Origin of the sequence: Streptacidiphilus sp. EB129, from assembly GCF_041262645.1 — a bacterium.
Classification (GTDB): domain Bacteria; phylum Actinomycetota; class Actinomycetes; order Streptomycetales; family Streptomycetaceae; genus Streptacidiphilus.
The window spans coordinates 1-56609 of sequence record NZ_JBGCCS010000002.1 but is presented as its reverse complement, the minus strand read 5'-3'; the positions used below and the strand labels follow the sequence as shown (position 1 = coordinate 56609).

At 72.6% G+C, this 56609-nt stretch carries 53 protein-coding genes and 1 tRNA gene (1 of these 54 running past the window's edge); 35 read left to right on the top strand and 19 right to left on the bottom strand.

Features of this window, described 5'->3' with window-relative positions; all coding sequences use genetic code 11:
* The 9 genes from ABH925_RS02500 to ABH925_RS02460 all read left to right on the top strand — a co-directional run.
* Positions 1-957, top strand: partial view of an MFS transporter gene (locus ABH925_RS02500; RefSeq protein ID WP_370145040.1) — the 3' end only. The gene continues 1536 nt to the left of window position 1, outside the view; only the last 957 of its 2493 coding nucleotides appear in the window; its start codon lies off the left edge, out of view; it ends in the stop codon at positions 955-957.
* Positions 958-1135: 178 nt separating this feature from the next.
* Complete coding sequence (locus ABH925_RS02495) at positions 1136-2323, top strand: glycosyltransferase (protein WP_370145038.1); 1188 nt, start codon at positions 1136-1138, stop codon at positions 2321-2323.
* A gap of 201 nt (positions 2324-2524) precedes the next feature.
* Positions 2525-4033: a sugar transferase gene (locus ABH925_RS02490; RefSeq protein WP_370145036.1), complete on the top strand. Its 1509-nt coding sequence runs from the start codon at positions 2525-2527 to the stop codon at positions 4031-4033.
* A gap of 5 nt (positions 4034-4038) precedes the next feature.
* Positions 4039-5421 carry an O-antigen ligase family protein gene (locus ABH925_RS02485; protein WP_370145034.1) on the top strand — a complete coding sequence of 461 codons (1383 nt, stop codon included), beginning with the start codon at positions 4039-4041 and terminating at the stop codon, positions 5419-5421.
* The gene (locus ABH925_RS02480) at positions 5418-7352 is read left to right on the top strand and encodes a lipid II flippase MurJ (protein ID WP_370145032.1); all 1935 of its coding nucleotides are present in this window, start codon (positions 5418-5420) and stop codon (positions 7350-7352) included. The genes ABH925_RS02485 and ABH925_RS02480 overlap by 4 nt, the downstream gene beginning before the upstream one ends.
* A gap of 94 nt (positions 7353-7446) precedes the next feature.
* Complete coding sequence (locus ABH925_RS02475) at positions 7447-8178, top strand: polysaccharide deacetylase family protein (protein ID WP_370145400.1); 732 nt, start codon at positions 7447-7449, stop codon at positions 8176-8178.
* A complete protein-coding gene (locus tag ABH925_RS02470; protein ID WP_370145030.1) occupies positions 8175-9608 on the top strand; it encodes a glycosyltransferase in 1434 nt (477 codons plus the stop codon). Before ABH925_RS02475 ends, ABH925_RS02470 begins: the two co-directional genes overlap by 4 nt.
* Positions 9595-10392: a Wzz/FepE/Etk N-terminal domain-containing protein gene (locus tag ABH925_RS02465; protein WP_370145028.1), complete on the top strand. Its 798-nt coding sequence runs from the start codon at positions 9595-9597 to the stop codon at positions 10390-10392. Before ABH925_RS02470 ends, ABH925_RS02465 begins: the two co-directional genes overlap by 14 nt.
* Positions 10389-11657: a GNAT family N-acetyltransferase gene (locus ABH925_RS02460; protein ID WP_370145026.1), complete on the top strand. Its 1269-nt coding sequence runs from the start codon at positions 10389-10391 to the stop codon at positions 11655-11657. The genes ABH925_RS02465 and ABH925_RS02460 overlap by 4 nt, the downstream gene beginning before the upstream one ends.
* 20 nt (positions 11658-11677) lie before the next feature.
* On the opposite strand, the gene ABH925_RS02455 is transcribed toward ABH925_RS02460, so the two are convergent.
* A complete protein-coding gene (locus ABH925_RS02455; RefSeq protein WP_370145024.1) occupies positions 11678-12055 on the bottom strand; it encodes a hypothetical protein in 378 nt (125 codons plus the stop codon).
* 44 nt (positions 12056-12099) lie between these two features.
* On the opposite strand from ABH925_RS02455, the gene ABH925_RS02450 reads away from it, so the two are divergent.
* From ABH925_RS02450 to ABH925_RS02430, 5 genes are all read left to right on the top strand, one after another.
* Positions 12100-12432: a YnfA family protein gene (locus tag ABH925_RS02450; protein WP_370145022.1), complete on the top strand. Its 333-nt coding sequence runs from the start codon at positions 12100-12102 to the stop codon at positions 12430-12432.
* Between the two features lie 99 nt (positions 12433-12531).
* Positions 12532-13293, top strand: coding sequence for a hypothetical protein (locus ABH925_RS02445; RefSeq protein WP_370145020.1), 762 nt, complete (start codon positions 12532-12534; stop codon positions 13291-13293).
* A 74-nt stretch (positions 13294-13367) separates the two neighbouring features.
* A complete protein-coding gene (locus ABH925_RS02440) occupies positions 13368-14966 on the top strand; it encodes an ABC-F family ATP-binding cassette domain-containing protein (protein WP_370145018.1) in 1599 nt (532 codons plus the stop codon).
* A 333-nt stretch (positions 14967-15299) separates the two neighbouring features.
* Positions 15300-15533, top strand: coding sequence for a helix-turn-helix domain-containing protein (locus ABH925_RS02435; RefSeq protein WP_370145016.1), 234 nt, complete (start codon positions 15300-15302; stop codon positions 15531-15533).
* A 375-nt stretch (positions 15534-15908) separates the two neighbouring features.
* On the top strand, positions 15909-16646 hold the full coding sequence (locus tag ABH925_RS02430) for an enoyl-CoA hydratase/isomerase family protein (protein ID WP_370145399.1): 738 nt from the start codon (positions 15909-15911) through the stop codon (positions 16644-16646).
* Between the two features lie 208 nt (positions 16647-16854).
* Here the strand turns inward: ABH925_RS02430 and ABH925_RS02425 are convergent, their stop codons facing one another.
* The 4 genes from ABH925_RS02425 to ABH925_RS02410 form a co-directional block, all read right to left on the bottom strand.
* Positions 16855-17616 carry an SDR family oxidoreductase gene (locus ABH925_RS02425; RefSeq protein ID WP_370145014.1) on the bottom strand — a complete coding sequence of 254 codons (762 nt, stop codon included), beginning with the start codon at positions 17614-17616 and terminating at the stop codon, positions 16855-16857.
* A gap of 4 nt (positions 17617-17620) precedes the next feature.
* The gene (locus ABH925_RS02420; protein ID WP_370145012.1) at positions 17621-19429 is read right to left on the bottom strand and encodes a glycoside hydrolase family 15 protein; all 1809 of its coding nucleotides are present in this window, start codon (positions 19427-19429) and stop codon (positions 17621-17623) included.
* Between the two features lie 29 nt (positions 19430-19458).
* Positions 19459-20421 carry an SURF1 family protein gene (locus ABH925_RS02415; protein WP_370145011.1) on the bottom strand — a complete coding sequence of 321 codons (963 nt, stop codon included), beginning with the start codon at positions 20419-20421 and terminating at the stop codon, positions 19459-19461.
* 123 nt (positions 20422-20544) lie between these two features.
* Positions 20545-21522, bottom strand: coding sequence for a DEDDh family exonuclease (locus ABH925_RS02410; RefSeq protein ID WP_370145398.1), 978 nt, complete (start codon positions 21520-21522; stop codon positions 20545-20547).
* Between the two features lie 129 nt (positions 21523-21651).
* On the opposite strand from ABH925_RS02410, the gene ABH925_RS02405 reads away from it, so the two are divergent.
* On the top strand, positions 21652-22695 hold the full coding sequence (locus ABH925_RS02405; protein WP_370145009.1) for a zinc-dependent alcohol dehydrogenase family protein: 1044 nt from the start codon (positions 21652-21654) through the stop codon (positions 22693-22695).
* Positions 22696-22798: 103 nt separating this feature from the next.
* Here the strand turns inward: ABH925_RS02405 and ABH925_RS02400 are convergent, their stop codons facing one another.
* Positions 22799-23977 carry an acyl-CoA dehydrogenase family protein gene (locus ABH925_RS02400; RefSeq protein ID WP_370145007.1) on the bottom strand — a complete coding sequence of 393 codons (1179 nt, stop codon included), beginning with the start codon at positions 23975-23977 and terminating at the stop codon, positions 22799-22801.
* A gap of 148 nt (positions 23978-24125) precedes the next feature.
* A complete protein-coding gene (locus ABH925_RS02395; RefSeq protein ID WP_370145005.1) occupies positions 24126-24299 on the bottom strand; it encodes a hypothetical protein in 174 nt (57 codons plus the stop codon).
* Positions 24300-24501: 202 nt separating this feature from the next.
* On the opposite strand from ABH925_RS02395, the gene moaA reads away from it, so the two are divergent.
* The gene (moaA, locus tag ABH925_RS02390; RefSeq protein ID WP_370145003.1) at positions 24502-25509 is read left to right on the top strand and encodes a GTP 3',8-cyclase MoaA; all 1008 of its coding nucleotides are present in this window, start codon (positions 24502-24504) and stop codon (positions 25507-25509) included.
* A 56-nt stretch (positions 25510-25565) separates the two neighbouring features.
* Here the strand turns inward: moaA and ABH925_RS02385 are convergent, their stop codons facing one another.
* From ABH925_RS02385 to ABH925_RS02370, 4 genes are all read right to left on the bottom strand, one after another.
* Complete coding sequence (locus ABH925_RS02385) at positions 25566-25793, bottom strand: hypothetical protein (RefSeq protein ID WP_370145001.1); 228 nt, start codon at positions 25791-25793, stop codon at positions 25566-25568.
* 259 nt (positions 25794-26052) lie between these two features.
* Positions 26053-26397, bottom strand: a complete 345-nt coding sequence (locus tag ABH925_RS02380; protein ID WP_370144999.1) for a DUF3099 domain-containing protein — start codon at positions 26395-26397, stop codon at positions 26053-26055.
* A 168-nt stretch (positions 26398-26565) separates the two neighbouring features.
* On the bottom strand, positions 26566-27951 hold the full coding sequence (locus ABH925_RS02375; protein WP_370144997.1) for a metallopeptidase TldD-related protein: 1386 nt from the start codon (positions 27949-27951) through the stop codon (positions 26566-26568).
* Positions 27951-29483 (bottom strand): TldD/PmbA family protein, encoded by a 1533-nt coding sequence (locus ABH925_RS02370; protein ID WP_370144995.1) that lies wholly within the window; start codon positions 29481-29483, stop codon positions 27951-27953. The genes ABH925_RS02375 and ABH925_RS02370 overlap by 1 nt, the downstream gene beginning before the upstream one ends.
* Before the next feature lie 121 nt (positions 29484-29604).
* Between ABH925_RS02370 and ABH925_RS02365 the strand changes: the two genes are divergently transcribed.
* The 3 genes from ABH925_RS02365 (at position 29605) to fabI (ending at position 31360) form a co-directional block, all read left to right on the top strand.
* A tRNA-Met gene (locus ABH925_RS02365) sits at positions 29605-29678 on the top strand.
* Between the two features lie 204 nt (positions 29679-29882).
* A complete protein-coding gene (gene fabG, locus ABH925_RS02360) occupies positions 29883-30587 on the top strand; it encodes a 3-oxoacyl-[acyl-carrier-protein] reductase (protein WP_370144993.1) in 705 nt (234 codons plus the stop codon).
* 5 nt (positions 30588-30592) lie between these two features.
* On the top strand, positions 30593-31360 hold the full coding sequence (gene fabI, locus ABH925_RS02355) for an enoyl-ACP reductase FabI (protein WP_370144991.1): 768 nt from the start codon (positions 30593-30595) through the stop codon (positions 31358-31360).
* Positions 31361-31467: 107 nt separating this feature from the next.
* Here fabI and ABH925_RS02350 read toward each other — a convergent pair whose 3' ends face one another.
* On the bottom strand, positions 31468-32151 hold the full coding sequence (locus ABH925_RS02350) for a FadR/GntR family transcriptional regulator (protein WP_370144989.1): 684 nt from the start codon (positions 32149-32151) through the stop codon (positions 31468-31470).
* 103 nt (positions 32152-32254) lie between these two features.
* Between ABH925_RS02350 and ABH925_RS02345 the strand changes: the two genes are divergently transcribed.
* From ABH925_RS02345 to ABH925_RS02335, 3 genes are read left to right on the top strand one after another with little or no spacing between them, the layout of a single operon-like run.
* Positions 32255-33601: an MFS transporter gene (locus tag ABH925_RS02345; RefSeq protein WP_370144987.1), complete on the top strand. Its 1347-nt coding sequence runs from the start codon at positions 32255-32257 to the stop codon at positions 33599-33601.
* 34 nt (positions 33602-33635) lie between these two features.
* Entirely contained in the window at positions 33636-33758 is a 123-nt protein-coding gene (locus ABH925_RS02340; RefSeq protein WP_370144985.1) for an SGM_5486 family transporter-associated protein, read from the top strand.
* A 39-nt stretch (positions 33759-33797) separates the two neighbouring features.
* Positions 33798-34316 (top strand): histidine phosphatase family protein, encoded by a 519-nt coding sequence (locus ABH925_RS02335; protein WP_370144984.1) that lies wholly within the window; start codon positions 33798-33800, stop codon positions 34314-34316.
* A 79-nt stretch (positions 34317-34395) separates the two neighbouring features.
* Here the strand turns inward: ABH925_RS02335 and serB are convergent, their stop codons facing one another.
* A complete protein-coding gene (gene serB, locus ABH925_RS02330) occupies positions 34396-35625 on the bottom strand; it encodes a phosphoserine phosphatase SerB (RefSeq protein WP_370144982.1) in 1230 nt (409 codons plus the stop codon).
* Positions 35626-35766: 141 nt separating this feature from the next.
* Positions 35767-37590 carry a streptophobe family protein gene (locus ABH925_RS02325; RefSeq protein ID WP_370144980.1) on the bottom strand — a complete coding sequence of 608 codons (1824 nt, stop codon included), beginning with the start codon at positions 37588-37590 and terminating at the stop codon, positions 35767-35769.
* A 213-nt stretch (positions 37591-37803) separates the two neighbouring features.
* On the opposite strand from ABH925_RS02325, the gene ABH925_RS02320 reads away from it, so the two are divergent.
* On the top strand, positions 37804-40335 hold the full coding sequence (locus ABH925_RS02320; RefSeq protein WP_370145397.1) for an FHA domain-containing protein: 2532 nt from the start codon (positions 37804-37806) through the stop codon (positions 40333-40335).
* 211 nt (positions 40336-40546) lie between these two features.
* The gene (locus ABH925_RS02315) at positions 40547-41332 is read left to right on the top strand and encodes an MHYT domain-containing protein (protein WP_370144978.1); all 786 of its coding nucleotides are present in this window, start codon (positions 40547-40549) and stop codon (positions 41330-41332) included.
* A 4-nt stretch (positions 41333-41336) separates the two neighbouring features.
* On the opposite strand, the gene ABH925_RS02310 is transcribed toward ABH925_RS02315, so the two are convergent.
* Both ABH925_RS02310 and ABH925_RS02305 read right to left on the bottom strand, forming a co-directional pair.
* Entirely contained in the window at positions 41337-42413 is a 1077-nt protein-coding gene (locus ABH925_RS02310; RefSeq protein WP_370145396.1) for an S-adenosylmethionine:tRNA ribosyltransferase-isomerase, read from the bottom strand.
* A gap of 116 nt (positions 42414-42529) precedes the next feature.
* Entirely contained in the window at positions 42530-43228 is a 699-nt protein-coding gene (locus ABH925_RS02305; protein ID WP_370144976.1) for an SDR family NAD(P)-dependent oxidoreductase, read from the bottom strand.
* 211 nt (positions 43229-43439) lie between these two features.
* Here ABH925_RS02305 and ABH925_RS02300 point away from each other — a divergent pair, with 211 nt between their 5' ends.
* From ABH925_RS02300 to ABH925_RS02290, 3 genes are all read left to right on the top strand, one after another.
* Positions 43440-44672 (top strand): GAF domain-containing sensor histidine kinase, encoded by a 1233-nt coding sequence (locus tag ABH925_RS02300; RefSeq protein WP_370144974.1) that lies wholly within the window; start codon positions 43440-43442, stop codon positions 44670-44672.
* Positions 44665-45345, top strand: a complete 681-nt coding sequence (locus ABH925_RS02295) for a response regulator (protein ID WP_370144972.1) — start codon at positions 44665-44667, stop codon at positions 45343-45345. The genes ABH925_RS02300 and ABH925_RS02295 overlap by 8 nt, the downstream gene beginning before the upstream one ends.
* A gap of 221 nt (positions 45346-45566) precedes the next feature.
* Positions 45567-45803 (top strand): chaplin, encoded by a 237-nt coding sequence (locus ABH925_RS02290; RefSeq protein WP_370144970.1) that lies wholly within the window; start codon positions 45567-45569, stop codon positions 45801-45803.
* A gap of 99 nt (positions 45804-45902) precedes the next feature.
* Here ABH925_RS02290 and ABH925_RS02285 read toward each other — a convergent pair whose 3' ends face one another.
* Entirely contained in the window at positions 45903-46718 is an 816-nt protein-coding gene (locus ABH925_RS02285; RefSeq protein WP_370144968.1) for a hypothetical protein, read from the bottom strand.
* Between the two features lie 97 nt (positions 46719-46815).
* Here ABH925_RS02285 and ABH925_RS02280 point away from each other — a divergent pair, with 97 nt between their 5' ends.
* The 6 genes from ABH925_RS02280 (at position 46816) to ABH925_RS02255 (ending at position 52593) form a co-directional block, all read left to right on the top strand.
* Complete coding sequence (locus tag ABH925_RS02280; protein WP_370144966.1) at positions 46816-47607, top strand: ABC transporter ATP-binding protein; 792 nt, start codon at positions 46816-46818, stop codon at positions 47605-47607.
* 110 nt (positions 47608-47717) lie between these two features.
* Entirely contained in the window at positions 47718-48149 is a 432-nt protein-coding gene (locus ABH925_RS02275; RefSeq protein ID WP_370144964.1) for an NfeD family protein, read from the top strand.
* Positions 48150-48261: 112 nt separating this feature from the next.
* Positions 48262-49230 carry an SPFH domain-containing protein gene (locus ABH925_RS02270; RefSeq protein ID WP_370144962.1) on the top strand — a complete coding sequence of 323 codons (969 nt, stop codon included), beginning with the start codon at positions 48262-48264 and terminating at the stop codon, positions 49228-49230.
* Between the two features lie 117 nt (positions 49231-49347).
* Complete coding sequence (locus tag ABH925_RS02265; RefSeq protein ID WP_370144960.1) at positions 49348-50103, top strand: sulfite exporter TauE/SafE family protein; 756 nt, start codon at positions 49348-49350, stop codon at positions 50101-50103.
* Between the two features lie 12 nt (positions 50104-50115).
* Entirely contained in the window at positions 50116-50421 is a 306-nt protein-coding gene (locus ABH925_RS02260) for a 4a-hydroxytetrahydrobiopterin dehydratase (RefSeq protein ID WP_370144958.1), read from the top strand.
* Positions 50422-50502: 81 nt separating this feature from the next.
* A complete protein-coding gene (locus ABH925_RS02255) occupies positions 50503-52593 on the top strand; it encodes a PQQ-binding-like beta-propeller repeat protein (RefSeq protein WP_370144956.1) in 2091 nt (696 codons plus the stop codon).
* A gap of 57 nt (positions 52594-52650) precedes the next feature.
* On the opposite strand, the gene ABH925_RS02250 is transcribed toward ABH925_RS02255, so the two are convergent.
* Together ABH925_RS02250 and ABH925_RS02245 are read right to left on the bottom strand one after the other, a co-directional pair.
* Positions 52651-53151 carry an HNH endonuclease gene (locus ABH925_RS02250; protein WP_370144954.1) on the bottom strand — a complete coding sequence of 167 codons (501 nt, stop codon included), beginning with the start codon at positions 53149-53151 and terminating at the stop codon, positions 52651-52653.
* A gap of 156 nt (positions 53152-53307) precedes the next feature.
* Positions 53308-53838, bottom strand: a complete 531-nt coding sequence (locus tag ABH925_RS02245; RefSeq protein ID WP_370144952.1) for a YbhB/YbcL family Raf kinase inhibitor-like protein — start codon at positions 53836-53838, stop codon at positions 53308-53310.
* A gap of 132 nt (positions 53839-53970) precedes the next feature.
* Here ABH925_RS02245 and ABH925_RS02240 point away from each other — a divergent pair, with 132 nt between their 5' ends.
* Positions 53971-54630, top strand: a complete 660-nt coding sequence (locus ABH925_RS02240) for a DNA-3-methyladenine glycosylase (RefSeq protein ID WP_370144950.1) — start codon at positions 53971-53973, stop codon at positions 54628-54630.
* A 14-nt stretch (positions 54631-54644) separates the two neighbouring features.
* Positions 54645-55913: a tyrosine--tRNA ligase gene (gene tyrS, locus ABH925_RS02235; protein WP_370144948.1), complete on the top strand. Its 1269-nt coding sequence runs from the start codon at positions 54645-54647 to the stop codon at positions 55911-55913.
* Positions 55914-56609: the final 696 nt, after the last annotated feature.

The following is a 56609-nucleotide window of genomic DNA, read 5'->3' as shown; positions in this document are numbered from 1 at the left end:
CTCACGGAGAAACCTTTGGTCACCCACGCGGCCTCGCAGGCCACCGAGCCCCCGCCCGAGCAAGGCCCCCAGTCCGTCCCCCCTTCGGCGCCCTGGTCCGGTGGCGAGACCAGCCAGGAGCCGGCCGCCTTCGCGGACCCGGCCCCGGCGGATGACGCGTTCGTACCGCAGCAGCCGAGGACCGGCGGCACTCCCGTTGGCACCCCGGTCGGCGGTGCGGTGCTGGAGCCCGACCGCACCGGGGTGCCGCGCGCGGTGCTCACCCTGATCGACATGGACGGCCGTCAGGTCGCCAGGACCGGCAGCGGCGCGGACGGCCGCTGGGCGCTGGCCGCGCCGAGGGGCGGCAACTACGTGCTGATCGCGGCCGCCCCCGGGCACCAGCCGCAGGCGGTGACGGTCACCGTCGGCGGCCGGCCGGTGGACCTGGACGTGGTGCTCGGCGGCACCGGCCGGCTCTCCGGCGCGGTCCGCAGCGCGGAGGGGGCGCCGGTCCCGGGCGCCACGGTCACCCTCACCGACGCGCGCGGCGAGGTCGCCGCCAGTACCCACGCGGACAGCGACGGCGAGTACCACTTCCGGGACCTGGTCTGCGGCCGCTACACCCTCGCGGTGAGCGCCCGCGCCTACCGTCCCTCGGCGCTCGCGGTCGAGGTCGCGGCCAGCGGGGAGACCCGCCAGGACGTGGCGATGGCCGGCAGCGGGACCCTCCGCGGCACGGTCCGGACGACGGTCGGCCACCCGGTCGCCGACGCCCGGGTCACCCTGCTCGACTCCACCGGCACGGTGGTCGCGGCGGCGACCACCGGCGCCGACGGCCAGTTCCGCTTCACCGACCTGGAGCCCGGCGAGTACACCGTCATCGCCAGCGGCTACCCGCCGGTGGCGACCGCGCTGCGGATCGAGGACGGCCACACCGAGCGGGACCTGCACCTCTCGCACCGCCTCGACGACTGAGCCGCAGCGGGCCGGACAGCAGCGGACCGGAAAGCAGCGGGCCGGAAGGGGGCCCGAACGGGGCAGTCGCCCGGTGGTTACTGGTGCGCGGAAGGGTTCCCTCCTGGGGGTGGACTTCCTCCCCCCGTAGGGTGATCGGGTACCAGCGGTTCCGGCCGGGAACCATAGGTTCCCCTCTGTGCCCCTGACGATCCTTCACGTCTCCCAACCCGTCGACGGCGGCGTCGCCCGCGTCGTCACCGACCTGGTCCGCGGTCAGGCCGCGGACGGTCACCGGGTGCTGCTGGCCTGCCCGGCCGGCGGATCGCTGGCGGGTGCGGCGCGGGCGGTGGGCGCCGAGTGGCTGCCCTGGGCCGCGGTACGGGCCCCCGGGATCGGGCTGTCCGGTGAGGTGGCCGCGCTGCGTGCGCTGGTCGCCGAGGCCCACCCGCAGCTGGTGCACCTGCACAGCGCCAAGGCCGGACTGGCCGGCCGGCTGGCGCTGCGCGGGGTCTTCCCCACCGTGTTCCAGCCGCATGCCTGGTCCTTCGCCGCGCTCACCGGCCCGATGGCCGTGCTGGGACGGGCCTGGGAACGGTACGCCACCCGCTGGAGCGACCGGCTGCTCTGTGTCAGCGAGGCGGAGCGGGCCGAGGGCACCGCCGCCGGACTGCGCGGGCGCTGGGCGGTGGTGCCGAACGGGGTGGATCTGGACCGGTTTGACCCGGTGCGGTTACCCCTGCAGGAGCAGGCCAGGGAGATGCTCGGGCTGGGCGGCGCCGCGAACGACGGGCCGCTCGCGGTCTGCGTCGGCAGGCTGTGCCGGCAGAAGGGCCAGGACGTGCTGCTCCAGGCCTGGTCCGGGGTCCCCGGAGCGGTGCCGGGAGCGCGGCTGGCACTGGTCGGCGACGGCCCCGACCGGGCGGAACTGGAGGCGCTGGCGCTCGCCCTGCCGAGCCCCGGCAGCGTGGTGTTCGCCGGCCGTACCGATGATCCCCGCGACTGGTATGCCGCGGCCGACCTGGTCGTGCTGCCCTCCCGCTGGGAGGGGATGGCGCTGGTTCCGCTGGAGGCGATGGCCTCCAGCTGCCCGGTGCTGCTCACCGATGTGGCGGGCGCCAGGGAAAGCCTCGCGCCGGGGGAGTCGCCGGTGCCGGTGGAGAATTCCGACGCCCTGCGCGCGGCGCTGGTCGACCGTCTCGCGGACCCGGTGGCCTGCCTCAGGGTCGGTGCGGCGGCGCGGGCCCGGATGGTGGCGCACCACGATGTGCGGGTCACCCGGGCCCGGATCGCGGAGCTGTACCGGGAGGTGCTGGAGGAGCGGCGCGTTCCCACCCCGTCCGTCAGTGGAACCTCAAAGAGTCTGACAGCAAGAAAGTCTGACTAATGGTCATCAGTGTGAATGGCCACGTCGCCCGGGAAGTCGTTCAACTCGATTCTGTATTGTCGGAATTGCCTGCTTCATCCCTTTTGTCGCATTAGGAACTGGCAGTAGCGAGCACGATGCGGCAGCAGGTGCTACCTCGACCTGGCCCAGGTTTCGGGCGGGGCCTCGCCACGGGAACACAGCAGAGGAGTACGTGCGCGGATGACCACCATCGACAACGACGAACTGCCGCGGCCCGGCGGCTCCACCGGTCCGCGCACCGCGACGGTGCCCCAACTGCCGACGCAGGCACCACCGTTGGGCCGGGCCCCGGCGCACCGCGCGCCCCGGCGCGGCCGGTTCGCGGCCGGCGTCCCGGCCGCGCTGCTCGTCGTGGACGCGGTGTCCGCGCTGCTCGCCCTGACCGCCGCCGGGACCGGCGACCCGGGCGGGACACTGGGGTCGGCCGCCGTGATCCTCCCGGCGCTGGTGCTGCTGAACTCCTCCGGCGGCCTCTACCGGGTCCGGCTCGCCCCCTCCGTCCTCGACGAGCTGCCCGACCTGGCGGGCCGGGCCGCGGTCGCCCTCGCGCTGGCCCTGGCCGTGGACCGCTGCGCGCACGGGCTGTGGCTGTCCGCCGTCCCCTCCCACGCCCGGCTGCTGCTCGCGCTGCTCCTCTGCCACCTGGGCCTGGATCTGCTCGGCCGGGCCGCCGTGCACTCCGCCGTCCGCCGGGCCCGGCGCCGCAACCCCCGGCCCACCCTGGTCGCCGGGGCCGGCCACATCGGCCAGCGGGTCACCGCCGCGCTGCTGGAGCACCCCGAGTACGGGCTCCGCCCGGTCGGCTACGTGGACGCCGACCCGATCTTCCTCGGCGCCGACTCGCCGGTGCCGGTGCTCGGCGGCCCCGCGGTGCTGGACCTGGAGATCCCGGCCCAGGGCATCCGCGACGTCATCCTCACCTCCGGACGCTCCGACGACGCCGAGGTCGCACAGACCCTGCGGACCAGCACCCGGCACGGCTGCGACGTCTGGCTGGTCCCGGGCTTCCCCGGGTTCGGCGCCTTCGAGTACGGCAACCGGCGCCCGGCCGGCGGCGACCAGCTCTGGGGCTTTCCCTGCCTGCGGCTCGGCCCCAGCCCGATGCGCCGGCGGTCCTGGGCGGTCAAGCGCGCCACCGACGCCACCCTGGCCGGGATCGGCCTGCTGCTGGCCGCGCCGGTGCTGGCGCTCTGCGCGCTGGCGGTCCGGTACGACGCCGGTCCCGGGGTGATCTTCCGTCAGGAGCGGATCGGCCTGGACGGCCGGCCGTTCACGGTGCTGAAGTTCCGCACCCTCCGCCCGGCCGACGAGAAGGAGTCGGCCACCCGCTGGAACATCTCCCAGGACCACCGGATGAGCGCCGTCGGGCGCTTCCTGCGCCGCAGCTCGCTGGACGAACTGCCGCAGCTGTGGAACGTGCTGCGCGGCGACATGAGCCTGGTCGGACCGCGCCCCGAGCGCCCCTACTTCGTCACCCGCTTCACCCAGGCCTACCCGCAGTACCGCGACCGGCACCGCGTGCCGGTCGGCATCACCGGCTTCGCCCAGGTGAACGGGCTGCGCGGGGACACCTCGATCGAGGACAGGACCCGCTTCGACAACTACTACATCGAGAGCTGGAGCCTGTGGCAGGACGTCAAGATCCTGCTGCGCACGGTGGCCTCGGTGGTCCACTCCGACGGGAGCTGAATCCGGTGACCCTCCACAGCGCACGGTCACGCGCGCGAGCCCTGCTGCGCAGACCGAGCACGCTCGCCGCGGTGACGGTGCTGCTGGTCTGCGTCCCGCTGGGGAACCAGGACGTCACCGCGGCGGTGCACGTCACCCCCGCCGACGTCGCCTCGCTGCTGCTGGTGGGGGTGGTCGCGCTGTCCGTGCTGCGCGGCCGGACGCCGGTGGCGCTGCCGGGCCCGACCGCGCTGGTGTTCTCCGGCGTTGCGGTGGCGGTCGCCGCGGCGGCGGCCGCGTCGCAGGACCCGTCCCAGAGCCTGTCCGGCTTCGTCCGGATCACCCAGGTGTTCGTGCTGGTCCCGGTCGCGGTGCTGCTCAGCCTGCGGGACCGGGCCGATCTGCGCAGGGTGCTGGGCGCGCTGGTCGGCGCCGCGCTGACCGAGGGCGCGGTCGGCGTCGAGCAGTACCTCACCGGCACCGGCGCCTCCTACGACGGCGGCACGGTCCGCGCGGTCGGCACCTTCGGCGCGCAGGACGTGATGGCGATGTCCGCCGTGGTCAGCTACGGCCTGCTGGCCGCGCTCGGCCTCACCCTGGAGGCCCGGGCCGCCGGCCGCCGCCGCCCGGCGCTGCTGCACGGCGGCTGCGCGGCGGCGCTGCTGCTGCCACTGGCGCTGTCGTTCAGCCGGGGCAGCTGGATCGCCACCGGCTGCGCGGTCGCGCTGGCGCTGCTGCTCGCGGACGTCCGGCTGCTGCTGCGGCTGGCGTTGTTCGGGCTGGCGGCCGCCGTGGTCCTGGTGGGCGGGTTCGGCCTGGGCGGCGCCAGTGTCACCGCGCGGCTGGGCAGCATCGCCAGCGTGACCGGCGCGCCGGACCACTCCGTCAGCGACCGCTACGACCTCTGGACCACGGCCGGCCGGATCTGGCGCGACCATCCGCTCACCGGCGTGGGGCCGAAGGAGTTCCCGCAGTTCCGCGACGCGCACGCGCCGCTGCGGCTGTCCTCCGGCAGCGACACCGCCGGCGCGGGCGCCGGCTTCGCCCGCGAACCGCTGCTCTCCCCGCACAACATGTACCTGCTGGTGCTCAGCGAGCAGGGGCTGATCGGTCTGACCGCGTTCGCCGGGCTGCTGCTCAGCCTGCTGCTCGGCGTGGTGCGGGGAGCCGGCGCCGGTCTGAACGCCGCCCTGGTCGGCCTGCTGACCTGGCAACTTGTCGACTTCCTGTACGCGGACATCGGCGGGCCCACGACGGTCCTGGTGTCGGTGGTGCTCGGCCTCGCAGCCCAGGCCGGACTCGGCGCCCGGTCGAGCGCGGGCGCCGGTCCGGCACCCGTGCCCGCTGCGACGGCTGTGATTCCTGCGGTAGCCGTGACTCCTGCGGTGGTTGCGACGGTGGCGCTGTGACGCTGATCGAGCCCCGCCCGGCCGGCGGCGCGGAGGGAGCGGAGGGCACCGACGGCGCCCCCGCCCGGTCCGGCCGGGGCGTGCTGGCCCGGGCCTTCGGGATCACCGCCCTGCTCAGCATGGGCGGTTCGCTGCTGGGCCTGCTCCGGGACCTGCTGCTGGCCCGCTACTACGGCGCCGACCAGGGCACCGACGCCTTCCTGGTCTCCTGGACGGTTCCGGAGACGGCGGCGCCGCTGCTCATCGAGGACGCCATGGCCTTCCTCATGGTCCCGGCCTTCAGCGTCGCCCTGGCCAACCGCGGATCGGGCCCTGCGCCCATCGTCCCGGCCCAGGCGCAGGCACCAGCGGAGGCACCGGCACCGTCACCGTCACCGGAACAGAGCCGGGCGCCGGGTCCGATGCAGGGTCAGGGTCAGGCACAGGTGCGGGGGCAGGGCCTGGTGGGGGTCCGTACCTCGACCGCGGATCCGGTCCGCGAGCTGGTCGCGGCCACCCTCCCGCCGCTCGCGCTGCTGCTCAGCGTGCTGGCGGCGGCCACCGCCCTCGGTGCCCCGCTACTGGTCCACCTGCTGGCGCCGGGCCTGGCCGACCCCGGCCTGGCGGTGGTGTGCACCCGGCTCACCGCGGTCACCGTCCTGCCCTTCGGCCTCACCGGCTACCTCAGCGCCGGACTCCGCGCCCACCAGCGGTTCACCGGACCCGCCGCGGTCTACATCGCCTACAACACCGGCATCCTCTCGGTGATGGTGCTGCTGCACGGCAGCCTGGGGGTGCGGGCCGCGGCCGGCGGCGTCGCGCTGGGCAGCGTGCTGATGACGGCGGTGCTGCTGCCGCCGTTCGGCCGCCGCTGCTCCGCGCTGACGCCCCGTCGGCGCGGCCGTCGCCGAGGCGGTGCGAACCTCGCCATCAGTCCGATGGCGCTGCTGCCGATCGCGCTGTTCACACTGACCCGGCAGTCCCAGGTCTTCGTCGAGCGCTACCTCGCCTCCTCGCTCACCCCCGGCACCATCTCGCACCTCAACTACGCCGAGAAGGTCGCCCAGATGGCGATGACGCTCGGAGTGATGGTCTGCACGGTGACCTTCCCCGTGGTCGCCAGGGCGCTGGCCGAGGGGGACTTCGAGGCGGCCCGGATCCGGGTCGAGAAGGACCTGGGCCTGATCGGCGCGGTGGTACTGGCCGGGACGTCGGTGCTGCTCGGCTGCGCGCCGCAGCTGGTCGACCTGCTGTTCCAGCGCGGCGCGTTCACCACCAGCGACACCGCGGCGACGGCGGCGGTGATGCGCGTCTACAGCCTCGGCCTGCTGGGCCAGGCGATGGTGGGCGCGCTGGTGCGGCCGTTCTTCTCGGCCCGCCCGGCGGTGACCTTCGCCGGGCGGGCCGTCCGCGCCCGCAGCGACTGGTACCCGCTCGCGTCGATGGCCCTGGGACTGCTGCTGACCGCCGCCGTCGGGACGGCCACCGCGCACAGCCTCGGTGCGCCGGGCCTGGCCGCGGCCAACGCCGCCGGCATCAGCGTCACCGCGGTACTGCTGCTGGCCGGGTTGCGGGCGCGCGGGGTGCCGGTGCGGATCCACTCGGTGCTGCTGGAGCAGGCACGGCTGCTGGCCGCGGCTGCCGTGGCCACCCTCGCCGCCACCGGCGCCGCCTCGACGGCGGGTGCCGATCCGCTGCCGGCGGTACTGCTCGGCGGGCTGGCCGGTCCTAGCGCGTTCCTGCTCGCCGCGGCGGTGCTGCGCGCACCGTCGGTGCTGACGCCCCTGGCCGCGCTCGCCGCCCGCGTCCGCCCCACCCGCTGTACCGACGACGGCCGCACCGATGACGGCCGCACCGGCCGGGCCACCGACGACGGCCGCCGCTCCGACCACGGCGGCGGCCCCGACGACTGCCTGGACACCGACCTGGAGGAGGGCGGCCGTGGCCGCTGAGCCCCTGCACCAGCAACGCGCCGAAGCGTCCGTCACCGGTGCGCCGCCGTCCGGCCGGCCGGAGGTCGACCCGGCCACCGCGCCCTGGACCCTGATGTACCACTCGGTGGACGTCTACCAGGACGATCCCTACCAGGTGACGGTCACGCCCGAGCGGTTCGCGTCGCAGCTGGAGTGGCTGCGCCGCAGCGGCCTGCGCGGGGTCGCCGTCGGTGAGCTGCTGCGCGCCCACGCGGCGGGCCGCAGCGCCGGACTCGTCGGCCTCAGCTTCGACGACGGCTACGCCGACCTGCCGCGCGAGGTGGTCCCGCTGCTGGAGCGGTACGGCTTCTCGGCCACCGCCTTCGTGGTGGCCGACCGGCTCGGCGGCCACAACGTCTGGGACAGCGAGGGGCCGCGCAAGGCGCTGCTGACCCGCGATCAGCTCTGCCGGCTGGACCCGGACCTGATCGAGATCGGGTCGCACGGTCTGCTGCACCGCCCGCTGGTCGGGCTCGCCCCCGACGACCTGGCGGCGGAGACCGGGCGCAGCCGGGAGTTGCTGGAGGAACTGGTCGGCACCCCGGTCGACGGCTTCTGCTACCCCTACGGCGCGGTGGACCGGGAGGCGGTCGCCGCCGTGCGTTCCGGCGGCTACCAGTACGCGGTTGCCATCGACCACGGGCCGCTGACCGGCCGCTTCGCGCTCCCGCGCAGCTTCGTCGGTGAGCGCGACACCGACTGGCGGCTGCGGGCCAAGCGGGCCCGGCACCGGCTGCGCGGACTGGCGATCCGCCTGCGTGGCGCCGGCACGACCGCGTCCACCAGCGACAGGAGCCCGACATGAAGGTCTGCCACATCATCACCGGACTGGCGGCCGGCGGCGCGGAACAGCAACTGCGGCTGCTGCTGCGGAACCTGCCCCCGCAGCACCACTGCGAGGTGGTGACGCTGGAGAATCCCGGCGCGGTCGCCGCAGGCCTGCGCGCGGACGGGGTACGGGTGATGGACCTCGGCATGCGCGGCAACCGCGACTTGTCCGCACTGCCCCGGCTGGCCGGGCTGATCCGGCACGGCCGCTACGACGTGGTGCACTGCCACCTCTACCGCGGTTGCGTCTACGGCAGAATCGCCGCCCGGCTCGCCGGGGTGCGCGCGGTGGTCGCCACCGAGCACTCGCTGCTGGCGAACACCATCGAGGGGCGCCGGATCACCCCCGGCGTCCGGGCCCTCTACCTGGCCACCGAGCGGCTGGGCCGCAGCACCGTCGCGGTCTCCGAGGCGGTCGCCGGGCGGCTGCGGGCCTGGGGTGTACCGGAGAGCCGGATCCGCACCATCCCCAACGGGGTCGACGCCGCCCGCTACGCCCAGCCCGCTCTGACCAGGGCCGCCACCCGGCAGACCGTCCGGGCCCAACTCGGGCTGCCGCAGGACGCGTTCGTGATCGGCGGCCTCGGCCGCCTGGTGCCCGGCAAGCGCTTCGAGGTCCTGGTCGGCGCGCTGGCGCGGATGGAGCGCGTACCGGGGGTGGGGCGGGTGCCCTGGCTGCTACTGGTCGGCGACGGCTGCTCGCGCGAGGCACTGGAGCTGCAGGCCGGGCAGGAGGGGGTGAGCGACCGGGTGGTCTTCGCGGGAGAGCGTGACGACGTGCCGGACCTGTTCACCGCCATGGACGTGCTGGCGGCGCCGTCGACCGTGGAGACTTTCGGGCTGGCGCTGCTGGAGGCACTGGCCGCCGGGCTGCCGGTGCGGTGGTCCTCCGGCCCGGCGCTGGCCGAGCTGCCGCCCGAGGCGGCCCCCGGTGCCCGCTGGACCAACGCCGATCCGGCCGACTACGCCGCCGAGTTCGTCGCGCTGCGCGGCTCCCGGCTGGTCCCGCTGGCGCAGCCGGAGGCGGTCCGGCACTACGACATCGCCCGGCTCGCCCTGGAGGTCTCGGCCCTGTACGAGGCCGTAGCCGCCCCCCGTCCCCCCGTCACCAAGCCCGCCCCACACCGCCCAGCCCCGAGCCCCGCCGTCCCGAGCAGCGCTGCAACCCGCACCGCAGCCGCGAGCCCCGCCGTCCCGAGCAGCGCTGCCGCGAGCGGTGCAGCGACCCGCACCGCAGCCGCGAGCCCCGCCGTCCCGAGCGTCGCCGTCCCGAGCGGCGCCGTCCCGAGCGGCGCAGCCACGAGCGGCGCAGCCCCGAGCGCCGGCGCGTCGAGCAGCTCGGTCCCGATGTCCCCGTCCCCGACGTCCGCGTCCGTTCCCGAGGAATCCCGCCATGTCCGACAGTAGCCGCAGTTCCGTCCGCTCCCTGCTCCGCCGCTGCTGGCCGCTGGCCGCGGCGGTCCCGCTCGGCGCCCTCTGCGGCGGCGCCTACGCGCTGGTCGCGCCGGTGCAGTACCAGGCCAACGCCTACGTCATGGTCGTGCCGGAGGCGACCTCGGACGGTGGCAGCGCGATCAACTTCGCCCAGGCGTACGGACGCGTCATCGCCCAGCCGGAGATCCTGCTGGGCGCCGCCCAGGCCACCGGCGTCCCGCTGGCCACACTGACCCCACTGGTCCAGGCGGTCACCTCGCCGGACGCCCCGATGGTGCAGATCACCGGCACCGCCGGCACCGCCGCCGGATCCGCGCAGGAGGCGAACGCGGTGGCGCGGTCGCTGGTCGCCTTCGGCAACGCGGCCAGCCGGCAGACCCGGGTCACGCTGATCACCTTCGCCTCGGCCGCGGAGCCTCCCACGGCCAGTTCGCCGTCCCGCAGCCTGGACCTCGCGGTCGGTGCCGCGGCCGGACTGCTGGTCGGCGGACTGGGAATGATGGCCGCTCAGGCCCGCTCCGCGGACGGGTCCGGCGCCCCGGTCCCGGCGCCCCGGATCGAGGAACCGCAGACCCCGCCCACCGCCCAGGCCCAGCAGACCGTCACCGCCGAGCCGGCCCGGCAGTCCGCGCAGGCCCGGCAGCCCGAAAAGGCCCAGCAGTCCGAAAAGAACCCGCGGAACGGGAAGCACGCCGGGGCCAGGACCGGCGAGGCGGTCGCCGCCAAGCAGCCGGACGCCGTCGAGGCGCAGGGGTGAGCACCACCCCCGCCGCCCCCGCGCACGCCGCCCCCGCCTCCCCCGTGCAGGCCACCCCCGCCGCTCCCACGCATGCCGCTCCCGCGCTGGCCACCCCCGCCGCGCCCGTGCAGGCCCCCGCGCAGCGGGACTGCGGGGCGGCCTGGAGCACCGAGCTGCTGCGCGACCCGGCCGCCCTGGACGCCCTCGCCGGTGAGTGGGACGCACTGGTCGACCGCTGCGCCCCGGCCACCCCGTTCCAGTGCCACGCCTGGCTGTCCTCCTGGTGGCGGTCCTACGGCCGCTCCGGCAGGCTGCGGGTGCTGACGGTCCGTCGCGGCGACCGGCTGGTCGCGGCGGCCCCGTTGCAGCTGCGGCGCCGGATGCCGCCGCTGCTCACCCCGATCGGGGCGGGCCTCACCGACTTCCACGACGTCCTGCTGGACGACGAGTACGCCGACGAGGCCGCCGCCGCCCTGGCGGCCGCCCTGGCCGGCCGGCTGCGGCTGGACCGGCCCTGGGCCGCGCTGGACCTGCGCGAGCTGCGTCCCGACGCCGCCGCGCTGCGCCTGGCCGGGCACTGGACCGGCCGGACCGGACGGCTGCCCGACTCGCTGTGCCAGCACCTGCCCGGCGTCCCGGTGGAGCAACTGCTGTCCCGGCTGCCGGGCCGCACCGCCCAGCGCAGCCGGGTGAAGCTGCGCAAGCTGGAGGCGGCCGGGATCGAGGTGCGCGAGGTGCCGGAGCCGGAGGTGCCGCAGGCCGTCGGCGCCCTGCTCGGCCTGCACGAGCTGCAGTGGCGCGGACGGGGCGTCACCCCCGAACACCTGAGCCCGCGTTTCCGCGCGCACCTGACCCGGGCCGCCGAGCGGATGGTCGCCGCCGACCGCGCCACCGTCCGCGAGTACCGGCTGCAGGGCGAGCTGATCGCCTGCGACCTGAGCCTGCAGAGCCCCGGGCTCGCCGCGATCTACGTGTACGGGGTGCATCCGGACGCCCGCGACCGGGTCGACGTCGCCGGGATGCTGTTCCGGGAGAGCCTGGCCCAGGCCGCCGCCACCGGACGTCCCGAGGTCAGCCTGCTGCGCGGGGACGAGCCGTACAAGCAGCGGTGGCGCCCCGAGCAGGTGCCCAACACCCGGCTGCTGCTGGGTGGCGCCCCCGCCGTCGCGTTGCTCCGCACCCGGCTGCGGCTGCGGGCGGCGGTCCTCGGCGCGTTGCGCACCCGGGCGCCCTGGCTGGCCGCCGTCCGCAACCGGCTGCGCACCCTGCGCGCGGGCGGCTGACGCTTACCCTCCCGGGTGGGTCAGTGCCGGGAGAGCGCCGCGCGGTAGACGCTGCTGGCCCGGGGATTGGCTTCGCACTGCCAGACGCCGTGCGGGCAGTAGTCGGTGATCGTCTGGTAGAGGGTGTCGTGGGTGCCGATCCAGGTCAGCATCCCCGCCACGTACGCCGGATCGTCGCCCGCCCCGTACATCCCCCACTCCGGGCAGGAGACCGGCTTGTGGTGCGCGGCGGCGAACCGCACCCGGGCCGGCAGCCCGTACGGCTCGTGGACGTAGTCGGCGCGCGCCGTGGTGTCGTCGTGGGCCAGGTCGTAGCTGTCCAGGCCGACCACGATCCGGCGCCAGTAGCCGCACCCACGGTAGGAAGCCGTCCCGCTCCAGGGTGAGCGGACACACACGGCCGGGTGGGGGATTCCGGGCGGAACCGTCCTATCGTGCAGGCGTGACAGTGATCCGTTCGACGCTCCTGTTCGTGCTGGCGGCGGTCGCCGAGATCGGCGGCTGCTGGCTGGTGTGGCAGGCGATCAGGGAACACCGGGGCTGGTACTTCGCCGCCGCCGGGGTGCTGGCGCTGGGCGCCTACGGCTGCGTGGCCGCGTTCCAGCCGGACGCCCACTTCGGCCGGGTCCTCGCCGCGTACGGCGGTGTCTTCGTGGCCGGCTCGCTGGGCTGGGGCGTCCTGGTCGACGGGTTCCGTCCCACCGGCTGGGACCTGACCGGCGCGGCGGTGTGCCTCGTCGGCGCGGCAGTGATCATCTTCCAGCCCCGTGGCTGACCGCCCCCACACCCCCGCCACCTGCGCTTTCCCGCGCGGACCAGCGCGGGCCGGGATAATTCCCGGCCCCCGGGGGCGACAGCGCCTATGGTGAGGCACATGCGTTCCGCGGTCGTCGCCCTGCTCGTAATCCTCGCCGCCGTCGGCGTCGGTGCCGCCGCGCGGGACCACCGTCCGGCGCCGTTCGGCGACGCCGTGGTCACCCGCGGGTCGGCTCCGGCGTCTCCTGTGGCGTACCTCCGGCGCGGTTCGGAGGGCTCGGTCGAGCTCTACGACCCGCGCAGCGCCCTGGTCTCCTGGTCCTACCGGCGCCCCGGCGCAGCGCCGCTGCGGCTCTTCGCGCTGGCCGGCACCACGGTCGTGGTCTGGGACGACGGCATGCTCACCGGCCTGGGCCCGGCGCTGGGCGGCGCCGCCCCCACGGTCCGCTGGCACCGCTTCGTCCCCGGCCTCGCCGACTGGGGCAAGGAGGACGACGGCGGCGGCCCGCTGCTGGCGCCGCTCGACGGGGGCACGGTCTTCCTGGTGCCCACCCCGCACCTGATGCTGACCTTCACCACCGCCGACGGAACCATCCGCGCCGACACCCTCCCGCCGGCCGGCTGCGCCTACGATCCGTCCCGGGCGGTGCAGCTCGGCGACAGCGTGGTGCTGCCCCGGCCCTGTGAGACACAGAGCACACTCGACGCCTTCGGTCCCAACGGCCGCCGCTGGCAGGCCCCCACCAGCCCACTTGCCCGTCCCACCGCGCTCCCGGACGGCTCGCTGGGTCTGTGGGACGTCCCCGCACTCCACCCGTACCGGATCGATCTGGACACCGGCCGCCGCCCGGCCGCCGAGAGGCCCGGTTCGCTCCCGTAGACTGAAGAGTCTTGAGCAGGGCCCGGCACCGACGGCCCGCGCCAGCGCAACGCCGTCCCGGGAGACCCTTCGCCATGATCGCCGCCAACGCCATCGAACTGCGCGCCGGCGCCCGCATCCTCATCGAGTCGGCGTCCTTCCGGGTCGCCGCCGGCGACCGAATCGGCCTTGTCGGGCGCAACGGCGCAGGCAAGACCACCCTCACCAAGGTCCTCGCGGGCGAGGGCACGCCCGCCGCCGGCACCGTCACCACCAGCGGCCAGGTCGGCTACCTCCCGCAGGACCCCCGGACCGGAGACCTGGACGTGCTGGCCCGGGACCGGATCCTTTCCGCACGTGAGCTGGACTCGGTGCTGCGCAAGATGCGGGCCGCCGAGGAACGGATGGCCAACGGCAAGGGCGCCACCCGTGACGACGCGATGAAGAAGTACTCGCGTCTGGAGACCCAGTTCCTGACCAAGGGCGGCTACGCGGCCGAGGCCGAGGCGGCCACCATCGCCGCCAGCCTGGGCCTGCCGGACCGGATCCTGGCGCAGCCGCTGCACACCCTCTCCGGTGGTCAGCGCCGCCGGGTCGAGCTGGCCCGGATCCTTTTCTCGGATTCCGACACGCTGCTCCTCGACGAGCCCACCAACCACCTCGACGCCGACTCGATCATCTGGCTGCGCGACTACCTGAAGACGTACCGGGGCGGATTCATCGTGATCTCCCACGACATCAACCTGGTCGAGACGGTCGTCAACAAGGTGTTCTACCTGGATGCCAACCGCACCACCATCGACGTCTACAACATGGGCTGGAAGCTCTACCAGCAGCAGCGCGAGGCGGACGAGAAGCGCCGCAAGCGCGAGCGCGCCAATGCCGAGAAGAAGGCCTCGCAGCTGAACTCGCAGGCCGACAAGATGCGTGCCAAGGCCACCAAGACCGTGGCCGCGCAGAACATGGCCCGCCGCGCCGAGAAGCTGCTCTCCGGCCTGGAGGCGGTCCGGCAGAGCGACCGGGTCGCCAAGCTGCGCTTCCCGGACCCGGCCCCCTGCGGCAAGACCCCGCTGACCGCCGAGGGGCTGTCCAAGTCCTACGGGTCGCTGGAGATCTTCACCGACGTCGACCTGGCCATCGACAAGGGCTCCAAGGTGGTCGTGCTGGGCCTGAACGGCGCCGGCAAGACCACCCTGCTGCGGATGCTGGCCGGGGTCGAGGACCCGGACACCGGCTCGGTCGTGCCCGGCCACGGGCTGAAGGTCGGCTACTACGCCCAGGAGCACGAGACCCTGGACAACGACCGCACCATCCTGGAGAACATGCGCTCGGCGGCGCCGGACATGGACCTGGTCGAGGTCCGCAAGATCCTGGGCTCCTTCCTGTTCTCCGGTGACGACGTGGACAAGCCGGCCGGGGTGCTCTCCGGTGGCGAGAAGACCCGGCTGGCCTTGGCCACCCTGGTGGTGTCCAGCGCCAACGTGCTGCTGCTCGACGAGCCCACCAACAACCTCGACCCGGCCAGCCGGGAAGAGATCCTCGGCGCGCTGCGTTCCTTCAGCGGGGCTGTGGTGCTGGTGACCCACGACGAGGGCGCGGTGCAGGCGCTGGAGCCGGAGCGGATCATCCTGCTGCCGGACGGCGTCGAGGACCTGTGGAACGAGGGCTACGCCGATCTGGTGTCGCTGGCCTGACCCGCGCCGCCTGCCGCTGGAGTAGGCGGCGGATCATGCATCTGGACCAGAAGAGTTCATATCGCCGCCGGGTTCCCCGTTCGAGTGAACCGGCCTGCTTTTCCTGCTTTGCAGAATCCTGTGCATTGCCCATTTACCGCTGCTGATCAGCATTTTCGTTCCTTCATCGGGCTTGGGTCGGGGGCGTGCACAGGCCGCTTCGCGCTCGCGGCACGCGCGGGAACCCCGCCACGTTCCGGGTTTTCGCTTATGGACCTTGCGGAATGGGTGGCCAGAAGTGTCCCCATGGGTGATCATGGGATTCCGACGGAGCACTGCTACAAGGAGGCACGGGTGGCCGAGACTCTGAAAAAGGGCAGCCGGGTAACCGGGCCCGCACGGGAGAAGCTCGCAACCGAGCTGAAGAAGAAGTACGACTCCGGTGCGAGCATCCGCGCGCTGGCGGAGGAGACGGGCCGGTCCTACGGATTCGTCCACCGCATGCTCAGCGAGTCCGGAGTTTCCCTCCGCGGTCGCGGCGGCGCAACACGCGGCAAGGCCAAGGCCACTGCCGCGGCCAGTTCCTGAGTTCCCCGAACAACCCTGCTCACATTCCGTACCAACTCAGCAGGACAGCGCGACTGCGCTCAGCATTTGGTCATACCGCACCTGGTCACACCGCACTCAGTCGCACAGCAGTCGATCACTCAGCACTCGATCACTCAGCACGACTCGATCGCTCGGCATGGATTGAGCGTGTCCAGGACGCTTCGGCGGCTGGCGGAGCACCGGTCCCTCCCGGTCTCCCTCCCGGTCGCCGATCGTCACGTCAGGGACGTTACTCTGCAGTAGCTTAAGTCCTGCTCGCTGCCGGAGGTCTCTGTGTCCCCATCCGCACCCACCACGCACACCGGCCTCGGGGTCGACCCCGCCGACTGGGAGCAGGTCGGCGTCCGTCTCGACATCGCCGACGCCACCGCCACCGTGACGCTGTGCAGGCCCGAGCGGCGGAACGCCCAGTCGCCGGCGCTCTGGCGGGCGCTGGCCGCGGTCGGCCGTGCGCTGCCCGGCGACATCCGGGTGGTGCTGCTGCGCGCCGAGGGCGTCTCCTTCTCCGCCGGGCTGGACCGCGCCGCGTTCACCCCCGAGGGCATCCCCGGGGAGCGCCCGCTGATCGAGCTCGCCCGGGCGGCGGACGGCGACGCGGTGATCGCGGGCTACCAGGAGGCCTTCACCTGGTGGCGCCGCCCCGACCTGGTCAGCATCGCCGTTGTCCAGGGCCATGCCGTGGGCGCCGGATTCCAGCTCGCCCTCGGCTGTGACCTGCGGGTCTGTGCCGAGGATGTCCAGTTCGCGATGCGGGAGACCTCGCTCGGCCTGGTCCCCGACCTGGCCGGCACCAAGCCGCTGGTGGACCTGGTCGGCCCGGCCCGGGCGCTGGAGATCTGCGGCACCGGCCGCTGGGTCGGAGCGGAGGAGGCGGTCCGCATCGGCCTGGCCAACCTGGCCGTCCCGGCGGGCGACCTGGACGCCGCCGCCGCCGACCTGGCCGCCGCGCTGCTGGCGGCACCGCGCAACGCCCTGGTGGAGACCAAGGCCCTGCTGCAGGGCGCGGTCGACCGCGGCTACGACGATCAGCGGGCCGCCGAGCGCGCCGCGCAGCTGCGCCGCCTCGCCGACCTGTCCGGCCTCGGCGACTAGCCGCTCCGCGGAAGCGCTGCGACCCGCCACCGGGATCAGCCACCAGTCACCGGCGACCTGCGCAACCGGCTGGTGGCTGCTCCTCGTGGCCGCTCAGGGTGGGCCGCCACCCTCCCCTGACGCTGACGCTGACGCTGACGCTGACGCTGACGCTGACGCTGACGCTGACACCGGTGCCGGCTCGCGCCGGCGAGGTTGCGGCGGGGCGTCAGATGCCGTGCAGCGCGCCGCCGTCCACCGGGACCATCACCCCGGTGAGGTAGGACGCCGCCGGGGAGAGCAGGAAGGCGGCGACCTTGCCGAACTCCTCCGGGCGGCCGTAGCGGCGCAGCGGGATCTGGGCGCAGGCCTCCGCCCTGGCGGCGTCCGGGTCCTCGGCGAGGTTGTCCAGGTGCTGGACCCGCTCGGTGTCCACCCGGGCCGGCATCAGCCCGAACACCCGGATGCCGCGCGGGCCCAGCTCGTTGGCCAGGGTCTTCGCGGCCATGGCCAGGCCGGGCCGGAGTCCGTTGGAGATGGCCAGGCCGCCGATGGGCTCGCGGACCGAGCCGGACAGCACGAACCCGATCGCGCCCCCGTCGCCCAGTGCCGCGGCGAAGGTCCTGGCGATCCGGATCGCGCCCAGGAACACCGAGCCGAAGGCCTCCTGCCACTGCGCGTCGGTGGCCTGCAGGATGCCGCCGGCCGCCGGGCCGCCGACGCTGACCAGCACGCCGTCGATCCGGCCGAAGGCCTCCCGGGCGGCGGCGAGCAGCCGCTCGCCGGTGTCCTCGGCCGCGTTGTCGGCGACCACTCCCGTGGCCCGCCCGGCGCCGCCGAGCCGCTTCACCGCCTGGTCCACCGACTCCTGGGTGCGTCCGCTGACCACGACCCGCGCTCCGTCGGCGACCAGTTCGGCCGCGGTGGCGAAGCCCAGCCCTCGAGTGGCGGCGGTGACGACGACGACGCGGCCGTCCAGTCCGAGATCCATCGGGTCAGGACTCCTCTGGTGTTGCGTGTGGTTCCGGGACGGCGTCCAGCAGGAACGCGGTGTTGACCAGGGCGACGTGGGTGAACGCCTGCGGGGTGTTGCCCAACTGCCGCTTCGCCCGCGGGTCCCACTCCTCGGAGATCAGGCCCAGGTCGTTGCTGATCCTGGCGACCCGCTCGAAGAGTACCCGGGCCTCGTCCCGTCGGCCGATCGCGATCAGCGCGTCGGCGAGCCAGAACGAGCAGGCCAGGAACGCGCCCTCCTCGCCCTCCAGGCCGTCGACCTCGGCGTCCCCGGTCGTACCGGTCGAGTAGCGGCGGACGAAGCCGCCGTGGTCCAGCGCTTCCTGGACCGCCTCGACGGTGCCGATGACGCGCGGGTCGTCGGGCGGCAGGAACCCGGTCTTGACGATGAACAGGGTCGCCGCGTCCATCGTCTTGCCGCCGTAGTACTGGGTGAAGGAGCCCAGCTCGGTGTCGAAGCCCTGCGCGCAGACGTCGATGTGGATCGCGTCGCGCAGCTCGCGCCAGCGATCGACCGGCGCGGGCATCCGGGTGGCCTCGGCCATCTTCACCGCGCGGTCGAAGGCCACCCAGCACATCACCTTGGAGTGGACGAAGTGCCGGCGTCCGCCGCGCACCTCCCACAGACCCTCATCCGGTTTGTCCCAGTTATCCGCGAGGAAGGTCATCAGGGTCCGCATCAGGCCCCAGACGTGACGCTCCATCGGGATCCCGGCCTGCATGGCCATGTAGAGGGTCTGGATCACCTCGCCGTAGACGTCCAGCTGCAGCTGGTCCACGGCGGCGTTGCCGAAGCGGACCGGGGTGGAGCCCTCGTAGCCGGGGAGCCAGTCGGCGATGATCTCCGGGAGCCGGCGCTCACCGGCCACCCCGTACATGGTCTGCAGGTCGGCCGGGTCGCCGGCGATGGCGCGCAGCAGCCAGGCGCGCCAGGCCGCGGCCTCCTCGTGGTAGCCGCCGGCGAGCAGCGCCGACAGCGTCATGGTGGAGTCGCGCAGCCAGCAGAAGCGGTAGTCCCAGTTGCGCTCGCCGCCGATCTGCTCGGGCAGCGCGGCGGTGGCGGCCGCGACGATACCGCCGGTCGGCTCGTAGGTGAGCGCCTTCAGGGTGATCAGCGACCGGATCACCGCGGCCCGGTACGGACCGTCGTAGGCACAGGTGCGGACCCACTCCTGCCAGCCCTCCAGGGTCTCCCGCAGGGACTTCTCCGGATCCTGCCGGGGCGGGGTGCCGCGGTGCGAGGGCAGCCAGCTCAGCACTATGGGAACCCGGTCACCGGCGTTGACGGTGAACTCCGTGATGGTGGCGAAGTCCTTGCCGTAGCTGTGGACGAAGGGGTGGCCGCGCAGCCAGACCGAGTCGGGCCCCGCCACCGCGACCCGGTGGTGGTCGGTGCGCCGCATCCACGGCACCACCCGCCCGTAGTCGAAGCGCAGCCGCAGTTCCCCACGCATCGCGACGGTGCCGGACACACCCTCGACGATCCGGATCAGGTCGGGGGTGCGGTCCCGCTGCGGCATGAAGTCGATCACCTTGACCGTACCGGTCGGCGTCTCCCACACCGTCTCCAGCACCAGGCTGTCGCCCGCGTACGAGCGGCTGGTGCACTCGACGGCACCGACCGGGGCCAGCTTCCAGTGCCCCTGGTCGTCGCCGCCGAGCAGGGCGGCGAAGCAGGTGGGGGAGTCGAAGCGGGGCAGGCAGAGCCAGTCGACGGACCCGTCCTTCCCGACCAGAGCTGCGGTCTGCAGGTCCCCGATGAGGGCGTAGTCCTCGATGCGTCCGGGCATGAAGTGATCCTTTCCCTGGACGCCCGACGCTACTCCCCGGGGACACCCGCAGGGGCGGCAACGGCCGTTGTCGGCGCGTCCTTTGTCAGGTCGGGAGTCAGGTCGGCAGCCAGGCCGGGAGCGAGATCAGCAGTCAGGTCGGGCGTGAGGTCCGGCGTGGGCTCCGGTGTCGGGTCCGGCGCGTCGGCGGCCTTCGCGGCGAGGGCGTCCTGCCGCCGGCGGTCGCGGATGTCACGGCGCAGCAGCACCACCCATCCGATCGGCACCAGTGCGGCGAACAGCCACCACTGCAACGCGTACGGCAGGTGCACGCCTTTGCCGACCACGGCCATGCTGTCGCTGGACTGGTTCGGTCCCGGCACCAGCTCGGCCGAGTCCGCGGCCGGTGCCGCGGGCGAGGTCGACACCAGCTCCAGGTAGCCGGCCAGTACCGGCTGCGGGATCCGCGCCGCCTGCTCGGCGCTGTCGATCAGCATGAACTGGCGGTCCGGTAGTCCCTTGACGTCACGGATCCCGGTCGCCGCCGACGTCTCGTCAGGCCGCAGCCGTCCCTCGACGCTCACCGTCCCGGAGGGGGCGCCCGGCACGGTCGGGTACTCGGCGCCGCTGTTGTTGCCGGGCTGCACCCAGCCCCGGTTCACCAGCACGACCTTGCCGTCGGCCAGGTCCAGCGGGGTGATCACGTAGAAGCCGATGTTGTCCCCGGCCGCGTCGGTACGGTGCCGGACCACGAACTCGTGTGCGGTGTCGTAGTGGCCGGTCGCGGTGACACCGCGGTAGGTCAGATCAGAGGGGACGTTTCCGCCCGGCTGGGACAGCGACTCCATCGGCACCGGCTTCGCGGCCTGGTTCGCCGAGATCTGCTGGTTGCCGACCTTGGTCTGCTGGTAGCGGTGGAACTGCCAGACGCCCAGCCAGTACATGACCGGGATCAGCACGAAGAACACCAGAGTCAGGATCACCCAGCGCCGGGTCAGCAGGATGCGGAACACCCCATGACGGTACCTCCGCCCCAGATGCCCGCTCGCAGGCGGGGTGCCCCCAGCCCGGCTCAGCCCCGGCTCGCCCCCGCCCCGCCCCGGCTCGCCCCCCCGGTCCGCTCGCGCTCCGGACCGTCAGTCCTGGGCCACGACGCGCTGCAGCAGCTGCAGGAACGCCGCCTCGTCCAGCACCGGTGTGCCGACCTCCCGGGCCCGCCGGGCCTTGGTGGTCCAGCCGTTCGGCTCATTGGTGACCAGCAGGCTGGTCCGGCTGCTGACCGAGGTCGCCACATGCAGGCCGGCCTCCGCCACCCGGTCCTCCAGCACCTCGCGGTCGGTCGCGGTGTCCCCGCTGATCGCCACCCGCATCCCCTGCACCAGCGGCTGCTCCGGGATCCAGCGTCCGGGGTTGGGGTACGGGCAGGCGGGTCTGCGCCGCGCCGGACGGTAGGAGCCCCAGCTCCCCGCGCCGCGCACGGCGTTCCCGCGCCCGGCCGGCGAGGCGTCGCCGTCCGCCGCGGCGTCCTCGCCCAGGTCGGCCAGCGGTACGCAGGTGTGCAACGGCAGCCGCAGCCCGGCCTGCACCGCCAGCCGCAGGCTCGGCTGGAACACCTCGGCCAGCACCCGGGCGTCGTCCAGCGCGTGGTGTGCCTGTCGGGGCACCACGCCGAAGTGGCCGGCCAGGGTGCCCAGCCGGTGGTTGGCCAGCGGCAGCCGCAGATCCCGCGCCAGCACGATGGTGCACAACCGCTGCTCCACCGGCGCCCGACCACCCATCCGGGCGAACTCACGGGAAATCATCGACCAGTCGAAGAGCGCGTTGTGGGCGACCAGCACCCGGCCCGACAGCCACTCGGCGAGGGTGTCGGCGATCTCCGGGAAAGTGGGCGCGCCCTCCAGGTGTTCGCTGGTCAGTCCGTGGATCCAGACCGGCCCGGGATCGCGCTCGGGGTTGACCGGCGTGTACCAGTGGTCCAACACCTCGCCCTGGGGGTCCAGTCGGTAGACGCCGACCGAGACGATCCGGTCGGTGCGGCCCAGACCGGTCGTCTCGACGTCGACCACGGCCCAGCCGCCCTCGGGATAGGGGTAGCCGGCCAGTTGCTCGTCCATCGTCACCAACCGGGTCGCGTCCATGGTCGTCCACAATACGGGCCGCCTCTGACAGCCCGAGCACAACCGCTCCCGCGTGCGAATATCGAGGGGAACGAGCACCACCGCACTCCCCAGAGATGAGCACCAATGCGCGCCACCGTCATCCACGGCCCCCAGGACATCCGGGTCGAGGAGGTCCCCGACCCCGTCATAGCCCGCCCCACCGACGCCGTGGTCCGGACCGTGCTCGCCTGTATCTGCGGCAGTGACCTGTGGGCCTACCGCGGCGTCGCCGCGCGTGAGGCCGGGCAGCGGATCGGACACGAGTTCCTGGGAGTGGTCGAGGCCGTCGGTGCGGACGTCCGCGACTTCCGGCCCGGCGACCTGGTCGTCGCCCCGTTCGTCTGGTCGGACGGGGTCTGCGAGTTCTGCGTCGAGGGCCTGCAGACCTCCTGCCCGCACGGTGGCTTCTGGGGCACCCCCGGCTCGGACGGCGGCCAGGGCGAGGCGGTCCGGGTCCCCTTCGCCGACGGCACCCTGGTGCGGCTCCCGCCGGAGGCCGCCTCGGACCAGCGCCTGCTCACCGCGCTGCTGGCGCTCTCCGACGTGATGGCGACCGGTCACCACGCCGCACTCGCGGCCGGTGTCCGTGAGGGCGCGACGGTCGCCGTGGTCGGCGACGGCGCGGTCGGCCTGTGCGGGGTGCTGGCCGCGCACCGGCTCGGCGCGGAGCGGATCATCGCGCTGGGCCGCCACGAGGACCGCACCGCGATCGCCCGTGCCTTCGGCGCGACGGACGTGGTCGCGGCCCGCGGCGAGGAGGCCGTCGCGGCCGTCCGCGAGCTGACCGGCGGTGTCGGCGCGCACGCCGTGCTGGAGGCGGTGGGCACCGAGGAGTCGATGCGCACCGCCATCTCCATCGCCCGCGACGGCGGCGCGGTCGGCTACGTCGGGGTGCCGCACGGCGGCAGCGCGGGCGTGGACATCAAGCAGATGTTCGACCGCAACATCGCGGTGCGCGGCGGCGTGGCCCCGGCCCGGGCCTACATCCCCGAGCTGCTCGCCGACGTGCTCTCGGGCCGGATCGACCCGTCCCCGGTCTTCGACACCACGGTCGACCTGGACGGCGTCCCCGACGGCTACCGGGCGATGGACGAGCGCACGGCCCTGAAGGTCAAGATCGCCTTCTGATCCGGGGTCACCTTCCGGCCCGGGGTCACCTTCCGAGCCCAGAGCACCTTCCTGGCCCGCGTGCCGGACGGCGCGCCCGTGCGGGCGCGCCGTTCCGGTCGGGTCAGCGGAAGGCGTTCTCGCCGGTCAGGGCCTGGCCGATGACCAGCTGGTGCATCTCCACGGTGCCCTCGTAGGTCAGCACGCTCTCCAGGTTCGCGGCGTGCCGCATCACCGGGTACTCGAAGCTGATGCCGTTGGCGCCCAGGATGGTCCGCGCCGTCCTGGCGATCTCGATCGCCTCCCGGACGTTGTTGAGCTTGCCGTAGCTGACCTGCTCCGGGCGCAGCGTCCCGGCGTCCATCCGGCGGCCCAGGTGCAGTGCCAGCAGCAGGCCCTTGTTCAGCTCCAGCGACATGTCGGCCAGCTTGGCCTGGGTCAGCTGGAAGCCGGCGATCGGCCGGCCGAACTGCTCGCGGCTGATGCTGTACTCGCGGGCCGCCTCCAGGCAGCTGCGGGCCGCCCCCATCGCGCCCCAGACGATCCCGTAGCGGGCCTGGTTGAGGCAGCTCAGCGGGCCCTTGAGCCCGCGCACCTCGGGGAAGGCCGCCTCGGCCGGCAGCCGGACGTCGTCCATCACCAGCTCGCTGGTGACCGAGGCGCGCAGCGAGGCCTTGTGCTTGATCTCCGGGGCGGAGAAACCGGGGGTGTCGGTGGGGACCGCGAACCCGCGGATGCCGTCGTCGGTCTGCGCCCAGACCACCGCGACACCGGCCACCGAGCCGTTGGTGATCCACATCTTGCGGCCGTTCAGCACCCAGTCCCCGCCCTCGCGCTTGGCGTGGGTGCGCATCGAGGCCGGGTCGGAGCCGTGGTCGGGCTCGGTCAGGCCGAAGCAGCCGATGATCTCGCCGGCCGCCATCCCCGGCAGCCAGCGCTGCTTCTGCTCCTCGGAGCCCCAGCGGTGGATCGCGTACATGGCCAGCGAGCCCTGGACCGAGACCAGGGAGCGCAGCCCGGAGTCGGCGGCCTCCAGCTCCACGCAGGCCAGCCCGTACTGCACGGCCGTGGCGCCGGCGCAGCCGTACCCCTCCAGGTGCATGCCCAGCGCGCCGATCGACCCCAGCTCCCGGGCCAGCTCACGGATGCCGGGCAGTTCGCCGCTCTCGAACCAGTCGGCGACGTACGGCATCACCCGGTCGTTGCACCAGGCCCGGACGGTGTCGCGAACGGCCAGATCCTCGGCGTCGAACAGCTCGTCGAAGCCGAGCGGGTCGCGGGGGTCGAGCGCGGGCTTGCTCATCGCACACACCTTCTCTTGGGAGATCGCCGTCTTGGGAAGCCGGGCCGGTCAGGCCGGAGTGTCATCGTTCCAAGCCGACGGCCTCCCGGACACTGGACGTGCCGGTGAGATCGGCCACCTGGACAGGACACCCGGGACCTGACCACGACTACGGTGGATCCCGCAGCGCCTCGATGCTCAGCACCGGCAGCGGTACGGCCGGGCCGGGGCGCAGGGCGGGCCGGGTCCGCGCGGCCGCCGTCGGCGGCACCACCGGCGGGATCGGGGCCGCGAGCCGGACGGATCCGAACGGTCGCCGACCGGGAACGGGACGCCTCGACACGGCCAGCCTCCACTCGCCCGCAGGGGTGCGGTGGCGGGGAGCGCAGGCACCCTCGCCGCCATGGACAACGACCGCGCCCGGCGCAGGTGTCGGCCCGGGATGCACGGCCTCCGCGGTGCGCCCGACGGCCCGCGGGGGCGCTGGCGCGGGAGGTGTCGGCGGCGCCGACTAGGCTGGTGTCACACATGGGGAGGTGTACGCCGTGCTGATCGACACATTCGGACGCCGCGCAGTCGATCTGCGGGTTTCGCTCACCGACCGCTGCAACCTGCGCTGTACGTACTGCATGCCCGCCGAGGGCCTCGACTGGCTGCCCAAGCCGAACCTGCTGACCGACGAGGAGATCATCCGCCTGGTCCGGATCGCGGTGACCGACCTGGGCGTGACCGAGGTGCGCTTCACCGGCGGTGAGCCGCTGCTGCGCCCGGGCCTGGTCGGCATCGTCGCGGCCTGCGCCGAACTGAGCCCGCGCCCCGAGCTCTCGCTGACCACCAACGGCCTCGGCCTGTCCCGCACCGCGTCGGCGCTGCGGGAGGCCGGGCTGGACCGGGTCAACGTCTCGCTGGACACCCTCGATCCGGCCAGCTTCCACACCCTCACCCGCAGGGACCGGCTCGCCGACGTGATCGCCGGACTGGCCGCGGCGGAGACCGCCGGGCTGCGGCCGGTGAAGATCAACACGGTGCTGATGCGCGGCGTCAACGACCACGAGGCCGCGGACCTGCTCGGCTGGTGCCTGGAGCGCGGCTACGAGCTGCGCTTCATCGAGCAGATGCCGCTGGACGCACAGCACGGCTGGGACCGCTCCACCATGGTCACCGCGGAGGAGATACTCGCCCGGCTCGGCGAGCGCTTCGCGCTGACCCCCGAGCCCGACGAGCGGCGCGGCGCGGCACCGGCCGAGCGCTGGCTGGTCGACGGCTGGACCATGGCCGACGGCGGCCCCGCCCGGGTGGGCGTGATCGCCAGCGTGACCCGCCCGTTCTGCCGCGCCTGCGACCGCACCCGGCTCACCGCCGACGGCCAGATCCGCAACTGCCTGTTCGCCAGGGAGGAGACCGACCTGCGCGGAGCGCTTCGCGACGGCGCGGACGACGCGGTGATAGCCGCGCTGTGGCGCGCCGCGATGTGGGGCAAGAAGGCCGGCGCCGGCATCGACAACCCCGACTTCCTCCAGCCCGACCGGCCGATGTCCGCCATCGGCGGCTGAAGCACAGTCGTCATCGGCGGCTGAGGGCACGGTCGCCGACGGGCGGGTCCGCGCGGTCAGTTTCGTTCGGAACCCGGGGGCTGCTCCCACTCGGCGAGCGCGACCACGTCCTTGAGAAAGCCCCGCAGGTCCAGGAAGTCCGACAGCGACTCCCTGTGGTCGGCGCAGGCCAGCCAGGTCTTGCGGCGCTGGGGGCTGTGCAGCTTGGGGTTGTTCCAGGCCAGGACCCAGACCGCGACCTGGCGGCAGCCCTTCGCGGAACAGTGCGGGGTTTCGGTGCTCATGCCCGCAGTATCCCTGTTCCGGCAGCCTCCCCGTTCCTGCGGCGTCGCTGCTCCGGCGGCATGGCGATGCCGGGCAGCCACGGGGGGAGCTGCCCGGCATCGGTCCGTCGCTCCGACGGGGGATGCGGAGCGCGTAGGCAGTATTGCATGTGCACGGCCGTCAGGAACGGGGGAACCGTGGGAATCTTCTTCAGACTCTCTTAAGGTTCCGATAATTCTGTGATTCCTGTGAACTCCTGGGACTACGCCCGCACGTTGGTCACCCCTGCGGCGTTGTCGGCGCGGGTGCCGGGACCCCCTGGACACCCGTTTCCAGCATCGGCCGGGGCTGGTGCCCGATGAAGGTCTCCGGCATGGTCGGCGGGCTCTCGCGCCCGGCGTTGGCGATCACCACGGCCACGTACGGGATGAACATTCCGCCGACCAGAGCGATGATCGCCAGGATCCGGGACTCCTTCCAGAGCACCACGGCCAGGATCACGCACAGGGTCCGCACCGCCATGGAGATCATGTAGCGGCGCTGCCTGCGGCGCACGTCCTCGGTGAGGCTGGACCGCGCGCCGGTGATCCGGACGACTCCGGCAGTACCCTTCGACTTCCCCATGCCGTCACCGTACGCCGCCGTCGCGCGGCCATCGCCACTGGGGCACCGGGTTTCCGCGCGTTTCGCCCGCTGCCGGAGACCACCCGCCCCAGTGGCCGCATCCAGGCCCACGGGACCGCCCGCGTGCTCGCCCACGGGAGCGCACGCGGTCCCGTGGGCGAGCACGTGTCAGGACGCCTGGCTGACCGAGCTCATGTTGAAGTCGGGGATCCGCACCGCCGGCATCGCCGCCCGGGTGAAGTAGTCGCTCCACTCGCGCGGCAGGCACCGCTCGGTACGCCCGGCCTCGGTGATCCGCCCCAGCAGGTCCACCGGGGACTCGTTGAAGCGGAAGTTGTTCACCGCCCCGGTCACCTCGCCGTTCTCGACCAGGTAGACACCGTCCCTGGTCAGCCCGGTCAGCAGCAGCGTCGCCGGGTCGACCTCGCGGATGTACCAGAGGCAGGTCAGCAGCAGTCCGCGCTCGGTACGGGCCACCATGTCGGCCATCGACGCCGCGCCGCCGCCCTCCATGACCAGGTTGTCGCCGGCCGGCCGCACCGGAAGTCCGGTCAGCCCGGCCGAGTGACGGGTGGTGACCAGGTTGGCCAGCTCACCCTCCCTGATCCAGTCGGTCGGCTGGATCGGCAGGCCGTTGTCGAAGGCCGAGGAGTCGCCGCCGGAGGAGTGGGCGATCACGAACGGCGCCGACTCAAGACCGGACCGGGCCGGGTCGGTGCGCAGGGTCAGCGGCAGTTGGGCCAGCCGGTCCCCGATCCTGGTGCCGCCGCCGGGCTTGGAGAAGACCGTACGGCCCTCCGCCGCGTCCCGGCCGCCGGCCGACCAGCACATGTAGATCATCAGGTCCGCCAGCGCCGACGGCGGCAGCAGCGTCTCGTAGCGCCCGGCCGGCAGGTCGATCCGTCGCTCGGCCCAGCCGAGCCGCTCCGCCAGCTGCTCCTCCAGCGCGATCGGGTCCACGTCCTGGAAGTCGCGGGTCGCCGCACCGGTCCAGGCCGAGGAGGCCAGGTCGGCGGTCTTGGAGTTCAGCTCGACCGACCCGGTCGGCTGGTCGTGGCGCAGCCGCAGACCGGTCGAGCTGCCCAGGTAGGTCGAGGTGAGCGAGTGGTTGGCGAAGCCGTAGAGCAGCCGCCCGCTCTTCTGCGCGCGGGCGAAGGCCTCGCCCAGTGCCGGGGCGAACGCCGCGAAGACGTCGATGGAGGTCTCGGCCGGCTCCGCACCGAAGTCCGCGGCGGCCGGGCCGGTGGGGGTGAGCAGCGGCTGCGCGTCCTCGGCGGGACCGGCCTCCCGGGCCGCCGCCTCGGCGGCCCGCACCAGCGACTCCAGCTGGTCCGCGGTCACCGCCTCGCGGGACACCACGCCGGAGGCGGTGCCCTCGGCGCCGTCCACGGTCGCGATCACCGTGAGCGTCCGGCCCCGGGTCACCCCGTTGGTGGTCAGCGCGTTGCCCGCCCAGCGCAGGTTGGCGGTGGACTCCTCGTCGGCGATCACCACGCAGCCGTCCGTCTGGGACAGCTCCAGCGCGCGCTCGACGAGCTCGGAAGAAGTGGACATCAGCGACCGGCCTCCTGCTGGGTGTTGAGCACGTTCACGTTGCGGAACAGCGCCGAGGGGCAGCCGTGCGAGACGGCGGCGACCTGCGCCGGCTGTGCCTTGCCGCAGTTGAAGGCCCCGCCGAGCTGGTAGGTCTGCGGGCCGCCGACGGCCTCCATCGAGCCCCAGAAGTCGGTGGTGGTGGCCTGGTACGCGACGTCCTTGAGCTGCCCGGCGAGCCGCCCGTTCCTGATCCGGAAGAACCGCTGCCCGGTGAACTGGAAGTTGTAGCGCTGCATGTCGATGGACCAGGACCGGTCGCCGAGGATGTAGACGCCGTCCTCGACACCGGCGATCAGGCCGGCGGTGTCCGGGCCGTCGGCGGCCGGCTGCAGCGAGACGTTGGCCATCCGCTGCACCGGGACGTGCGCGGGGGAGTCGGCGTGGGCGCAGCCGTTGGAACCGCCCAGGCCCTTGAGCTTCGCCATCCGGCGGTCCAGCTGGTAGCCGACCAGGGTGCCGTCCTTGATCAGGTCCCAGGACCTGGTCCGCACGCCCTCGTCGTCGTAGCCGATGGTGGACAGGCCGTGCTCGGCGGTCCGGTCCCCGACCACGTGCATCACGTCGGAGCCGTAGCGCAGGCTGCCGAGCTTGTCGAAGGTCGCGAAGGAGGTCCCGGCGTAGGCGGCCTCGTAGCCCAGGGCGCGGTCCAGCTCGGTGGCGTGGCCGATCGACTCGTGGATGGTCAGCCACAGGTTGGTGGGGTCGATCACCAGGTCGTAGCGGCCCGCGGTGACGCTGGGGGCCCTCATCTTCTCGGCCAGCAGCACCGGCAGCTCGGCCAGCTCGGCGTCCCAGTCCCAGCCGGTGCCGCGCAGGTACTCCCAGCCGCGGCCGACCGGCGGCGCCAGGGTCCGCATGGAGTCGAAGGCGCCGGTCCGCTCGTCCACGGACACCGCCTCCAGCTCCGGGTTGACCCGGATCCGCTGCTGGGTGGTGACCGTCCCCGCGGTGTCGGCGTAGAACTTGTTCTCCTGCACGGTGAGCAGCGACGCGGTCACATGGGACACCCCGTCGGCGCCCAGCAGCCGGCTGCTCCAGTCCGCGAACAGCGCGGTCTTCTCCGCGTCCGGCACCTCGAACGGGTTGACCTCGTAGGAGGACACCCAGGTGGCGTCCGGGTAGACCGGCTCGTCGGCCAGCTCCACCCGGTCCTCGGTGCCGGAGGCGGCGCTGATCCCCGCCGACAGCCTGGCCACGGCCACGGCCTGCCCGGCGACCCGGGCGGCCGCCTCGGGGGTCAGGTCGACCCCGGCGGCGAAGCCCCAGGCGCCGTCGTGGACGACCCGCACGGCGAAGCCGAGCTGCAGCGTGTCCGAGGTCCCGGCCGGCCGCGCGTCGCGCAGCAGCCAGGAGGCGCTGCGGACGCGTTCCAGCCGGAAGTCGGCGTGGCTCACGCCCAGGGCCTTCGCCCGCGAGAGGGCGGCGTCGGCCAGGCCGCGCAGCGGCAGCGCCAGGAACGTGGGATCGAGGGACGACGATGTGTCCGGCATCAATCTCCTCCAGAGTTGTGGAGGCGCCGCTCGTAGGGGCGCCGTTGGGCATCCTTTCGCATGCCGGACGGATCGCATTCGCTTTTTCGCGCCGCGCCGGGGTACGGTGAGGACACAACGACGCGGGGTGGAGCAGCTCGGTAGCTCGCTGGGCTCATAACCCAGAGGTCGCAGGTTCAAATCCTGTCCCCGCTACTCCTTGTCGGAAGGCCCGGTGCATCAGCACCGGGCCTTCTGCTGTTGCGCCTCCGCCCCGACCGCCGCGGGCACCACACTGTGGGAAACCCACAGTGCAGCGCTGATCTCGCTGTGGGCGGTCGATTCGCTGCCGCCGCGCGAATGCGGATAGCGTCGGCCTGCGTAGACATCTGGCCGCACAAGCAGAGAGAGGTGGACCTTTTGAGCCGCTCGGTTCTCGTCACCGGAGGCAACCGGGGCATCGGCCTCGCCATCGCCCAGGCCTTCGCCGAGGCGGGCGACAAGGTCGCCATCACCTACCGCTCGGGCGAGCCGCCGGCCGGCTTCTTCGCGGTGAAGTGCGACATCACCGACTCGGAGCAGGTCGACCAGGCGTTCAAGGAGGTCGAGGCCGAGCACGGCCCGGTCGAGGTCCTCGTCGCCAACGCCGGTGTCACCAAGGACACCCTGCTGCTGCGCATGTCCGAGGAGGACTTCACCTCCGTCCTGGACACCAACCTCACCGGCACGTTCCGCGTGGTGAAGCGCGCGTCGAAGCTGATGCTGCGGGCCCGCAAGGGCCGGATCGTGCTGATCTCCTCCGTGGTGGGCCTGACCGGCTCGCCCGGCCAGGCGAACTACGCCGCCTCCAAGGCCGGCCTGGTCGGCTTCGCCCGGTCGCTGGCCCGCGAGCTGGGCTCGCGCAACATCACCGTCAACGTGGTCGCCCCCGGCTTCGTCGACACCGACATGACCGCGGTGCTCAGCGACGAGCGCCGCGCGGAGATCGTCTCGGGCGTGCCGCTCGGCCGCTACGCCGAGCCCGCCGAGATCGCCTCGACCGTGCGCTTCCTCTCCTCCGACGAGGCCGCATACATCACCGGAGCCGTCATTCCCGTCGACGGCGGATTGGGCATGGGTCACTGATCACCATGAGTGGAATCCTTGAGGGCAAGCGCATCCTCGTCACCGGCGTGCTGATGGAGTCCTCCATCGCGTTCCAGGTGGCCAAGCTGGCGCAGGAGCAGGGCGCGGAGATCATCCTGACCGCGTTCCCGCGCCCCAGCCTGACCGAGCGCATCGCCAAGAAGCTGCCCAAGCCCACCAAGGTGCTGGAGCTGGACGTCACCAACGCGGAGCACCTGGCCGGCCTGGCCGACCAGGTCCGTGCGGAGCTCGGCGGGCTCGACGGCGTGGTGCACTCCATCGGCTTCGCCCCGCAGGACGCCCTGGGCGGCAACTTCCTGAACACCCCGTGGGAGTCCGTCGCGACGGCGGTCCACGTCTCGGCGTTCTCGCTGAAGTCGCTCACCATGGCCTGCCTGCCGCTGATGGAGGAGGGCGGCTCGGTCGTCGGCCTCACCTTCGACGCCACCCTGGCCTGGCCGCAGTACGACTGGATGGGCCCGGCGAAGGCCGCCCTGGAGGCCACCTCGCGCTACCTCGCGCGGGACCTCGGCAAGCAGGACGTGCGCTGCAACCTGGTCTCGGCCGGCCCGATCAAGTCGATGGCCGCGAAGTCCATCCCGGGCTTCGACCAGCTCGCCGACACCTGGAACGTGCGTTCCCCGCTGAGCTGGGACGTCACCGACCCCGAGCCGGCCGGACGCGGGGTGGTCGCACTGCTGTCGGACTGGTTCCCGAAGACCACCGGCGAGATCGTCCACGTCGACGGCGGCCTCCACGCGATCGGCGCATGACGTTCGCACGCTGCTGAGGTTGCACTACCCAGGGGCGCGGGGAACTGCGCTGCCAACCATGCACCTTCGTGGGTGGCTGGCAGCGCAGTTCCCCGCGCCCCTCTTGGTTAGTGACGCGCCGCGTCGTCGGCGCGGCAGCGGCCGATGACCCAGGCGGAACGCCTGGCCGCGGCCTCGCCGTCGCGCTCGCGGATCGCGGTGACGATGTCGGCGTGCGGGACGTAGCGGTCGGGACTCAGCACCGGGCCGACGTCCTGGCGCAGGTGCGCCCGCAGCACCTCGCCCAGGTCCGCGTACAGCGCGGCCAGAACCTCGTTGTGGGCGGCGGCCACCACCGCCTGGTGGAACGCGGCGTCGGCCTGTACGAAGGCCTCCGTGTCGCCGCCGAACCAGACCTCCTCCCGGCGCGCGGTGACGACGTCCAGCAGTTCCAGGTCGCGGTCGGTACGCCGCTCCGCGGCCATCCGCGCCGCCGAGGACTCCAGCATGGCGCGCAGTTCGGCGACCTCCGCCTGCGCCGCGTCGGCGAATCGCCGGTGCATCACCCCGGCCAGCTCGCTCGTCGCCAGCACATAGGTGCCGGAGCCCTGCCGGATGTCCAGCAGGCCGTTGTGAGCCAGTGCCCGGACCGCCTCGCGGACGGTGTTGCGGGCCACGCCCAGCTGCTCCACCAGCGCGACCTCGGTGGGGATGCGTGAGCCGACCGGCCACTCGCCCGAGGTGATCTGCGCCCGTAGCTGGGCGATCACCTGGTCGGCCAGCGGCTCACGCCGGGGCGAGGTCAGTGTCATCCCTACTCCATCGTTCAGCTGGTCGTCGAACCCCCATCATCCCGCCTCGCGGATCCGGGATTCGATGGGTGGCTAATTCATCCCATCATTCTATGATGGCCCCATGCCAGTCGCAGAGACCTCCGGAGCCCAGTCCGCCGCCGACCCGTCCGTCGGATCGCGCCCCGACACCGCCCCCGCCGACACCGCCGCGCCCACCCGCGCCCGTGCGGCGGGTACGCACGCCCGGTGGTTGCTCCTGCTTGCGATAGCCGTCGCCGCGTTCAACCTCCGCCCGGCCGCCGCCGCGATCGGGCCGATGCTGGCGCAGATCCGCGGCTCGCTGCACATGAGCGCGGCCCTGGCCGGCGTGCTCACCGCGCTGCCCACGCTCTGCTTCTCGGTCTTCGGCTTCCTGGCCCCGGTGCTGGCCCGGCGGATCGGTCCGGCCGCCACCGTCTGCGCCGGCATGGGCGCGGTCACCCTGGGCCTGGCCGCTCGCGCGGTGGCCCCGGACAGCTCGGTGTTCCTGCTGCTCAGCGCGCTGGCGCTGGCCGGGATCGCGGTCGCCAACGTGCTGATGCCGGTGGTGGTGAAGCGCTACTTCCCGGACCGGGTCGGCCCGGTCACCGGCCTGTACTCGATGACCCTGGCCGCCGGTACCGCGCTGACCTCGGCGCTCGCGGTGCCGATGACCAGAGCGCTGGGCGGGAGCTGGCGGGTCGGCCTGGGCGTCTGGGCCCTCGCCGCGGCCGTCGCACTGGCCCTGTGGCTGGCCCAGCTGGCCCTGATGCGCCGCACCGGCCACACCCGCGACGGCGGTGTCGTCGTCGCGACCTCTGCGACCCCGCCGGCGACGGCATCGGCGCCCGCCCCGGCCCGGATGCGGATGTCGCGCAGCCGCACCGCGCGATCTCTCGCCGTCTTCTTCGGACTGCAGGCGACCGGCGCGTACTTCACGCTGGGCTGGATGCCGCAGATCTACCAGGACGCGGGTGTCTCCGCCACCGAGTCGGGGGTGCTGGTCGCCGTCACCATGGCCGTCAGCGCGCCGTTGTCGCTGGTCATCCCGTCCGTCGCGGCCAGGAGGCCGGACCAGGGCGCGATCGTCGTGCTGCTGGCAGCCTGCGGCCTGACCTCCTACGCCGGGCTGGCCTTCGCCCCGGCCGCCGCGCCCTGGCTCTGGGCGGTCCTGTCCGGGTTCTCCAACTGCGCCTTCCCGCTCATCCTCACCATGATCGGCCTGCGCTCCCGCAGCGCCGAGGGCGTGGCCCGGCTGTCCGCCTTCACCCAGGGCGTCGGCTACCTGATCGCGGTCCCCGGACCGGTCCTGATCGGCGTGCTCTACCAGCGCGAGCACGGCTGGTACGGAGCGCTGGCGCTGCTCTCGGTGCTGCTCGTCGCGCAGGCGGTGATCGGACGCAGGGCCGGCCGTCCGAGCCAGGTCGAGGACGAGGTGGGGCCCGCCTGATCCGCCTGCCGGACCGAATGGCAGACTCGTCGCCATGCCTGTTCTCGAACCCAACCCCACCGGTGGAAACAAGAAGCTGCTGCAGATGTTCGGCCTGATCCTGGCCATCCTGGTGGTGATCGGCATCGCCGCTTCGGTCGCGACCACCATGGGCTGAGCGGTACCCGCCGGCGGGATTTCTGGGAAGCTGGCAGACATGAGCGTCGATACGTCCCGCAGGATCATCGTCCTCCGTCACGCCAAGGCCGACTGGCCCGCCGTGCCCGACCACGAGCGGCCGCTGGCCGACCGCGGTCGCAAGGACGCACCCGTCGCCGGGCGCTGGCTCGCCGGCACCGGCATCATCCCCGACCTGGCCCTGTGCTCCACCGCCGAGCGCACCCGCGAGACCTGGAAGCTGTTCGCCCACGAGTTGCCGACCCGTCCACGCACGGTCTACGAGGACCGGCTGTACGAGGCGACCCCGGGCCAGCTGATCGAGGTGCTCCAGGAGGTCCCCGAGGACGTGGAGACGGTGCTGCTGGTGGGCCACAACCCGGGGGTGCAGGGCCTCACCGAGGTACTGGCCGGAGGCCACGAGGACGACACCCTGGCCCGGCTGCGGAGCACCGGCTTCCCCACCTCGGGCATCGCGGTGCTGACCCTGGACCCGCCCTGGAAGGCGGTCGAGCCCGGAGTGGGCCACCTGACCAGCTTCTACTCGCCCAAGGACTGAGAGCCCGGCCGACCTGCGCGGGGCCCCGCCCGTTCCGGGCCTCGCGCGGGTCGGACCGTGCGCGGGTCGGACCGTGCGTTCAGTCCGCGAGGAGCAGACCCCCGTCGGCGTCCTCGACCTCCTCGCGGGAGATGCCGAGCAGGTACAGCACGGTGTCCAGGAACGGCACGTTCACCGTGGCGTCCGCCGCCTCGCGGACCAGCGGCTTGGCGTTGAACGCGACGCCGAGTCCGGCCACGTTCAGCATGTCCAGGTCGTTGGCGCCGTCGCCGATCGCCACCGTCTGCTCCAGCGGAACCCCGGCCTCGGCCGCGAACCGCTCCAGCATCCGCGCCTTTCCGGCCCGGTCCACGATCTCGCCGACGACCCGGCCGGTGAACTTCCCGTCCACCACCTCCAGGGTGTTGGCGGCGGCGAAGTCCAGCCCGAGCTGTTCCGCGAGGTCGTCGGTGACCTGGGTGAAGCCGCCGGAGACGATGCCCACCTGGTAGCCGAGCCGCTTCAGGGTGCGGATCAGGGTCCGCGCGCCGGGTGTCAGCCGCACCTCGGCGCGGACCTTGGCCACCACGTCCGCGTCCAGCCCGGCCAGCAGCGCGACCCGGGCCCGCAGCGACTCGGCGAAGTCCAGCTCACCGCGCATCGCCTGGGCGGTCACCTCGGCGACCTCGGCCTCGCAGCCGGCGTGCGCCGCGAACAGCTCGATGACCTCGTCCTGGATCAGCGTCGAGTCGACGTCCATCACGATCAGCCGTTTGGCCCGACGCTGAAGGCCCGAACGGACCACGGCGACGTCCACCCGCTGCGCGGCCGCCTCGGCCGCCAGTTCCGACCGCAGCAGTTCGCTGGGAACACCGGACACGGCCAGCTCCACCGCGGTGACCGGGTACTTCGCCAGGCGGAACACCCGGTCGATGTTGCCGCCGCAGTCGGTGATCCGGGAGCTGAGCGCGGCCACCGCGGAGGCCTTGAGCGGATGGCCCAGCACCGTCACATGGGAGCGGCCCTCGCCACGCGGCCGGTTGTCACCGGTGCCGGAGATGACCTCGGCCTGCAGCCGCTGCCCGTCCGCCCACTGGTGCACCTGGGCGCGCAGCCCGCCCTCCTCCCGGGGCGCGGTGACCAGGGCGCACAGCACTATCCGTCCCCGGGTCACCACCTGCTCGAAGTCGACGACGTCGACGCCGTACTCGGCGAGGGTGGTGAAGAGCCCGGTGGTGATGCCGGGACGGTCCTTGCCGAAGACCTTGACCAGCAGGGTCCGGGGCTCATGTGCGGGGTGGGCCGCAGGGGCCTGGGGCGAGGTGCTCATGGTGAGCACCACGCTACCGGGCACGGCCGCGCCGACCTAAGGCCGTCCCGCCTGCTGGACAGTCAGCTCGCCGCAGGTCGGGCGGGCTGAGCCCACCGACTCCGGGCCGGTCGGCGGGGCGGCGGCCTCCCGGTCGGCGGGTCAGCCGTTCGGCGGCGGGCTCTGCGGGGGCGGGCTCTGCGCGGGGCCGCCGGAGTACGGGTTGTAGCCGCCGGGCGGCTGGGACGGGGGCCGCACCGGCGGCGGTCCGGGCGGCGTCCCCGGCCCGGAGCCGGGCGGCGGCCCGGCCGGGCCGTCCGTGCGGCGGTACGGGTTGTCCGGCGCGGGCGGTGCCTGGCCCGGACGAGGGGCCTGCGGCAGGCCTCCGTACCGCGGTGGCGCGGACGGCTGCGGCGCGGGCTGCGGCGGTCCGGACGGCTGCCCGTACTGCGGCTGTCCGGCGTAGGGCGGCGGCGTGGGCTGGGACTGCGGCGGCCGGGCCTGCTGCGGGTACGGCAGCGCGTCGGCGGACTGCGGGTAGGACTGCTGCGGCGGGGACTGCCCCGGGTACGACTGCTGCGGGTGGCGGGCCCCGGCCGGTGCGAGGGCGACCCGCTTGGCGGCGGCGAACCGCGCCACCAGCAGCGCTCCGAGGAAGCCGAACACCGCTCCCTCGACCAGCCCCAGCACCACCGCGAGCAGCAGGTTGCCGCTGATGCTCAGCCCGGCCCCGACCGCGTCGAAGCCGAACACCGACAGGTCGGCGTTCACCGACACCCCGGCCAGCGACAGCAGCACCGGCGTCACCACCGCCAGCGCCACCCCCATCCGGAGCCCGGCCTCCCCGGCCTCCCGTACCGGACTCTGCGGCAGCGCCGGGAGCGGCGTCCGCACGGCGGCGAACACCCCGACGGCCAGCAGCATCAGCGCCACGCCGGCCGGCAGCAGCCACACCCGCCCGTCCAGGGAGGCGAGGTGGCTGAGCGTGATCGTCTGCCCGCTGCCGCCCTTGAGCAGCTGGTCCACCGGTGACGGCAGGAAGTGCGTCAGCGGCCCACTGGCCTTGCCGTTCAACGGGACGGCCATGCCCAGCGGCACGGCCAGGAACACCCCGTTGGGGGTGCCGAGCAGCGCGCCGCCGACGGTCTTCGCGCCGCCGTTGCCCATCAGCCCGACCGCGATCCCGGACAGGGCGGCGACCAGGACCGTGCCCAGCAGCACCGTCACCACGGCCGAGGCCACCGGGCGGACCTGGCGGCCCAGCGCCTCCCAGCCGACCGGCACCGGGGTGCGGCGCGAGGCGAGCAGCGCGACCAGCAGCACCACCAGCACCCACACCAGGCCGAGGCCCAGCGTCGGCAGCAGGTCGACGGTGAAGCCCACGGTGGGCTTGGTGTTGCCGCCGACGGCTCCGCCGACCAGCCCGCCGAGGCCGCCCAAGTCGCCGCCGAGGCCGCCGAGCGGATCGCTGCCGCCTCCGCCGCTGCCGCCGCCACCGGGCAGGCCGGGAACGGAGTTGAGGTTGATGGCCACCGTGCCGTTGCCGGACCAGGCCACCACGGCCAGCAGCACCAGGAACGCGCCCACCGCGCCGGCCAACCGTCCCAGCAGCACTCCGGGGTGCAGCACCGGAAGCCGGTGCAGCGGCCTGACGAAGAGCCAGCCCAGCACGACCGCGCCGACGACGCTCACCCCCAGCGGGATGATCCCGATCGACCCCTGGGCCGCCGCCGCGTCAAGTCCGAACACCGAGACGTCCCCCGAGGGGCTGATACGTCCGCCGGTGGCCATCGCCACCAGCGCGGCGGTCAGCGCGCCCAGCGAGGCGTAGGTGTCCAGGCCCAGCAGATGGACGCCCAGCGCGGCCGTCGCGGCCATCGCGACGAAGGACCAACTCGCAGCCACCGCAGCGGAGACCATCCCGTAGGCCACGGAGTCCCGAAGCCCCCCGGAGCCGGCGGGCCGCTGGTGCCCGTAGATCGTCATGGCTGGAAGCCCCCCTGGAGTACACGTGCTCACCTACCCGATGCCGTCAGGGTATTGTCCCGCCAGGTTGCCACACGGTCACGGTCCCGGGGGTGCGGTTCCCGCCACGGTGATCGAGCTGGAATGATTCCCCCTGACGTTCGGCATCCCTAAACTTCCCCTGTCAAGAGCGGGGACTACTCGGGGGACTACATCATCGTGGGGCAGGCAACAGTGCCGCAGCTGGTACTTGAACTCAACGGACAACGCAGAACCCTGGAGCCGGGGCGCAGCTACTCCCTCGGCCGCGACCCGCAGTCCGATGTGGCGGTGGACGACGCACGGGTCTCCTGGCGGCACGCGACCATCGCGTACCACGGCAACGGCTGGGTACTGGAGGATCTGGGCAGCACCAACGGCACCTATGCCAACGGGCAGCGGACCAACCAGGTCCAGCTCGGGCAGGGCGCCGTGGTGACCCTGGGCAACGCGGAGAGCGGGCCCCGGCTCACCTTCGCCGGGGTGCCCGCCCCGGCCCAGGCCGCCCCGGTGCAGCAGCCGGGCCCCGCGCAGAACTGGCACGACCAGGGCACGGCCCGCTACAACCCGGTCGGCGGATACGCCCAGCCCCCGCAGCAGCAGCCGCCCCAGCAGCAGCCCCCGCAGCAACAGCCCTGGCAGAGCCAGCCGTACGGGGGTGGCGTGCCGGCTCAGCAGCAGGGCGGTTACGCCCCGCAGCAGCCGTCGCAGCCCGCGCCCGAGCCGGTCTACGGTTCGCGCAACCCCACCATGGTCCGCAACCTGGCCGGCGGCGGCCTGCGCACCATCCGGATCGGCCGTGGCCTGGACAACGAGCTGGTCGTCTCCGACCTCTCGGTCTCCCGGCACCACGCCGAGCTGCGCCAACTCGCGGACGGCCGCTACGAGATCGTCGACCTCGACAGCCACAACGGCACCTATGTCAACGGTCAGCCGATCTCCCGGGTGCTGCTCGGTTCCGCCGACATCGTCGGCGTCGGCCACTCCACCTTCCGTCTGGTCGGCGACCAGCTGGAGGAGTTCGTCGACACCGGCGAGGTCTCCTTCTCCGCGCGCCACCTGCTGGTCAAGGTGGAGCACAAGGGCGCCGAGAAGATCCTGCTGAACAACGTCAGCTTCGGGGTTCCGGAGAAGTCGCTGGTCGCGGTGATCGGCCCGTCCGGCTCCGGCAAGTCCACGCTGCTGCGCGCCCTCACCGGCTACCGTCCCGCCGACAACGGCGACGTGCTCTACGACGGCCGCAACCTGTACAAGCAGTTCGCCGAGCTGCGCCAGCGCATCGGCCTGGTGCCCCAGGACGACATCCTGCACTCGCAGCTGACCGTCCGCACCGCGCTGAAGTACGCGGCCGAGCTGCGCTTCCCCGGCGACACCGAGGCGGCCGAGCGCGAGCGCCGGGTCGACGAGGTGCTCACCGAGCTGCACCTGGAGAAGCGCGCCGACAACAAGATCACCGCACTCTCCGGCGGCCAGCGCAAGCGCGTCTCGGTCGCCCTGGAACTGCTCACCAAGCCGTCGCTGATCTTCCTGGACGAGCCCACCTCGGGCCTGGACCCGGGCATGGACCGCGACGTCATGAAGATGCTGCGCGGTCTGGCCGACGAGGGTCGCACGGTCCTGGTGGTCACCCACTCGGTGGCCGAACTCGCGCTCTGCGACCGGCTGCTGGTGATGGCGCCGGGCGGTTCGGTGGCCTACTTCGGCCCGCCGAAGGAGGCCCTGCACTTCTTCGGGTACGAGACCTGGGCCGACGTCTTCCAGGCCTTCGAGAACTACCCGGACCACGACTGGGCCGGCCGCTTCCGCGGCTCGGTGCACTACCAGATGTACTCCGCGGACGTCGAAGCCGTGCAGGCCCAGTCCGCGCAGATACAGCACGAGCAGACCAAGCCTGCGAAGCAGCAGAGCTGGGGTTCACAGCTGTCCACGCTGGTCCGTCGCTATCTGGCGGTGATCGCCTCGGATCGAGGTTTCATCCTGCTGTCGCTGCTGCTGCCGGCGGTTCTCGGCGTGGTGAGCATGGTCATCCCGTCACCGGACGGCCTCGCACCGGGCAAGGGGGGGATCAACCAGAATGCCCCCACGATCTTGCTCATCATGGCTGTTGGCGCGTGCTTCTCTGGAGCTGCGAACTCAGTCCGAGAGCTGATCAAGGAACGGGTGATCTACGAACGAGAGCGTGCTGTCGGTCTCTCCCGCAGTGCCTACCTGATGTCCAAGGTCGTGGTCCTCGGTGTGGTGAGCGTGGTCCAGGGCATCCTGATCTGCGGTATCGGCTTCTCGACCCGCAAGCTCCCGACGGGTCTCATCGTCTCGGGTTTCCCGGCCCTGGAGATGACGGTTCCGATCATCCTGTTGAGCTTCGCTTCAATGATGTTCGGCCTGGTCATCTCGTCGCTCGTCAAGACATCCGAGAAGACGATGCCGCTCTTGGTGATGTTCGCCATCGTCCAGGTCGTCTTCACGGGTTGCCTCGGCTTCGCCATCGCGGGTACCGCAGGATTGGAACAGTTCGCTTGGTTGATGCCGTCCAGGTGGGCGGCCGGAGCTCTCGGTACCACGATCGACCTGGGTCGGCTGATCGGATCCCCTGACTCGATGTGGGCGCATACCGCGACCCAATGGCTGATCGACTGTGGCGCGCTTGTCGTCATCAGCGCGGTTCTGGGCTTCGCTGTGCTCCGGCTGCTGCGTCGGCACGAGCCCGAGGTCATGCGCCAGCGCTGACCGCCCGGCAGCACCCGCTGCCGCACCGAGCCCCGCGAGGCCGCATCCCCACAACCGGGGGTGCGGCCTCGCCGCATCGATTCGGTAACCGTTGTGGCGATCGGTGCACATGTGTGCGGAACAAGTTCACAGGTCCCCCTAGCATTTCGCCGTCCCGGGCGTACCGCCCGTCGGGTGCGATGACCTAAGGACCAATCAGCTCATGGCACATATGAACGGGTTCACGTACGGGTGGGTCAACCCGCTGATGGCCTTCCTGGTCGCCTGCGTCGGAGCGGCCCTCGGCCTGCGCTGCACGGTGCGCTCGCTCGCGCTGCCCCCGGAGCGCCGCCGGGGCTGGCTGTTCCTGGCCGCCGCCTCCATCGGCTGCGGGATCTGGGCCATGCACTTCATCGCCATGCTCGGCTTCACCGTCAGCGACACCACGCTGGTCTACGACATACCGCTCACCCTGGGCAGCCTGCTGGTGTCCGTCGCGGTCGTCGGCGTCGGCGTCTTCTACGTCGGCTACCGCCCGCAGGGCTGGGGCACGCTGCTCGTCGGCGGCACGCTGACCGGCGTCGGCGTCGCCGCCATGCACTACATGGGCATGGCGGCGATGGCGCTGGACGGACACGTGCACTACGACCTGGGCATGGTCGCGCTCTCCGTCGCGGTCGCGGTGCTCGCCGCGACCGCCGCGCTCTGGATGACGCTCAACGTCCGCGGTCTGTGGGCGGCCCTGGTCGCCGCCCTGGTCGCCGGCGTCGCCGTCTGCGCCATGCACTACATCGCCATGCAGGCGGTCTCGGTCCAGGTCGACGGCTCGGTCGCCGCCGCCGGGGTGCCCGCCTCGCAGCTGATCCTGCCGGTCGCGGTCGGCATCATCGTCTTCCTCACCGTCGCCGGCATCGTGGTCGCGATGTCCCCGCCCGAGGGGGCCCGCGACGGCCGCGACCTGGAGACCGAGGAGCGGATCCAGGTCGTCCTCTTCGACGGCAGGACCCGCGGCCTCTGATGCGTCACCGGGGCAGGATGAGGTGCAGGTCGCCGAACTCGTGCCAGAGGTACCGCTCCCGCAGGGCCTCGGCGTAGCTGCGGTCCAGCAGCGGGCGTCCGGCGATGGCCTCCAGCATCAGCAGGTGTGAGGCGCGGGGCTCGTGCAGCCCGGTGAGCAGGCCGTCGACCACCCGCACGCCTCGCTCCGGGGTGATCACCAGGTCGGTCCAGCCCGACATGGCGTGCAGCCGCCCCTCCGCGTCGACGGCCGACTCCAGCGCCCGCACCGCCGTCGTCCCCACCGCGACCACCCGGGACCCGGCCCCGCGGGCCGCCTCCACCAGCCGCACCGTCGGCTCGGCCACCTCGAACCACTCGGCGTACGGGGGCTCGTGCGCCTCGATCGAGGCCACTCCGGTGTGCAGGGTGATCGGGGCGATCTGCACGCCCCGGCTGACCAGTTGCGCCACCAGCTCGGCGGTGAACGGCCGGGCGGCGCTCGGCATCTCCGCCGACCCGGCCGCCGCCGGGCCCTCCACGCCGGCCAGCGCCTGGGCGAACACCGTCTGGTAGGCGGACAGCGGCCGGTCCGCGTCGGTGTACGAGTAGCGGATGGCCCGCCCGTACGCCGTCAGGTACGCCAGCGGGTCGGTGACCCGGAAGTCCGCCTGCCACAGCCGCTCCGAGGCGGAGCCGTCGTGCGCCACCAGCGGTTCCACCAGGGCCAGCCGGGCCCCGCCGGTCAGCCGTACCGTCACCGGCCGGGCGTCGGCCGGCCGGCGCTGCCGGGTGCTGCCGCGCCCGTCCGGTGTACGCAGTTCCACCACCCAGCGCTGTGCCGACCGCCGGGTCGAGAAGTGCACCACCACCTGCTCACCGGTCCCGGTGACCCGGCCGTCCACGGCCGCGGCCAGCGTCGCCGAGGTGTTCACCACCAGGACGTCACCGGGGTCGAGCAGCCGGGGGAGTTCCCGGAAGGCGTGATGGCCGACCTCCTCGCCGCGGCTCAGCAGCAGCCGTACGTCGTCGCGGCCGCTGCGGCCCCGTTCCTCCGGCGGCGCGGTCGCCTCCAGCTCGTCCGGGAGCTCGAACTCGTCCATCCCGAAGCCCTCCAGTGCCTCCGACCGCAGCGGGAAGGCCCGGTGTCCGGCGCGGTCCCCGCGCTTGCCGCCGCCCCCGATCCGCACCGTGGGCAGCGTCGCCTGCCGCGTCCGCATCAGCGCTCCCCGCCCAGCTCGGTGACCGTGTAGCGACCGCTCCCGCGGGTTCCGCCGATCAGCGCCAGCAGGGCCGGTACCGCGGCCTGCTCCGGCAGCGGACGCCCGCTGTCGTCGTCCGTGGGCACCGCCGCCGCGTACATCGCGGTGCGCATGTCGCCCGGATCCACCGACCACACCCGCAGCGCCGGCTCCTCGGCCGCCAGCACCGCCGACCAGTGGTCCAGCGCCGCCTTGCTCGCGCCGTAGCCGCCCCAGGTCTCGTACGCCTCGACCGCCGCGTCCGAGCTGATGTTCAGCAGCGCGCCGCCGCTCGCCCGCAGCAGCGGCAGTGCGGCCTGGGCCAGCGCCAGCGGCGCGACCGTGTTGACCTCCAGCGCCGCCCGGAAGCCGTCCAGCGGCTGCTCGGCCAGCGTCACCAGCGGTTCGGCGCCGAGCACGCTGGCGTTGTTCACCAGCAGCTCCAGCCCGCCCAGGCCCTCGGCGGCGGCGACCAGTTCGGCCCGGTGCGCGGCATCGGTGACATCGCCCGGCAGCGCCACCACGGCCACCCCGAGCGCGGACAGCTCGACCGCGACCTCCCCCAGCGCCTCTGCGCCCCTGGCGTCCAGCACCAGCGACCAGCCCTTGGCGGCCAGCGCCCGTGCCAGTGCCCTTCCCAGCCCCCGCGAGGCTCCGGTCACAACTGCGACAGCCATGATGCGTCCTTCCGACGATGACGTCCGGTGGGCTGGTGCCGCCCCGGCGTCCGGTACTTCCTGATGGCTTCGACACTAGGAACGGACCGGGTGGGGTCGCCTCGGTCCCGGGGGCGTGCGCCTGCGGGCCCTTCGGCCTACGTCGCTGGTCCTGGGTCCACCACCCCGGCCGCCCGATGCCCGGTGGATCACCCGGCGGTACGGTTTCCGCATGTCCTCACGTCCCAGCGCCGAACCCGCCCCCGATCCCGCGCAGTGCGCCGGGCCGGGCGACCCCTGCCTGGGCGGGATCGAGGCGATCAGCTCCGCGGTCCTGGCCATGAGCAAGCACCTGGAGGTGCGCGAGGTGCTGCAGCGGATCGTCACCTCCGCCCGCACCCTGGTCGGCGCGGAGTACGCCGCCCTCGGCGTGCCGGACGACCACGGCGGCTTCGCCCAGTTCGTCGTCGACGGCATCAGCGACCAGCAGTGGCGGGCCATCGGCCCGCTGCCGCGCCAGCACGGCATCCTCGCCGCGATGCTGCACGAGGCCAACCCGCAGCGGCTCGACGACGTCCGCCAGGACCCCCGCTTCGGCGGCTGGCCCTCCGCCCACCCGGACATGAGCGCCTTCCTCGGCGTCCCGGTCATGGACGGCGAGGAGATCCTCGGCGCGCTCTTCTTGGCGAACAAGCACAGCCTTGCGAACAAGCACAGCCTTACGAACCAGCACAGCGCCGACAACGCGGGCTTCACCGCGCACGACGAGGAACTGCTCCGCATCCTCGCCGCGCACGCGGCCATCGCCCTCACCAACGCCCGCCTCTACGAGCGCAGCCGCGAACTCACCCTGGCCGGCGAACGGGCCCGCATCGCCCACGAACTGCACGACGCGGTCTCGCAGAAGCTGTTCTCGCTGCGGCTCACCGCCCAGGCCGCCTCCGCGCTGATCGCCCGCGATCCGGAGCGGGCCCGGGCCGAACTCGCCGAGGTCTCCCGGCTCGCCGCCGAGGCCGCCGACGAACTGCGCGGCGTGGTCATCGAGTTGCGCCCGGCCGCGCTGGACGAGGACGGCCTGCTGCTCACCCTCGCCTCGCAGATCGAGGTGCTGAACCGGGCCCACACCGCGCAGGTCAGCTTTGAGCACACCCGCGTCCACGCGCTGTCGCCGGCGCAGGAGGAGGCGGTGCTGCGGGTCGCTCAGGAGGCCCTGCACAACGCCCTGCGCCACTCCGGCGCGGCCGTGGTCCGGGTCGGGCTGCACCCGGCCGGCACCGGCCGGGGCGCGCGGCTCACCGTCGCCGACGACGGGAAGGGCTTCGCCCCGGAGCAAACCCGTCGTGCCGGGCGGCACCTCGGCCTGGTGTCCATGCGTGACCGCGCCGCCTCGGTCGGCGGTGCCCTGCGGATCGAGTCGGCTCCCGGCCAGGGGACCGTGGTGGAACTGGAGGTTCCCGGTGTCTGACGAACGGAGCACGGCGGGCGAACCGAGTACGGCGGGAACGCGGATCAGGGTGCTGCTGGTCGACGACCACCAGGTGGTCCGCCGGGGACTGCGCACCTTCCTGGAGGTCCAGGGCGACATCGAGGTGGTCGGCGAGGCGGGGGACGGCGCCGAGGGCGTCGCCAAGGCGGAGGAACTGCGCCCGGACGTGGTGCTGATGGACGTGAAGATGCCGGGTACCGACGGCATCGAGGCGCTGCAACTGCTCAAGGAGCGCGGCAATCCGGCCCGGGTGCTGGTGGTGACCAGCTTCACCGAGCACCGCACCGTCGTCCCGGCGCTGCGGGCCGGTGCGGCCGGGTACGTCTACAAGGACGTCGACCCCGAGGCCCTGGCCGGTGCCATCCGCTCGGTCCACGCCGGGCATGTGCTGCTGCAGCCGGAGCTGGCCGGGGCGCTGCTCTCCGACGACTCGCACCGCACCCCGCAGGGCCGGGGCGGTTCGCTCACCGAACGCGAACAGGAGGTGCTCGGGCACATCGCGGACGGCCGCTCCAACCGCGAGATCGCCCGAGTGCTGCACCTGTCCGAGAAGACGGTGAAGACCCATGTCTCCAACATCCTCATGAAGCTGGATCTGGCCGACCGGACCCAGGCCGCGCTCTGGGCCGTCCGCAATGGGATGACCCGCTGAGATGCGACATCGGGACCCGACTTTCCGGGCGATTCCGGCAGGGCGCGCGACGGGGCGCGAATGCTCCGAATGGGGGAGCGCGGGTCTGATCTGCACACCAGTCACATCAACCCGAAAGAGTGTCAGAAGGTGAACTCCCCGGGCCGATGTCCATAGCCTCCACGTCGAAGTGCCCGACACCGGACTGCGGTGCCGGGTCAGTCTCAGGAGGATGCAGAAACATGAACGTACGCAAGGGTGCCCTCGTCGTCGCCGCCGCCGGTGCCGCCCTGATCGGTGGCGCCGGCGCCGCCTCGGCGAACGCCAACGCCACCGGCCACACCGCGGACTCGCCCGGCGTCGGCTCGGGCAACAGCGTCCAGGTGCCGGTGCACATCCCGGTGAACGTCTGCGGCGACTCGGTCAACGTCATCGGCCTGCTGAACCCGGCCTTCGGCGACTGCTGCCAGAACGTCTGACGCACGCCCGCTGAACCGGGGTACGGGCTCGGCCCGGTGACCCGTGCCCCGGTTCACGGCGGTTCGTCCGTTCACAAGTACATTGCGAGGGTTCGCCCCTCAGTGGGTGCCTTGCGAGGGTTCGTCCACCAGCGCGTTGTAGGACGCGACCTGCGCCCGCCGCGCGGTCCGCGCCAGCGGGCGCAGCGCCTCGGCCCTGGCCGCCATCTCGGCGGCGCTCACCGCCGCACCCTCGCTCACCGAGGCCAGCGCCAGCAGTGCCCGCACCTGCCGGGCCGACTCCAGCACCCGCACCGCCCGCGGCTGGTAGCCGGGGGCCAGCAACTGCGGCTGTCTCCGCTTCCGGTAGGACTCCAGGGCACGCTGCACCGCCGGGCCGCCGCCGGCCACGTCCAGCCGCAGCAGCAGCGCCGTGGTCTCCCGCAGCCCCTCCGCCAGCTCCCGCTCGGCGTCCCGCAGTTGCGGCACGTCCGCCGGGACGCCCGGGTTCACCGGCAGGCAGTGCCAGACCACCCGCACCAGCTGGTCGCCCTCCGGCCCGTGCCGCACCACCTCGGGGACCAGCCCCAGGGCCGGCTCTCCCACCGTCAGCACCGCCTCGCCGGCCCCCAGCGCCCGGTCGTTGAACCCGGCGGGCCCGGTCAGCCCCAGCGGATGCCCCGCGGCCGGCAGCGCCAGCCGCAGCCCGCTCACCCCGAGCGCCCGCAACCGGCCCAGTGCCAGTGCCAGTCCGCCGTCGCCCAGGCCCGGCACCCCGGTCACCGTGTGCGCGTCGTCGCGCCCCCGTATCGCCTCCCCGGCGTCGTCGGGGGAGGCGAAACCGCCCAGCCACGCGTTGCCCCAGGCAACCACGCGCCCGGACCTGGGCTCCTCGAATACGTCATCGGGACGGCTTCCGCCGGGGATCTGCACCATGGGGCAAGCCTACGAACAACTCGTCCATCTCCGTGGCGTAGGTTTTCCCTCGACGAAGACACAATCTGAAGCACTCTGCATTGGGGAAGGCGTACGCATGAGCGACGTGCTCGAGCTGGTGGACGTATCCGTGGTCCGGGACGGCCGCGCGCTGGTGGAGCAGGTGTCCTGGGCCGTCGCCGAAGGCGAGCGCTGGGTGATCCTCGGCCCCAACGGCGCGGGCAAGACCACGCTGCTCCAGGTCGCCGCCTCGTACCTGTTCCCCTCGACCGGCACCGCCGCGATCCTCGGCGAGAAGCTCGGCGGCGTCGACGTCTTCGAACTGCGCCCCCGGATCGGCCTGGCCGGCGCCGCGATGATCGACAAGCTGCCGCGCCGGCAGACCGTCCTGGACACCGTCCTCACCGCCGCCTACGGCATGACCGCCCACTGGCACGAGAAGTACGAGCAGACCGACGAGTCCCGGGCCCGCCTGCTGCTCGACCTGCTCGGCATGTCCGAGTACGTCGACCGCCACTTCGGCACCCTGTCCGAGGGCGAGCGCAAGCGCACCCTGATCGCCCGGGCCCTGATGACCGACCCCGAGCTGCTGCTGCTGGACGAGCCGGCCGCCGGGCTCGACCTGGGCGGCCGCGAGGACCTGGTCCGCCGGCTGGGCGCGCTCGCCCGCGACCCCAAGGCCCCTGCCATGGTGATGGTCACCCACCATGTCGAGGAGATCGCCCCCGGCTTCACCCACGTCCTGATGATCCGCCAGGGGAAGGTGCTCGCCGCCGGGGCCCTGGACGACACCCTCACCGCCCGGAACCTCTCGCTCTGCTTCGGCCTCCCGCTGACCCTGGAGCGCCACGACGACCGCTGGTCCGCACGCGGCCTCCCCATGCGCTAGGAGGACCGCGCCGGGCGGGTCGTGACGTCCCGTCCACGGGCGGAACGATCTTCCGCACGCGCGGAACGACCAGCGCAAACCCCTCTCCCGCAGCGTTCCCCGGGCCTACCATGGGCGTTGTGGAGAACTGGATGTGGTGGCTGATCGTCGCAGCGGCGTTCGGCGTCCCGCTGGTGGTCACGGCACTGCCGGAATTCGGCATGTTCGCGATCGGCGCGGGTGCCGCGGCACTCACCGGCGGCCTCGGCGGGGGCACGGTGGCGCAGTTCGCCGTGTTCCTCGGGATCTCGGTCGCGCTGCTGGTCTTCGTCCGCCCCATCGCCATGCGGCATCTGCGCCAGGGCCCGCGGATCCGGATGGGCATCGACGCCCTCACCGGCGCCTCCGCCGTGGTGCTGGAGCAGGTCGACGAGCACGACGGGCGGATCAAGCTCCAGGGCGAGGTCTGGTCCGCCCGCGCGTTCGAACCCGGCCGGGTCTACGAACCGGGCCAGCAGGTGAGTGTCGCTCAGATCGACGGCGCCACCGCGCTCGTCCTGTGAGCCGGCACCTGCCGGCACCCACCGACCGCGACCAGACGACCAGCCGGACCAGCACCGACCGGCCCGACCAGCACCGACCGAGACCGAGCAACACCGCAACGAGGGAGTCCTTGTGCAACCCGTGATCATCGTCCTGATCGTGCTGGTCGTGCTTGCGTTCATCGCACTGATCAAGACCATCCAGGTGATCCCGCAGGCGAGCGCGGCCATCGTGGAGCGGTTCGGCCGCTACACCCGCACCCTCAACGCGGGCCTCAACATCGTGGTGCCGTTCATCGACACCATCCGCAACCGGATCGACCTGCGTGAGCAGGTCGTCCCGTTCCCGCCGCAGCCGGTGATCACCCAGGACAACCTGGTGGTGAACATCGACACCGTCATCTACTACCAGGTCACCGACGCCCGCGCGGCGACCTACGAGGTCGCCAGCTACATCCAGGCGATCGAGCAGCTCACCGTCACCACGCTCCGCAACATCATCGGCAGCATGGACCTGGAGTCCACCCTCACCTCCCGCGAGACCATCAACGCCGGCCTGCGCGGCGTCCTGGACGAGGCCACCGGCAAGTGGGGCATCCGGGTCAACCGGGTCGAGCTGAAGGCCATCGAGCCGCCGACCTCCATCCAGGACTCGATGGAGAAGCAGATGCGCGCCGACCGTGACAAGCGCGCCGCGATCCTCACCGCCGAGGGTGCCCGTCAGGCCTCGATCCTCACCGCCGAGGGCCAGAAGCAGGCCGAGGTGCTCCGCGCCGAGGGTGAGGCCCAGGCCAAGGTGCTGCGCGCGGACGGTGAAGCCGCGGCCATCCGCACGGTGTTCGAGGCCATCCACGAGGGCGACGCCGACCAGAAGCTGCTCGCCTACCAGTACCTGCAGACCCTGCCGCAGATCGCCCAGGGAGACTCCAACAAGCTGTGGATCATCCCCAGCGAGGTCGGCGACGCACTCAAGGGCCTCAGCGGCGCCTTCAGCGGCCTCGGCCCCAAGGAGGCCCCCGCGGCCCCGTCCGACGCCAACGGCGCGGTGCCCCCGCCCCGCATGGAGAAGCGCCGCGAGTACCCCTCCATCGACCCGGAGTAGCCTGCGGGGCCCGGGGATTCCCCGGGCCCCGTCCCACGTGACGGAAGGCACGCCCCTTGGCCCGGCCGATTGGTGGATGATCGGCTGAGCACACCGTCGAGGCGAAGGGCCGGAGTCATGTCACCGTGGGAGGCAGTCGGGGTCTTCGCCGCCGGCATCGGCGCGGGCACCATCAACACGGTCGTCGGCTCCGGCACCCTGATCACCTTCCCGGTCCTGCTCGCCGTCGGCCTGCCCCCGGTCACCGCGAACGTCTCCAACACCATCGGCCTGGTCCCCGGCTCGCTCAGCGGCGCCATCGGCTACCGCGCGGAGCTCAAGGGCCAGCGCGACCGGCTGATCCGGCTCGGCACCGCCTCCCTCCTGGGCGGGCTGGTCGGCGCACTGCTGCTGCTGGTACTGCCGGCCGACGCCTTCAAGACCATCGTCCCGGTGCTGATCGGCCTGGCCCTGCTGCTGGTGATCCTGCAGCCCCGGCTGGCCAAGTCGCTCAAGGCCCGCGACGCCGCACCCGCCCGGGCGGAGGGCGGCCTGGCCCTGGTCCTCGGCGTCTTCGGCTCCGGCGTCTACGGCGGCTACTTCGGCGCGGCCCAGGGCGTGCTGCTGCTCGGGCTGATGGGCCTGCTGCTCAACGACGACCTCCAGCGGATCAACGCCACCAAGAACATCCTGGCGATGCTCGTCAACGGCACGGCCGCGATCGTCTTCCTCTTCGTGGCCCACATCGACTGGTACGCGGCCCTGCTGATCGCCGCCGGTTCCACCATCGGCGGCCAGATCGGCGCCCGGGTCGGGCGCCGTCTGCCGCCCACCGTCCTGCGCGCTCTGATCGTGATCGTGGGTATCGTCGCCATCGTCAAACTCCTTCTCTGAACGGAGCCACCGATGACCGGGAAACTGAGCGACGAGCAGATCGCGGCCGGGCTGGCCGACCTGCCGAACTGGCACCGCGAGGGTGACGCCCTGCTGCGCACGGTGAAGGCTCCCGACTTCCTCGACGCGATCCGCATGGTCGTGGCGGTCGCGGAGGCGGCCGAGGAGATGGGTCACCACCCGGACATCGACATCCGCTGGCGCACCCTGCACTTCGCCCTCACCACGCACGACGCGGGCGGCCTGACCGCCCTCGACCTCCGCCTCGCCGCCGCCGTCGACACCGCCGTGGGGGACGTCGCCACCCCCTCCGGGTGAAGTCGGGGATGCCAGGAGGTGACCAACGCGGGTCGTGAGATGCTGGCCGACGCAACGTGAAAGGCGGGAGCTCGACCACCCATGGAACGCGACCAATCCGGCACCGAGGGGCAGCAGCACTGGCAGCCCCAGGGGCAGTACCCGGACGGCTACGCCATGCCCGGATACCAGCAGCAGCCCGAGTACGGCACCGAGTCGTACCAGCAGCCGGACGCGTACAGCCAGCAGGGATACGAGCACCCCGGATACGAGCAGCAAGCCGGATACGGCCGGCCCGGGTACGAGCAAGCCCACGGGTACCAGCCGCAGTCCTCCTACCCGCAGCAGCCGACCCCGTCGTACGACCCCGGCACCGGCTACCCGCAGCAGGGCTACTACCAGGACCCGGCGTACTCCCCGGACGCCTTCCCCCCGGGGGAGTACGACGCCGCCGGGTACGGGTCCGGCCAGTACGCCGCGGACGCGTACGGCTCGGGTGACTACACCGCAGGTCAGCACGGCGCGGGAGACTACGGCGCCGCCGAGTACTCGCCCCACCAGGGCGGTACGGAAGCGTTCCCGACCGAGGGCTACCCCGCCGAGGAGTCGGCGGCCGGTCAGCACGACGCCGGTCAGCACGACGTCGGTGAGTACGACGCCGCGGAGCACGGCACGGGCGCCGGCGCCGACGCCGAGCGGCCCGAGGTGGGGGTCTCCCTCCCGGCCGGCTCGTCCGCCGTCACCGGCGGGGGCCGTGCGGCCCGGCGCCGGGGCAAAGGCGGGGCCCCGCAACCGGGGGGCGACCAGCCCGCGGCACCCGTCCCGGACGGTCCGCTGCTGCCCCGGCTCATCGCCGCCGCGACCGGCCGTGCCCCCGGAACCGACCGCCGGACCTTCCTGATCCGGGCCGGCATCGGCGCTGTCGCCCTGGTCGTCGTCGCCGCGGCCGGTATCGCCGTGGCCGGTGGCGGGGGTTCGGGCAGCAGCCACAGCGCGGCCGCCCCCGCCGAGGCCAACCTCTCCAGCGGCCACAGCAAGAGCTGGGCCGCTCCCGCCGACGCCGCCACGACGGGCAGCAGCGACGGCCTGGTCGGTGCCTGGGTCACTGCCAAGGCCGTGATCCGGGGTGACGGCACAGGCGTCACCGCGTACGACATCGGCACCGGCGGCAAGCTCTGGACGGTCACTCCCCCCGTGGCCGGCGCGGTGCCCTGCGCCATGTCACCCACCGTCAACTCCACCGGCGTCGGCGCGGTGGTGTTCCAGCCGAAGGCCGGCGCCAACCAGCCGTGCACCCAGCTCGTCGCAGTCGACTCCGGGACGGGTACGACGCCCTGGAAGGCCACCATCGCGACCGCCACCACCGGCTACGGTGCGTCGGTCATGGTCGACGACACCCGGGTGGTCGCCGTCGGCGACTCCGCCGCGGTCGGCTACGACATCTCCAGTGGCAAGCAGAGCTGGACCTACACCGGTCCCGGCAAGTACTGCGCCCTCTCCGGCAACGGCACCGGCAGCACCCTGCTGCTCCAGACCACCTGCGCCGACACGGCGCCCAAGCAGCAGGCGATCACCCTGGACGCCGGCACCGGGAAGCTGAACTGGTGGCGCGGTCTGCCGCAGGACGCGGCCTCGTACACGGTGCTCTCGGCGACACCCGCGGTCGTCGCCGTGCACATGGCGGACCCCACCAAGGACACCATCATGTCCTTCAGCGACAAGGGTGACACCCAGGCCACCATCTCCTCCGGACAGACGGCCGGGCAGCTGGACACCACCCACGGCAGCTTCGACCCCATGCCGGCCCTCTTCTTCCAGAACGGGATCATGTACGCCGCGCTGACGCCCCCCGGCGCGGCCGCCACCGACGCCGGGGTACTCGCGGCGTTCACCCTCGCCGACGGCCACGAGGTCTGGCAGGCGACCCCGCAGGAGAAGGGCCGCTCCGAGCTGGTCGGCCTGGACGGCACCGCCGCGGTGGTCGCCACCGAGGAGCGCCTCGGCCAGCCCGCCCGGCTCAGCCACTACGACCTGGCGACCGGCAAGGAGAGCCCCGGCGGAGGCTTCCCCCAGGGGACCGGGTCGATCCTGACCTCCAGCCGAGTGCTCTACCAGAGCAACTTCGTCGCCGCCCTGCCGGAGTTCACCTCCACCTACAACACCGCGGCGGCGGCCTTCACCGCCGCCAAGTGACCACCCCGTACCGCACAGGGCGGTGCCGGGGCGGCCGAAGGTGCCGCGTCTGTGCCCTCAGGCCGGCTGCGGCAGCCACTCCGGCAGCTCGCCGCGCCCGGCGCCCAGCGCCAGCATCAGCGAGGCCTCCGGCGTCGGCTCGAACGGGGTGACCAGCAGCGCCATCCCGGCCTGCTCCGGCGTCCGGTCCGCCTTGCGGTGGTTGTCCTGCGCGCAGGCGGCGACGGTGTTCAGCCAGGTGTCCCCACCTCCGCGTGACCGGGGCAGCACGTGGTCGACGGTCGTGGCCTTGCGCCCGCAGTACGCGCACCGGAAGCCGTCCCGTACCAGCACGCCACGCCGCGACCACGCGGCCCGTTGTCGGAACGGCACCCGGACGTACCGGCGCAGCCGGACCACCCTCGGCAGCGGCAGCTCCACCGAGGCCGCCCGCACCCGGTGCAGCGGATGCGCGTGCTCGACGACGGCCTTGTCCTGCAGTACGAGCACGACCGCTCGCTGCAGCGACACCGTCGACAGCGGCTCGTAGCTCGCGTTGAGTACCAGCGTGTTGCGCATCTCGGCCACCTCCAGGCTTTGTCCCGCCCCCGAGCAGGCCTCGGAGCCGGTGTGACCACTGTGAAGGCCGGACGTCGCCGGAACAACGCATTTCTTGTACGAGTCTGGCGAACTCCTGTATGACTGCCCGCCGACTGCCTGCCGAACTCCGTCCCGCTACGGGCGGACTTCGTACTCCGCGATCACCTGGGCCCGCCCCAGCGTGTGGAACCGCAGATTGAAGCCCACCGCGGCCGGCGAGGTGTCCGCGTCCGGGCCGAGCTTCTCCTGGTCCACCGCGTAGACGGTGAAGACGTACCGGTGCGGGCCGTCGCCGGGCGGCGGAGCCGCGCCGCCGAAGTCGCGGGTGCCGTAGTCGTTGCGCGCGTGCACCGCGCCGGCGGGCAGACCCTTGAAGTCACCGCTGCCCGCACCCTGCGGCAGCTCGGTGACCGCCGCCGGGATGTCGAACACCGACCAGTGCCAGAAGCCGCTCCCGGTCGGCGCGTCCGGGTCGAAGCAGGTGACCGCGTAGCTCTTCGTCCCCTCCGGGGCCCCGCTCCAGCGCAGCTGCGGCGAGGTGTTCCCCAGGGCGTGGACATGCAGGTCGGGCAGTACACCGTCGGCCCGGAAGTCGTCGCTGGTCACGGTGAACTCCGGAACCGGCGGGTGGAAGTCGTGGGGGAGGGGCCGCCTGGAATCCGACACTTCGTCAACCTCCTGAGATGCCTGGGACCGGGCTTCCTGCCGAGCAGGTCCGGTGGGTCGGGCCCAGGCTATCCGTGCCGCGCCGGGCCGAAGCCCGACTCGGCCGACGCGCCGCCCACTACCCTCGACGGCATGCTGCTCGCCCGCGAGTTCTTCGCCCGCCCCGCGCACCAGGTGGCCCCCGACCTCCTCGGCCACGTCCTCGTCCGTCAGGAGCCCGAGCAGACCATCGCCTGCCGGATCACCGAGGTCGAGGCGTACGAGGGCGCGACCGACCCGGCCTCGCACGGCTATCGCGGACCCACCGGGCGCAACGCCGTGATGTTCGGCCCGGCCGGGTACCTGTACGTCTACTGGATCTACGGCATGCACCATGCCGCGAACATCGTCTGCGGCCCGGAGGGCCAGTCGCACGCGGTACTGCTCCGGGCCGGCGAGATCATCGAGGGCCGCCCGCACGCCACCCTCCGCCGTCCGACCGCCAGGAACCACGACGAGCTGGCCAAGGGCCCCGGTCGGCTCACGCTGGCCCTGGGCATCGACCGCACCCTCAACGGAGTGGACCTCTGCTCGGCCGGGTCGCCGGTGCAGGCCACGGTCGGGAAGCCGGACCCGGACGCCGACGTCCGCAGCGGGCCCAGGACCGGAATCTCCAAGGCGATGGACACCCCGTGGCGCTTCTGGCTCGGCGGCGACCCGACCGTCAGCCCCTACCGGCGCCTGAAACAATCGACTCGCAGCAACCGCGTACGCTCGGACAAGCTGAGTGGACCAGCATCGAACCGGACCTGAGGAGAAGCGAGAACGTGACGGACATCGTCGATGAACTGAAGTGGCGTGGGCTGATCGCCCTGTCCACCGACGAGGACGCACTGCGCAAGGCATTCGCGGACGGTCCGGTCACGTTCTATTGCGGTTTCGACCCGACGGCCCCCAGCCTGCACATGGGCAACCTGGTGCAGCTGCTCACCATGCGCCGCATCCAGGATGCGGGCAACTTCCCGCTCCCCCTGGTCGGCGGCGCCACGGGCCTCATCGGCGACCCGCGTCCCACCTCCGAGCGCACCCTGAACGACCCGGAGACCGTGGCCGCCTGGGTGCTGCGGCTGCGTGCCCAGGTCGAGCGTTTCCTCGACTTCGAGGGCCCGTTCGCCGCCAGGGTCGTCAACAATCTGGACTGGACGTCCGGTATGTCGGCCATCAGCCTGCTCCGCGACGTCGGCAAGTACTTCCGGGTCAACAACATGATCGCGAAGGAGGCCGTCGCCCGACGGCTCAACTCCGACGCGGGCATCAGCTACACCGAGTTCAGCTACCAGGTCCTCCAGGGCATGGACTACCTGGAGCTCAACCGCCGCTACGGCTGCACCCTGCAGACCGGCGGCAGCGACCAGTGGGGCAACCTCACCGCCGGCACCGACCTGATCCGCAAGGCCGAAGGCAAGCACGTGCACGCCCTGGGCACCCCGCTGATCGTGAAGGCCGACGGCACCAAGTTCGGCAAGACCGAGACCGGCACCATCTGGCTCGACCCCGAACTGACCACGCCCTACGCCTTCTACCAGTTCTGGCTGAACGCGGACGACCGCGACGTCGTCAACTTCCTTCGCATCTTCACCTTCCGCTCGCAGCAGGAGATCGAGGAGCTGGAGCGGGAGACGGTCGAGAAGCCGGCCGCCCGCGCGGCCCAGCGCGCCCTGGCCGAGGACCTGACCGTCCTGGTCCACGGCGAGGAGCAGTACTCGCGTGCCGTCGCGGCCTCCAGGGCCCTCTTCGGCCAGGGCGACCTGGCCGAACTGGACGCGGCCACGCTGGCGTCCGCCGTCGCGGAGCTCCCGCAGGCCGAGGTGACCGAACTGGCGTCCGTGGTCGACCTGCTGGCGGCGACGGAACTGGTGGCGAGCAAGTCGGCCGGCCGTCGCGCGGTCAAGGAGGGCGGCGCGTACCTCAACAACGCCAAGGTGACGGACGAGGACGCGGTCCCCACCACCGCCGATCTGCTGCACGGGGAGTGGCTACTGCTCCGCCGCGGCAAGCGGAACCTGGCCGCGGTGCGGTTCACTCCGGCGTCCTGACCAGAGGTACGGGCCTGTGACGGTCCTGACCTGCGGCGCAACCCATGGGAGGCGAAGATCTGAAAGATCTTCGCCTCCCATGTTTGACGCAGCCGAAACTGTCGTCTAACGTTGACCGAGTCGCCTGATTCGGACCGGTACGTCGCACGGGGCTTCGCCTCGCCGCACCAGTCCTCACGTGACCACACTGCACAGTCCATCCGCTTTCTCACATCGAACCGCTTCGAACCGACACGTTGTTGTCCGGATTCGGACTGGATCGCTTTTGCATGCGAATAGACAACCGCGATTTCCGGGCTTCCGGGAAATGCGGTAACGTAGTGCGGGTCGCCAGGCGTCAGAGGGTGCGGAAATGAAATTCGGACGGTTCGCCCGGACGATTCGGATCTGCTAAGCTTAACAACGAAGGAAGCGCCCGGAGGGGCCGGTGAAACGGTCTCGAAGGAAGCGTCCGCTCCTTGAGAACTCAACAGCGTGCCAAAAGTCAACGCCAGATATGTTGACACCCCGTCCGCCGCACATTCGTGTGGTGGTCGAGGTTCCTTTGAAAAAGTCCTTCCCATTTGTTTGGGGAGGCGATCATAGCGAGGACGCAGTGCATGGGACCGGCTATTCCGCTGGTTGCTGTGCCGCTCTTCGGTGAAGACATTCACGGAGAGTTTGATCCTGGCTCAGGACGAACGCTGGCGGCGTGCT

Excerpts from the sequence above, each read along its gene's own strand:
- ABH925_RS02385 (WP_370145001.1), bottom strand. The coding sequence starts at position 25,793 with ATGAGCACCGAAACCCCGCACTGTTCCGCGAAGGGCTGCCGCCAGGTC.
- ABH925_RS02370 (WP_370144995.1), bottom strand. The coding sequence starts at position 29,483 with ATGCCGGACACATCGTCGTCCCTCGATCCCACGTTCCTGGCGCTGCCG.
- ABH925_RS02285 (WP_370144968.1), bottom strand. The coding sequence starts at position 46,718 with ATGGTGCAGATCCCCGGCGGAAGCCGTCCCGATGACGTATTCGAGGAG.
- ABH925_RS02340 (WP_370144985.1), top strand. The coding sequence starts at position 33,636 with ATGCCTGTTCTCGAACCCAACCCCACCGGTGGAAACAAGAAGCTGCTG.
- ABH925_RS02260 (WP_370144958.1), top strand. The coding sequence starts at position 50,116 with ATGACCGGGAAACTGAGCGACGAGCAGATCGCGGCCGGGCTGGCCGAC.
- ABH925_RS02275 (WP_370144964.1), top strand. The coding sequence starts at position 47,718 with ATGGGCGTTGTGGAGAACTGGATGTGGTGGCTGATCGTCGCAGCGGCG.
- ABH925_RS02410 (WP_370145398.1), bottom strand. The coding sequence starts at position 21,522 with ATGGACGAGCAACTGGCCGGCTACCCCTATCCCGAGGGCGGCTGGGCC.
- ABH925_RS02310 (WP_370145396.1), bottom strand. The coding sequence starts at position 42,413 with ATGGACGAGTTCGAGCTCCCGGACGAGCTGGAGGCGACCGCGCCGCCG.
- ABH925_RS02490 (WP_370145036.1), top strand. The coding sequence starts at position 2,525 with ATGACCACCATCGACAACGACGAACTGCCGCGGCCCGGCGGCTCCACC.
- ABH925_RS02255 (WP_370144956.1), top strand. The coding sequence starts at position 50,503 with ATGGAACGCGACCAATCCGGCACCGAGGGGCAGCAGCACTGGCAGCCC.
- ABH925_RS02325 (WP_370144980.1), bottom strand. The coding sequence starts at position 37,590 with ATGACGATCTACGGGCACCAGCGGCCCGCCGGCTCCGGGGGGCTTCGG.
- fabI (WP_370144991.1), top strand. The coding sequence starts at position 30,593 with ATGAGTGGAATCCTTGAGGGCAAGCGCATCCTCGTCACCGGCGTGCTG.
- ABH925_RS02280 (WP_370144966.1), top strand. The coding sequence starts at position 46,816 with ATGAGCGACGTGCTCGAGCTGGTGGACGTATCCGTGGTCCGGGACGGC.
- ABH925_RS02240 (WP_370144950.1), top strand. The coding sequence starts at position 53,971 with ATGCTGCTCGCCCGCGAGTTCTTCGCCCGCCCCGCGCACCAGGTGGCC.
- ABH925_RS02290 (WP_370144970.1), top strand. The coding sequence starts at position 45,567 with ATGAACGTACGCAAGGGTGCCCTCGTCGTCGCCGCCGCCGGTGCCGCC.
- ABH925_RS02470 (WP_370145030.1), top strand. The coding sequence starts at position 8,175 with ATGAAGGTCTGCCACATCATCACCGGACTGGCGGCCGGCGGCGCGGAA.
- ABH925_RS02335 (WP_370144984.1), top strand. The coding sequence starts at position 33,798 with ATGAGCGTCGATACGTCCCGCAGGATCATCGTCCTCCGTCACGCCAAG.
- serB (WP_370144982.1), bottom strand. The coding sequence starts at position 35,625 with ATGAGCACCTCGCCCCAGGCCCCTGCGGCCCACCCCGCACATGAGCCC.
- ABH925_RS02375 (WP_370144997.1), bottom strand. The coding sequence starts at position 27,951 with ATGTCCACTTCTTCCGAGCTCGTCGAGCGCGCGCTGGAGCTGTCCCAG.
- ABH925_RS02350 (WP_370144989.1), bottom strand. The coding sequence starts at position 32,151 with ATGACACTGACCTCGCCCCGGCGTGAGCCGCTGGCCGACCAGGTGATC.
- ABH925_RS02380 (WP_370144999.1), bottom strand. The coding sequence starts at position 26,397 with ATGGGGAAGTCGAAGGGTACTGCCGGAGTCGTCCGGATCACCGGCGCG.
- ABH925_RS02345 (WP_370144987.1), top strand. The coding sequence starts at position 32,255 with ATGCCAGTCGCAGAGACCTCCGGAGCCCAGTCCGCCGCCGACCCGTCC.
- ABH925_RS02315 (WP_370144978.1), top strand. The coding sequence starts at position 40,547 with ATGAACGGGTTCACGTACGGGTGGGTCAACCCGCTGATGGCCTTCCTG.
- ABH925_RS02440 (WP_370145018.1), top strand. The coding sequence starts at position 13,368 with ATGATCGCCGCCAACGCCATCGAACTGCGCGCCGGCGCCCGCATCCTC.
- ABH925_RS02445 (WP_370145020.1), top strand. The coding sequence starts at position 12,532 with ATGCGTTCCGCGGTCGTCGCCCTGCTCGTAATCCTCGCCGCCGTCGGC.
- ABH925_RS02405 (WP_370145009.1), top strand. The coding sequence starts at position 21,652 with ATGCGCGCCACCGTCATCCACGGCCCCCAGGACATCCGGGTCGAGGAG.
- ABH925_RS02250 (WP_370144954.1), bottom strand. The coding sequence starts at position 53,151 with ATGCGCAACACGCTGGTACTCAACGCGAGCTACGAGCCGCTGTCGACG.
- ABH925_RS02400 (WP_370145007.1), bottom strand. The coding sequence starts at position 23,977 with ATGAGCAAGCCCGCGCTCGACCCCCGCGACCCGCTCGGCTTCGACGAG.
- ABH925_RS02265 (WP_370144960.1), top strand. The coding sequence starts at position 49,348 with ATGTCACCGTGGGAGGCAGTCGGGGTCTTCGCCGCCGGCATCGGCGCG.
- ABH925_RS02300 (WP_370144974.1), top strand. The coding sequence starts at position 43,440 with ATGTCCTCACGTCCCAGCGCCGAACCCGCCCCCGATCCCGCGCAGTGC.
- ABH925_RS02420 (WP_370145012.1), bottom strand. The coding sequence starts at position 19,429 with ATGCCCGGACGCATCGAGGACTACGCCCTCATCGGGGACCTGCAGACC.
- ABH925_RS02465 (WP_370145028.1), top strand. The coding sequence starts at position 9,595 with ATGTCCGACAGTAGCCGCAGTTCCGTCCGCTCCCTGCTCCGCCGCTGC.
- ABH925_RS02475 (WP_370145400.1), top strand. The coding sequence starts at position 7,447 with ATGTACCACTCGGTGGACGTCTACCAGGACGATCCCTACCAGGTGACG.
- ABH925_RS02425 (WP_370145014.1), bottom strand. The coding sequence starts at position 17,616 with ATGGATCTCGGACTGGACGGCCGCGTCGTCGTCGTCACCGCCGCCACT.
- ABH925_RS02305 (WP_370144976.1), bottom strand. The coding sequence starts at position 43,228 with ATGGCTGTCGCAGTTGTGACCGGAGCCTCGCGGGGGCTGGGAAGGGCA.